This is a genomic window from Micromonospora sp. NPDC005197, from assembly GCF_040608295.1.
GTDB lineage: Bacteria > Actinomycetota > Actinomycetes > Mycobacteriales > Micromonosporaceae > Micromonospora.
Window position 1 is genome coordinate 1 of record NZ_JBEXHY010000021.1, and the last position, 57,671, is coordinate 57,671.

The window sequence follows — 57,671 nt, forward strand, 5'->3', positions numbered from 1 at the left end:
AGCCCCCCCCCCCCCCCCGCGCCCGGGGGGGGCCCCCGGCCCCCCCCCCCCCCCCCGCGCGGGGGGGGGGGGGCCGGCGGACGAGGCCCGCCGTCGACGGGGTCAGCGGTAACCGGCGGTCACCACGTTGGCCTGCACCGCGTTCTCGGTCGCGTCGGACGGGTAACCGGCGACCATGGCCCCCTCGTAGAAGGTGCCGGCGCTCAGGTTCGCGCCCCCGTCGGGCTTGCAGCAGTCACCGCCACTGCCCAGGATGATCGCGCCCTGCTTCTTCATGGGGCTGTATCCCGACGGGAGCGAGCCGTCCCACAGCGTGTAGAGGCTGCCGGACTGGGCGTCGCTGCCCTTCATGGCGAAGCGGGACGTGCCGTTGTTCTTGAGCGTCGCCGTGACGAACTTGCTGGTGAACGCCCGCTGGTTCGGGTTCCACGAGCTGCTGCCACCGGGGAACAGACCCCACTCCAGGTCGGCCTGCACCCAGGGACCACTGCCGGAGCAACCGCCGAACCAGCACTGCTTGCCGAAGTTGATGGCGTCCATCGCGCCGGCGGCGTCGGCCTTGCGCGTCGTCTCGCTGTTGCCGTAGTCGAAGCAGCAGCCGCTGTTGACGTGGGTCCCGCTGGTCACCATGTACATGCCCTCGGGCGCCGCGCCGGTCGGCACGCCGGTCAGGTGCCCGTCGCGCCAGTAGCTGTTGCCAGGATTGATGTAGAGCGAGTACGCCTTGGCGCCGCCGACCGTCAGGGACTCCGAGGTCGCGGTCGCCGGCCTGCTCTGCGGCGAGCCGGGAACCACGCTGGACCCCTGGTACCAGAGGTCGTTTCCGCGCCCGGACTGGTCGAAGACGACGGTGATCACGCAGGTCGTGCCGGAGCAGAACGAGTCCTGCGTCGCCGCGTTGGCGGTGCCGCCCGTGCCGGTCAGGCCGATGTTGCGGGTGGTGTTGTCCGACGAGCGCCGGACCTGGTAGAGGTTGCCGGCGTACGTCGCGTAGAGGGCTCGCGTCGTGCTGTGGGCCGCCACGCACGGGGTGCCGCCGGAGGCGTAGATGTCGCACGGGCGCGCACCGCTCGGCGGCGGGGTCGTGGTCGGCGGGGTGGTGGTCGGCGGGGTCGTTGTCGGCGGGGTGCTCGGCGAGGCCCACTGTTGGTTGGCGCCGCCGTTGCAGGCCCAGAGGATCAGTTTGGTGCCGTTCGCGGTGGCCGCGCCGTTGGCGTCCAGGCACAGCCCGGACTGCACACCGGTGATGGTGCCGTTGCTGTTGACGTTCCACTGCTGGTTGGTCTGGCCGTTGCAGTCCCAGATGATCGCCGCGGTGCCGTTGGTGGTGCCCCGGCCGGAGGCGTCCAGGCACTTGTTGCCGTACACCGTGAGCTGCTTGCTCGACGTCCAGGTCCAGGTCTGGCCGGCCGCGCCGTTGCAGTCCCACAGTTGGGTCTGGGTGCCGTTGGTGGTGCTGGAGTTGGGAACCTCGACGCATCGACCGGACGGGACGCCGACGATTGTGGTGCTCTGCCCGGGCGCGATGGCGGCGGCTGCCAGCGGCGCGGCGGCGGCCTCGGCGGCGGACGATCCGGCGCCGGCCGCCGCACCGACGGTGACGAGGACGAGGACGCCGGCCAGTGCGCTGGCCAGGACGGCCAGGCGTGGGAGGCGACGTCTCGGGATGGGATCGCGGGCCATGCCTGACCCGGCGGGGGACGGGGTTCGCACGAGGTGGCTCCTCGGAGTCGTGACGGCGTGGATGGCCGACGCCGCAGGTGGTGGTGGCGGGGGCAGCCGAATCGATTCGCGGCAATCGTAGGATCAATTTTCGATGAGTGTCAATGAATGCCCGCCCGGCGGGAGTCCGGCGGTGGCCGCCCGTGCCGACGGCCACCGCCTGACCTCTTCCGCGACGCCTACCGCCCCCAGACCCGCCAGGTCTGGTTCAGCGGGCTGCCCTGGCTGACCGCGTTGCAGGGCCACTGGAGGACCGTCGCGCGAGCCGCCGTGGAGACCCCGTTGACGTCGACACACTTGCCGCTGTGCCGGGCGACGAGCTGGTAGTCGTGCGAGTCGTTACCGGAGTAGGTCACCTTCCGGAGGGTGAACTGCTGGTTGAGCCCGTTCTGGCAGGTCCACTGGTCCACGGCGGCGCCGTTGGCGGTGGAGGCGCCGCTGACGTCGAGGCACTTGCCGCTCTGCTGGTTGACCACCGTGTAGGTGTCGGCCACGCCGGCGACCGGCCGGAAGTTCCAGAGCTGCTGGTCACCGCCCTCGCAGTAGAACTGCTGCTGAACGTTGCCGTCGGCGGTGCTCAGGCCGGTGTTGTCCAGGCACTGCTGGGAGTGCTGGGCCACCGCCACCGACTGGAAGCCCCCCTCGGAGGGCGGCAGCAGGGTCACCGTGTACGTGTCGTTCTGGTTGCCGTACGGCAGGTTCACTGTGGCGTTGTTGTTGGACACGGTGACGACGCTGTTCGAAACCGTGACCGGGCCCTGCACCGCACCGCCGTTGTTGTACGGGATGCGCTGCGTGAGCACCCGCACCTGGTTGTTCTGCACCACGCCACTCGTCGTGTCGAGGCGTTGCAGATTGACGCTCAGGTTCCCGGTCGTCCGACCACCACCGACCAGGACCTTCGCCACCCCGTTCGCCTTCGTGGCGTACGCGTCGTAGGACTGGCTGCCGGTCACTGACACGATCTGCCCGGCCTGGGAGGCGTAGTAGCGGTAGACCCACCACTCGCCCTTGGGCTGATGCTGGCCGGCCGAGTTGCGGACCAGCAGGTTGCCGAGGTCGTTGTGCAGGTTGCCGGCGCTGGCCCAGTTGGCCCGCAGGCCGTCCGCCCGGGCCCGCTCCAGGCGGGCGATGTACCAGGCGCCGTCGGCCGGGTTCTGCTCGTTGCTCGCCCCGTACTCGTTGATCTGGTAGGGGCGGGGATGCGGGATGCCGCGCGGGTCGAGGGTGGCGTTGGCGGCGGCGACATTGGCGACCGGGTCACCGGGCAGCGAGTGCCAGCTGATGATGTCCGGCACGGTGTTTGTCGAGCGCACGAAGTCCAGGTACTGGTTCCAGAACGCGTGGTTGGTCGACGGCACGCAGGCGCAGCTCGGCCCGACGATCAGCTGGTTGGGGAACTCCGTCCGGAGGCGCTGGTACGTGCGCCGCCAGAGTTCGAGGTACTGGGAGATCGGCCGGTTCCAGAAGATGGTGATGTTGGGTTCGTTCCAGATGTCCCACTGCACCGACAGTCCGGACGCCCGGACGTCGCTGATCACCCGGGTCAGGAAGTTGTCGTAGTCGGTCCAGTTGCCGTTGTCGCCGGGGAAGCGGGAGATGCCGGCACCGTCGGCGCCCCACAGGTCGTGCGGCAACAGGATGAACTGCCCGCCCAGGGCGACGGTCCGACGGGCCTGGGCGACTGTGGCGTTCCAGCGGCGGTCGTAGTTTCCACCGACCCAGCCGCTGCCGGGCAGTTGCGCGCCGCCGGCGCGCATGTACTGAAAGTTGACGTCGCGGTAGAAGTGGTCGGGCGGGCCACTGGCGTTCTCGGTCATGCCGTAGATCCAGCCGGACGCGCGGTAGGTCGGCGTGCCGGTGGTGGTGGAGAAGTTGACGCTGATCGACTCGTCGGCGGCCTGGGCCGGGGACGCGGCGACGGTGACGGCGGTGGTTGCGGCGAGCAGGCCGACGACGAGTCGGGCGACGAGCGCGTGGGCTCGTCCCGACCTGCTGCGGGACGGGGTTTTCACGGGCGGCTCCTTGGTGGGGCGCGGGGGACGCTCTCCGGAGGGCTGCGCTTGCGAATCGATTCGCAGGGATCGTAGGTCGGAGACTCATCCGTGTCAATGAAGTGACGATCGCGTGAAGCCGCTGTTTCCCAGCAGTGCCTCCGTGGACGCTCACCAGCCCTTGACCATCGCGCACGGGCGGTCCTATCTTCGTGCGAACCGGTTCGTCGAATCGGTTCGCCTCATGGTCGGACGTGGTCCGGCCCGCGACGGTCAACCCACGACACCCCACCTGACGATCGACTTGAAGTGAGGCAGCACATGACACGACTCAACCGACGGCGGCGCCTGGCCGCCGTTGCCGTGCTAGCGCTCGCCGCGGTGACGGCGAGCGCCTGCTCGTCGTCGTCCGGCGACTCCGACGGTGGCGGCGGCGCGTACCTCGTCTGGGACCCGTATCCGCAGTTCGCCGACGACTCCGACTGGGTCGCCCTGCTCAAGAAGTGCGGAACCTCGGCGGGCGTGACTGTCGAGCGGACCGGCTACGACACCACCGACCTCACCAACAAGGCGCTGCTCGCCGCCCAGCAGGGCAACTCGCCGGACGTGCTGATCGTCGACAACCCGGTCATCTCGACACTGGCCGAGGCCGGCGCGCTCACCACCACCGAAGAGAACAAGCTGGACGTGTCGAGCATGGCGGCGAACCTGCTCGGCGCCGGCCAGAGCGGGGGCAAGACGTACGGGGTGCCGATCGGGGCCAACACCCTCGCGCTCTACTACAACAAGGACCTGCTGACCGCCGCCGGCGTCGACCCGGCCTCGGTCAAGGACTGGACGTCACTGACCGCGGCGCTGACGAAGGTCAAGGCCAAGGGCAAGAAGGGCATCACCTTCTCCGCGATCGGCACCGAGGAGGGCAGCTTCCAGTTCCTGCCCTGGTTCTGGGGATCGGGCGCCCAGCTGACCAGCCTGGACTCGCCGCAGGCGGTGTCCGCGCTGACTCTCTGGACGGACTGGCTGGGGCAGGGCTACGCCCCGAACTCGGTCATCAACAACACCCAGACCACGAGCTGGCAGGAGTTCGCCACCGGCGACTTCGCGTTCGCCGAGAACGGCACCTGGCAGTTGGCCAACGCGGAGAAGCTCGGCTTCTCGTACGGCACCATCGCGATCCCGGCCAGCGCCGGTGGGCCGGCCCCGGCGCCGACCGGTGGCGAGTTCGTCTCGATCCCGGTCCAGAAAAAGACCGACCGGTACGCGACGTCGCAGAAGCTCGTCACCTGCCTCACCAGCGCCGACAATCTCCTCACCACCGACACCACGCTCTCCTACGTCGCGCCGGTGGCCGCCGTGCAGGACCGGCAGGCAACCGAGAACCCCAAGCTCAAGGTCTGGGTGGAGGCCGTCCGGGCGGCGAAGGGCCGCACCGGTGACAACCTCGGCACGAAGTACCCGAAGATCTCCGAACCACTGTGGACCGCCGTGCAGGCAGCCCTGAGCGGCGGGAAGTCGCCGCAGGAGGCGCTGACCGCCGCGCAGGCCTCGGCCACGAGCAAGTAAGCGCGCCGAACCGACACGATGACCCCCACGACGCGGATTTCCACCATCACGCGAGGCCACGGTGGGGCGGTTGAGGCCGCCCCACCCGGGCCCCCCGCGCCTCGAAGCCGCCGGCCCGGACGTTGGCTGGCGTGGGGCTTCCTGGCGCCGACGGTCGTCTACCTGCTGGCCTTCTACGCCTACCCGCTCTACCGCAACGTCGAGCTGAGCCTGCGCGAGTACACCGTCCGCTCGTTCGTGCAGGGCGGCGCACCCTTCGCCGGCCTGGACAACTACCGCACCGTCCTGGCCGACCCGGCGTTCTGGCCGACGTTGGCGCACACAGTGGTCTTCACCGGCGCGTCGCTCGTCTTCCAGTTCAGCATCGGCATGGCCCTGGCCCTCTTCTTCCGCCAGAACTTCCCGCTGTCGGGCACCCTGCGGGCGCTGATCCTCGTACCGTGGCTGCTGCCGCTGATCGTGTCGGCCTCGACCTGGTCGTGGCTGCTCAACAGCGACTCGGGCCTGGTCAACGCCGCGCTGGGCGTCGTCGGGATCGACCCGGTCAACTGGCTCACCTCGCCGACCTGGTCGCTCACCTCGGTGATCATCGCGAACGTCTGGATCGGCATTCCGTTCAACCTGGTGGTGCTCTACAGCGGCCTTGCAGCGATCCCGGTCGAGGTGTACGAGGCGTCCGCGCTCGACGGCGCGACCGGTTGGCAACGGTTCTGGTCGATCACGTTCCCGCTGTTGCGCCCGGTCTCCGCGATCACGCTGCTGCTGGGGCTGATCTACACGCTGAAGGTCTTCGACATCATCTGGATCATGACCAGGGGCGGCCCGACCGGTTCCTCCGCCACGCTCGCCACCTGGTCGTACCGCCTCGGCTTCGGCAACCTGCTGCCCGAGTTCGGTCCGGGCGCGGCCGTCGGCAACCTGCTCATCGTGATGGCCCTGATCGCCGGGCTCGTCTACATCCGGTCCCAGCGGAGGCAGCACCTACGATGACCACGTCACCGCGTCGTGTCTGGTGGAAGACCGGAGTCGGTCTGGTGCTGACCGGGCTGATGCTCTTCCCCGTCTACTGGATGATCAATGTGTCGTTCACCCGGGACCAGGACATGCGGGCCAGTCCGCCGCACCTGTTCCCGACCGACGGCACGCTGGACGGCTACCGGGCCGTCCTCGACCAGCAACTGCCGTACCTCGGCACCAGTTTCCTCGTCGGGCTCGGCACGGTGGCGCTGACCGTGGCGCTCGCCGCCCCCGCCGGGTACGCGCTGGCGAAGCTGCGGCCACCCGGCGGCCCGGCGCTGAGCTTCCTGCTGCTGATCGCCCAGATGATCCCGGGCATCATCATGGCGATGGGCTTCTACGCCATCTACCTCACCCTCGGCGTCCTCAACACGCTGCCGGGCCTGATCCTGGCCGACACGACACTCGCGGTGCCGTTCGCCGTACTGATCTTCACGGCCTTCATGTCCGGCATCCCCGACGAGCTGCTCCAGGCCGCCGTGGTCGACGGCGCGGGACGGCTGCGTACCTTCTGGTCGATCGTGCTGCCGGTCAGCCGGAACTCGATCGTCACGGTGTCGCTCTTCGCGTTCCTGTGGTCCTGGTCGGACTTCATCTTCGCCTCGACCCTGGCCGGCGGTGGCGACCACCAGCCGATCACCCTCGGCATCTACCACTACATCGGCAACAACAACCAGCAGTGGAACGCCATCATGGCCACCGCCGTCGTCGCCTCGATCCCCGCCGCCGTGCTGCTGATCCTGGCGCAGCGGTACGTCTCGATGGGCGTGACCGCCGGCGCCGTCAAGGATTGACCATCCGCGGCGGTCGAGGACTGACCACCCGCACCACAGAAAGGCACCCGCCACCCATGACCGTCGCCCCGTCCGGTCCGGAGTTCGCCATCCAGGACATCCCGTTCAGCTACCGCGGATCCTGGTTCAACATCTCCCCGGTGGTAGCCGAGAAGACGTACGCCGACGACCTGCACCTGGTGTCGCACCAGACCGGGCTGCACCCGGTGCTGCGCCTCTCCCCCACGGCCGCGGGCACCACGGTCGTGGCCACGCCCGCGCTGCTGACCTGGCGTGCCGGTCCCGGTCGGATCGAGGCCGCCTACGACGCACCCGACACCCTGCGGATCCGGGGCCGGCACCTCGGCCTGCGGATCGCCGCGGCCGCGGGCACCCTCACCCCGTTCAGCGGCACCTACCTCTACCTCGACCCGGTCGACGGCTCACACGTCTTCACCTCGTACGAGACCGGGCGCCGCTACCGGGTCACGGTGCTCTCCGGCGCGCTGCGTCGCGCCGACGGCGTCGAGGCGCTCGGCACCGCCGACCGCTGCCTGGACCTCCCCGGCGACCAACCCTGGGAGATCGCCATCGAGGAGTACGCCACCGCCCGCCGGCCGTACGCCGCCGCCGTCCCCTTCGACCGGGTGTGCCGCGACCGCAGCGCCGAGTTCGCCGCGTTCGTCGACGCCGTCGCGCCGTGGCGCGGCGCGGACACCCCGGCCGCCGAACTGGCCGCGTACGTGCTGTGGTCCGCCACCGTCGCCCCGGCGGGCTTCGTCACCCGGCCCGCCGTCCTGATGTCCAAGCACTGGATGGACAAGGTGTGGAGCTGGGACCACTGCTTCAACGCGATCGCGCTCGCGGCCGGTGAGCCGGAGCTGGCCTGGCACCAGTTCCACCTGCCCTTCGACCACCAGGACGGCGCGGGTGCCCTGCCCGACTCGGTCACCCACTCGGAGGTGCTGCACAACTACGTCAAGCCCCCCATCCACGGCTGGGCCCTGCGTCACCTGCGCCGACGCCTCCCCCAGTCACCGGACCGGGCGGCGCTCGCGCAGACGTACGACCGGCTGGCCCGCTGGACCGGGTTCTGGCTCGACGCGCGCCGCGCGCCCGGCCACGACCTGCCGCACTACCAGCACGGCAACGACAGCGGCTGGGACAACGCCACCACGTTCGACGAGGGCCGGGTCGTGCAGACCGCCGACCTGGCCGCGTTCCTGGTCTCCCAGCTGCGGTGCCTGGCCGACCTCGCCACCGAGCTGGGCGAACCTGCCGACCGGTGGTCCCGGGAGGCCGACCGGATCCGGAAGGCCATGATCGGGCAGCTGTGGGACGGCGAGCGCTTCACCGCCCGCAGCCCGCACACCGGGCAGCGGCGGACAAGCCGCAGCCTGCTCGACCTGATGCCGGTCGCTCTCGGCGCCGACCTGCCCGCCCCGATCGCCGACGCGCTGGCCCGGGGCGTCGAGACCCACCTCACCACGCACGGGCTGGCCACCGAACCGACGGACTCGGCCCACTACCTCGCCGACGGCTACTGGCGGGGCCCGATCTGGGCGCCCTCCACCGTGCTGGTCGAGGACGGTCTGCGGCGGGCCGGGCACACCGCGATCGCCGACGACATCAGCCAGCGCTTCCTCGCGCTGTGTGAGAAGTCCGGTTTCGCGGAGAACTTCGACGCCGAGACCGGCGCCGGGCTGCGGGATCGCGCGTACACCTGGACGGCCAGCAGCTACCTCATCCTCGCGGCCGCCCAGGAGGAACGCCGAGCCGCGCGGCGGTAGCCGGCCAGCGGGGTCCCGCCGATGGGCGGGGCCCGCGCGCCGGTGGAGAGTCAGTGGGTCCGGACCGGGCCGGTGCTGGACCGCAACGAGATGGGCGGGCTGTAGAGGCGGTGCCGCGGCACGCTGCCGGGGGCCGCGATGATCTCCAGCAGCAGCGACACCGCCTCGGCGCCCATGTCCCGCATGGGCACGTCCGCCGCGGTCAGCGGCGGGCGGAAGTCCTCCGCCCAGTGCTGGGCGGCGACCCCGGTGACGGAGAAGTCGGCCGGCACGGACAGCCCGGCGCTGGTCAGCGCACGCTGCATCCCGGGCAGCGCCGCCTCGTTGATGGTGGCCACCGCCGTGACGTCCGGATGCGTCCCGAGCAACTGCTCCACGCACGCCTCACCGGAGGCCGTGTCGTCGCCGCAGCAGACGTCCACGCCGACCAGACCTCGTTCCGCCACCGCCGCCTGGAAACCGGCCAGCGCGCGATGGCTGGGCCCGTAACCCGCCGCCACCAGCTCGGCGGAGCGGTTGACCAGCGCCACGTGCCGATGCCCCAGATCGGCCAGGTGGTGCACGCAGCGCGCGATCAGCCCGGCGTAGTCGATGTCGACCCAGCTCATGCCGTGCGCTTCGGCCGTCCGACCGATCGTGACGAACGGCAGACCCGTTCTGGCCAGCCGCGTGACCCGGTCGTCCTCCAACCGGATCTCCATGAGGACCACGCCGTCCACCCGACGCCCGGTGACGATCCGCTCGAACGACCGGTCGTGGTCGCCGCCGGACGGGGACAGCAGCACATCCAGGTCGTGGCGGGCGGCGGCCTCGACGACGCTGGCGACGAAGCCCAACTGCATGTCGGTCAACCGCTGGCTCGCCGGTGGGATCACCAGCCCGAGGGTGCGGGTACGCCCCTCCTTCAGGGCGCGGGCGCTGGCGTTCGGCCGGTAGTCCAGCTCGTCGATGACCGCCTGGATCCGCTGTCGGGTCGCCTCCGAGACGGTTCGCTTGCCGCTCAGCACGTACGACACGGTGCTGCGGGACACCCCCGCCCGCCGGGCGATCTCCCCGATGTTCATACGCCGCCCTCGAATCGATTCCTGCCCCGACGGGGACGCGCCCAGCTCCGGTTCCGAGCATAAGCGCTCCGCACCGGCACCCGGATGCCCCGCCCGGCCCGTTCGGCCCGCCGGACCGGGTCGGCCCGCCCGTCCGCCGTCCTCGACCCGGTCAGGAATCAAGAAGCGCCGCCTCGGCGCCCCGGCCTAGCCTTTTCCCAGGTAGCCGGCACCACGCCGGGCCGGAAAACATCGAGAGGGAGCCCGACATGTCCGCGAAGACCTCCACGACCGAGTCCGACGGCTTCAGCGCCGAGGAGCGCGCCGCGATGAAGGAGCGTGCGGCCGAGCTGCGCGCCGAGGGTAAGAAGGGCGCCAAGAGGGCCGACGGGTTGCAGGCGGTCCTCGACCGGATCGCGCAGATGGCGCCCGACGATCGCGCGCTCGCCGAGCGCGTGCACGTGGCGGTGACCGCCGCCGCCCCCGAACTGACGCCGAAGACCTGGTACGGGATGCCCGCCTACGCGAACGCGGCCGACAAGATCGTCGTCTTCTTCCAGGACTCCGGCAAGTTCAACTACCGCTACTCGACCCTGGGCTTCCAGGACACGGCCAACCTCGACGACGGAGATATCTGGCCGGTGGCGTACGCCCTGCGGACGTGGAGCCCCGAGGTGGAGAAGAGGGTCATCGAGCTGGTACGCGCGGCGGTCTCCTGAGCACCGCCGCGATCGGGTGGCTCGCGGTCGGCGGACCGGGTCCCGTCCGCACGCCCGCCGGCCCGCGGTGACGCTGGTGCTTGCGCCCACCGGCGATGATCGGTCCGTGTCGCTCTGGGAGGTCGTCTCGCGCATCGGCGTACCGCTGATCGCCGTCGTCGGCGCCGCGTTCGTCGTGGCTGGCGCCTTCGCCGACCCGCCCGACTCCTTCTCCTGGCCACGCGGCTGGCAGTGGGCGTGGGTGGGGCTGTGGCTCATGGCCGCCGGCGAAGCGGCGTTCGGCACCGACCGCCCGTGGTTCGAGCGTTCGTGGAAGGGCACCGCGGCGCTGCTCGTCGCCGTGGCATGCGCGGTCGCCGTGTGGCGTCATTATCGGTGGCGAAGGCAGGCGCGGCCCACAAGCGAGCGGGGGCCGTAGCCGACGGTCCGGGACGACGCGACGCGGGACACCGGCCGCCCCAGCCCGCCACCGGCACCGGGCCGACGGCGGGCTGAAGCGCAGGCGCGGGACGCGCCGGGTCAGGTCGTCGTGCAGGTGAGGTCGGTCGGCGGGTTGTTGACGCCGGTCGCGGAGGCGATGAAGCCGAACGTCGTCGAGCCGCCCGCCGGAAGCGACCCGTTGTAGTCGACGTTCGTCACCCGCACGTTCGCGCCGCTCTGCGTGTGGGCGCCGCTCCAGATCTGGCTGATCACCTGCCCGTTTGGGAAGGTCCAGGAGACGGTCCAGCCACGGATCGGGGCCGCGCCGGCGGTCACGGTGACCTCGCCCTGGAAGCCGCCCGACCACGAACTCGTCACCGTGTACGTGGCCCGCGCACCGGACGGCGACGGCGTGCTCGTCACGGTCGGCGTCGGCGTCGGCGTCGGGCTCAGGGTCGGAGTGACGGTGGGCGTGGGCGTGCTGCTCAGCGTCGGCGACGGTGTCACACCGGGCCGCGCGGCGCGGTAGGTGTGCCCGGCGCGGACGGCGAATTGGACGACATCCGTCTCCGGCCGGGTGGTGGTGGGCGTGCTGCCGTCGGTGACGTCGACGAGGGTGAAGGAACCGGTGAAGAGCCGGCCCCGGAGTCGTACGGTGCCGTCACGGTCGGCGCGGACGCTGATCTCGTCGGCCTGCCCGCTGGTCCAGGCCACGCCGACGGTGTATCCGCCGCGCGCGCGTAGCCCCGCGACCTGGCCGGTGGGCCAGGCGCTCGGCAGCGCCGGCAGCAGGTGCAGCTCGCCGGTGTGGCTGTGCAGCACCATCTCGGCGATGCCGGAGGTCGCACCGAAGTTGCCGTCGATCTGGAACGGTGGGTGCAGGTCGAACATGTTCGGCGCGAGCCGGTCGGTCCGCACGAGGTCCTTCAGGAGCTTGTGGGCGCGGGCGCCGTCCTCCAGCCGAGCCCAGTAATTGATCTTCCAGGCGAGGGACCAGCCGGTGCCGTCGTCACCGCGCAGCTCCAGCGTCCGGCGCGCGGCCTCGTAGAGCTGCGGGGTGCCGCGCCGGGTGATCTGGTTGCTGGGATGCAGGCCGTACAGGTGCGAGACGTGCCGGTGGTTCCGCTCGGTCTCGACCCAGTCGGCGAGCCACTCCTGGACGTTGCCGCGCGAGCCGACCTTCGTGGGCGCCAGCCGGTCCCGGGCCGTGCGCACCTGGGAGCGGAACGTCGTGTCGACGCCCAGCACCTCGCTGGCGCGGGCGACCGCGTCGAACAGGTCCCGCAGGATCTGGTTGTCCATGGTGGGGCCCGCGCAGACACTGGCGTTCGAGTGGTGCGGCAGCTCGGGCGAGTTCGACGGGTTCGTGACCAGGTAGCCGAGCGTCGGGTGGGCCACCAGGGTGTCGAGGAAGAACTGGGCGGCGCCCTTGAGGGCCGGGTAGTTGGCCGACAGGAAGCCGGTGTCGCCGGTGAACAGGTAGTGCTCCCAGATGAGGGTGGACAGCCAGGCCCCGCCGGTCTGCCACATGCCCCACAGCGCCCCGTCGACGACCGAGGCGCCGCGCCACCCGTCGGTGTTGTGGTGGGTGACCCAGCCGCCGGCGCCGTACTGCGCCTGGGCGACGCGCGCACCGGTCACCGTGAGGTCCTTGATCATGTCGAAGACCGGCAGGAAGCACTCGGCCAGGTTCGTCGTGTCGGCGGGCCAGTAGTTCATCGGCAGGTTGGCGTTGATGGTGTACTTCGAGTCCCAGGGCGGCGTCATGGAGTCGTTCCAGATGCCCTGGAGGTTCGCCGGCTGGGTGCCCGGCCGCGACGAGGAGATCAGCAGGTAGCGGCCGTACTGGAACAGCAGGGCGGAGAACTGCGGGTCGTTGGTGCTCGCGTGCTGGGCGATCCGCACGTCGGTCGGCTGATCGGCGGCGGCCGTACGACCCAGGTCGATGGTCACCCGGTTGAACAGGGCCTGGTAGTCGGCGAGATGGCGACCGCGCAGCTGGTCGACGCCCACGCCACGGGCCGCGGCGAGACGGCTGCGCGCGATGCCCTGGTAGTCGCCGTTGACCGTGCGGTAGTTGACATAGCTCGAACCGATCGAGATCAGGACGGTCACGCTCGTGGCGCCGGAGACGCGCAGGGTGCCCCCGGAGCTGCTGACCGTGCCGCCGGTCGCGACGGCCTGGGCCAGGGCGAGGAAGCGCACCGACCCGTTGACACCCTCCATGGCGCCGGAGATGCCGTCGACGGCGATCGTGGTGGCGTCGGGGCTCGACATCGTCGTCCGCTGCGGGCTGTCGAAGGTGGCGTTGAACGTGATCGAGTTGGCGCGGTCGGCGGTCAGCCGGAGCACGATCACCGCATCGGGTGCGCTGGCGAACACCTCACGCTGGTACCGGACACCGTTCAGCACGTACGTCGTGGTGACGGTGGCGGTGGTGAGGTCGAGCGTCCGGTTGTACTGCGACGCCCCGCTGGCGGAACCGAAGGCGAGTCGGAGGTTGCCCACCGGCTGGTAGGCGAGCTGGCCGCCCGGGGTTCCCATCATCGTCTGGTTGATGAGGTCCTGCGCCTGGGTCCACTGGTCCGCGAAGACCCGCCGCCGGATCTCGGCCAGGTTGGCCGCCCCCCGGGTGTTGGCGGAGTCGTACGGGCCGCCGGCCCAGATGGTGTCCTCGTTGAGCTGGAGTCGTTCGGTGTCGACGTTGCCGAACACCATCGCGCCCAGCCGGCCGTTGCCGATCGGCAGCGCCCGTAGCCAGTCGGTGCCCGCGGGTCCGTCGTACCAGAGGGCCAGGTCGCCGGCGGCGAGCACCTGCGGCGGCGCCACCGAGCCGGCGCGGGCGACGGCGGACCACGCGACTGGCAGCAGCGCGGCTCCGGCGCCCGCCGCACCGGCCCTGAGCACGTTCCTTCGTGTCACTTCAGGCATGGTCTCTCCAATCAGCGCAGTTCAGAGGCGCAGGAGGGGGAAGGACGGCGCCCGTGCCGGGCCACCGCCGAGGAAGTCGAATGTCGTGGACATGCCCACGGCCAGCGCGCCGTTCGAGGTCTCGTGCGAGACGTGTGGTGGGGCACCCTGGTGTTAGCGTTAACAGGTGCCGCCCGTTCGCACCCTGCAGCAACGTTCACAGCCGGGACCGACGCGCCGAGCTCCCGACGGCGCGTCACCTCTCCCTCAATAGACCTTCGTAGATGGCAGTGCCGCTCGTCAAGGGGTGTCGGCCATGTTTCCCGCCAGCGTCCCGCCGGGGTCGCGCGGGCCGGCCGCCCCGCCCCGACGCTCGGACCGGGTTGCCATCCCGACGCCATCTTCGTAGCATCCAGGGCAGACGATGTTATCGCGAACATTTGGTGGCATCAGGGTATGCACCCCGCAGGAGGTGGCGCCAGTGTCCGCAGGCACGCCGGCCGTCTCGGGCTACCACAACCCGGTCGTCCCCGGCTTCTACCCCGATCCGAGTGTCTGCCGGGTCGGCGAGGACTACTACCTGGTCTGCTCCAGCTTCGACTACTTCCCGGGGGTACCGCTCCTGCACAGTCGGGACCTGGTGAACTGGCGACAGATCGGCAACGTCCTCGACCGTCCCAGCCAGCTGGAGATCCCGCCGGGCGCCGACGCGTCCCGAGGCATCTTCGCGCCGACCATCCGCCACCACGACGGCCGGTTCTGGGTGATCACCACCAACGTCAGCCTGGGCCGACACCTCATCGTCACCGCGGAGGATCCCACCGGCCCGTGGTCCGAGCCGGTCTACCTCGACCTCCCCCACGTCGACCCGTCCCTGGCCTGGGACGACGACGGCACCTGCTGGCTGACGACCTCCGGAGTGGACGCCTACCGGATCGACCCGGACAAGGGGCAGGTGCTGGAGGGGCCGATTCCGCTCTGGTCGGGCACCGGCGGCCAGTACCCGGAGGCGCCGCACCTCTACCGGATCGGCGACTGGTGGTACCTGCTGCTCTCCGAGGGCGGCACGCACACCGGCCACGCCGTCTCGGTCGCCCGCTCACGCAGCCCACGGGGGCCCTTCGAGCCCGCGCCGACCAACCCCATCCTCACGCACCGCAGCACCAACCTGCCCGTACAGGCCGCCGGGCACGCGGATCTGGTGCAGGCCGCGGACGGCAGCTGGTGGATGGTCCTTCTCGGCATCCGGGCGAAGGGCCAGTGGCCGCCCTTCCACGTGCTCGGACGCGAGACGTTCCTGGTACCGGTTCGCTGGGACGGCGGGTGGCCCGTCGTGGACGTCGTCCGGGAGGTCACCGCCGCACCCGCCGGCAGCGCACCGGCCCTCGCGGCCCCGCCCGGCCCGGTCACCTACCACGACGACTTCGACGCGACCGCCCTCGCGCCCGGCTGGATCTCGCCCCGCTCCCGCCCCGACGCGGCCTGGTCGCTGACCGAGCGGCCCGGATGGCTCACCCTGCACGCCACCGGTACGACGCTGGACCGCGCCGGCGCGACGATCGTGGCGACGCGCCAGCGCCACCATGACTGCCGTGCCGGCACCCGGGTGGATCCGGGCAGCGGCACGGCCGGGCTCACCATCCGAATCGACGAGGCGCACCACTACGACCTGGAGGTCCGCGCCGGCAGCGTCCGCGTCGTCGGCCGGGTCGGGCCGTTCCGGCAGGTCTTCGCGTCCCTCGACGTACCCGCTGGCCCGCTGGTCCTGACGATCGCCACCCGGACCGACGACCTCTACCCGCCGACCGTGACCTCCGCGGCGGACCTGGCGGCCGCGGACGAACCCTTCGGTGTACGCCCCGCCACCTCCGACATGATCTCGTTCGAGGTGGAGACCTCCGGGGGCCGCGTCCTGCTGGCCGAGCTCGACGGGCGCTACCTGTCCACCGAGGTCGCCGGCGGCTTCACCGGCCGGGTCATCGGCATGTACGTGACCGAGGACAGCGCCGCCTTCGACTGGTTCGACTACCGCCCGGCAGCGCGGCCGATCGACTGAGCGCGGACCGGCTCGCCATCGACGGATCACCGTAGACTCCCCGTGTGATCGAGGAGAGCCGGCGGCACCACCCCCGCAAGCCCCGGCGCGGTGACCTGCCCATCGCCACGATCGCCGAGCTCGCCGGGGTGTCCCCTCCCACGGTCTCCAAGGTTCTCAACGGCCGCGCCGGGGTGGGCGAGCAGACCCGGCAGCGGGTGGAGGCCCTGCTGCGGGACCATGGCTACCGCCGGCCGGAGACCGCCGCGAGAACCCTCTGCATCGAGGTGCTCTTTCACCAGATGCTGTCCTCGATCGCCCTGGAGATCCTGCGGGGGATCCAGGAGGTCGCCGGCTCCCGGGACTGCACGGTCGGCTTCATCGACATCCGCCATCGGGTGGCGGCGGGACTGCCCTGGATGGAGCCCCTGCTGCTGCGGCAGCCCACCGCCGTCATCGCGGTCTGCTCCCTGGTCACCGCCGAGCATGGCAGACAGCTGACCGCCATGGGCATACCGCTCGTGGCCATCGATCCGGTCGGCGAGCTGTTCCCCACGCCCGCCGTCGGGTCGAACAACTGGAGCGGCGCCCTGGCCGCCACCCGGCACCTGCTCGACCTCGGCCACCGACGGATCGGAGTGGTCACCGGGCCGCAGCAGGACCTGTCCGCGCGGGCTCGCCTGGACGGCTTCCGAGCCGCGCTGGACCATGCCGGCGTTCCGTTCGACGGCAGCCTCGAACGACGCGGAGTCTTCAGCTTCGAGGACGGCCGTGACCTCGGCCGTGAATTGCTGACCCTGGCCGAACCGCCCACCGCCGTCGTCTGCGGCAACGACCTCCAGGCGCTCGGCGTCTATGCGGCGGCCCACGAGGCCGGTCTGCGAATCCCCGACGACCTCAGCGTCGTCGGCTTCGACGACGTGGACCAGGCGACCTGGACCACGCCACCGCTCACCACGGTGCGACAGCCGTTCAGCGAGATCGGGGCCACCGCTGCCCGGCTCGCGTTGGCGCTGGCCGACGGCCATTCCCTGCCCCAGGAGCGGTACGAGCTCGGCACCGCGCTGGTCGTGCGGGGCAGCACCGGGCCGCCCGGTTCCCGGCGGCCGGACGCCGCCCTCCGCCCGTGAGCCGCAGAGTTCTCTTGGCGGCCATGTCGAGAAACGGCGCGCGGCTCCGTCCCTGACCGAGCCCCCCACCATCGCCGAATGACCTCGGCGATGAACGACGCACTGCTCCGGAGCCTCACGCCGGGCGTGCTCGGCGTCCTCGTCCGCCGCGGAGCTGACTTCGCGGCGGCCGAGGACGCCGTGCAGGACGCGCTGGTCGAGGCCATCCGCGTCTGGCCGGCCGACCCGCCGCGGGACCCGAAGGGCTGGCTGATCACCATGGCCTGGCGCCGGTTCCTCGACACCACGAGGGCGGACGCTGCCCGTCGCCGTCGTGAGGACCTGGTCGACTCCGAGCCGGCGCCGGGGCCCACGCCGGCGGTGGACGACAACCTCCAGCTCTACTTTCTCTGCGCCCACCCGTCGCTGACGCCGTCGTCCGCCGTCGCGCTCACGTTACGCGCCGTCGGCGGGCTGACCACCCGTCAGATCGCCGACGCCTACCTGGTGCCCGAGGCGACCATGGCGCAACGCATCAGCCGGGCCAAACGCACCGTCTCCACCGTGCGGTTCGACCAGCCCGGCGACGTCGCCACCGTGTTGCGCGTCCTCTATCTGGTCTTCAACGAGGGCTACACCGGCGACGTCGACCTCGCGGCCGAGGCCATCCGGCTCACCCGGCAGCTCGCGGCCGCCATCGACCATCCCGAGGTGGCGGGGCTGCTCGCCCTCATGCTGCTGCACCACGCCCGCCGCGCCAGCCGGACCGCGTCCGACGGCAGCCTGGTGCCGCTCGCCGGGCAGGACCGCAGCCGGTGGGACACCGCCGTCATCGCCGAGGGTGTCGACATCCTCCAGGCGGCCCTCGCCCGCGACCGGCTGGGCGATTTTCAGGCCCAGGCCGCCATCGCGGCGCTGCACGCCGACGCGCCCACCGCCGAGGAGACCGACTGGGTGCAGCTCGTCGAGTGGTACGACGAGCTGGCACGCCTGACCGACAGCCCGGTCGTCCGGCTCAACCGCGCGGTGGCCGTGGGTGAGGCCGACGGCGCCCGGGCCGGCCTGGCGGCGCTCGCGGTGCTGGACGACTCGCTGCCCCGTCACACGGCGGTGGCGGCGTACCTGCACGAGCGCGACGGCCAGCTCGCGACGGCGGCACGCCTGTACGTCGAGGCGGCCCACCAGGCCCCCAACCTCGCCGAACGCGACCACCTGACACGCCAGGCCGCCCGCCGGCAGCGGTGACGGCTCCCGCCCGACGTCGGCAACGCCCCCGTCACACGCCTGTCGCCGGCGGCGACGGCGCGGACCACCGGGCACCGGTCATCCGGACCAGCCTCGACTGCCGGCCCCGCCGCCGTCGCATGGCGGAGCCGGCGCGAACGATCGTGCTCGGTCAGCTGTTCAGAGTGGCGAGCAGCGCGCTGCTCATGCCCTGCTCACCGCGCGCGTTCGGGTGGAAGGGCGCGGCCGAGTTCTGCGGCACCAACCCCTCGACCCATCGGGTGCCGCTGCCCTTGCACGCGTCCCGACCGATCGACGGCGTGTAGACGTCGGCGTAGGTGGCGCCGTTCGCCCCGGCGGCGCTGGCCAGCATGGCGTTGAGCGACTTCTCGATACCGCGCAGGTACGGCACGTCCTGGTAGGCGATCGGGACGACGGGCCAGCAGCCGTATCCGCTGTCGGGCAGGATCGCCGGATATCCGAGCACCACGATCCGCGCGCTCGGCGCGGCCCGACGGATCGCCTGCAGCGTGGTCGTCACCTTCGGCACGGTGGCCGCGATCCGAGCCTGTAGCTGGTCGGTGCCGCCGGCGGTGTACCGGTTCTTGCACGGTGAGCCGAGCGGACTGCTGAGGCTCGCCTCGGCGCATTCGCTGATGATGCCGGAGAAGCCGATGTCGTTGCCGCCGATCTGCACCGTCACCAGCGCCGTGCTCGACGTGACCGCGTTGAGCTGCGGTGGCACGTTGATGCCCAGTTCGCCGCTGCCGCCGTAGAGGATGTCGTCGGTCGTGGCGCCGGAGCAGCTCACGTCAGCGAACGACGTCGAGCCGGCGGACGCGGCCACCAGCGAGGGATAGTTGCGGTTGGACCGGAGGCAGTTGAGGTCGACCTGGGTGGGGATCAGCGGACCGGCGGTGTACGAGTCGCCCAGCGCGACGTAGCGGCCGGTGGGGACCGCGGCGCTGGCGGGTGTGGCGACGGCGAGCAGCACACCGGCGGTGGCCGCGGCGAGCGCGGCGAGTCGGGTGGCTGCCCGCAGGAGCGGCAGGCGGGGACGGGGCATGACGCCTCCCAGGGGAGATCGCGGTGGTGATGGTGGTGCCGAGATCCTGTCGCCGCCCGACGAGTGGCGTCAATATAGACGACCCTCACTAAATACCTTCCCACGATGTGGGTCAGGGGGGCTGTGCGACAGGCTCCGACCCTTCGAGGTCCGCGCCGGATGCCGGCGGCGTTGACGTCATATGTCGTACGGGTTAAATTGGCAGTGATCTATATCCCTGGCTCCTGTGGACCGGCAGCCGGCCCTCGCCGCCAACCACCCGGAGGAGTGCACGTGCTCAGACGAAGAATCGCCCTACTGCTCCCCGCGCTCCTCGCGGCCGCCCTCGGCACCGCGGTGGTCAGCGGCGCGGTGGTGCTCACCACCACCCGACCCGCGCAGGCGTTGGAGAACGGGCTGGCCCGCACGCCACAGATGGGCTGGAACGACTGGAACGCGTTCGGGTGCAACGTCAACGAGACGCTCATCCGGCAGACGGCCGACGCGCTGGTCTCCAGCGGCATGGCCGCGGCCGGATACCGCTACGTCAACATCGACGACTGCTGGTCCACCAAACAGCGCAATGCCAGCGGCGACCTGGTCGCCGATCCGCAGAAGTTCCCGAGCGGCATCAAGGCTCTCGCCGACTACGTCCACGACAAGGGCCTCAAGCTGGGCATCTACTCCTCGGCCGGGACCCTCACCTGCGCCGGGTACCCGGCCAGCATCAACTACGAGCAACGCGACGCCAACCTCTGGGCATCCTGGGGGATCGACTACCTCAAGTACGACAACTGCGGCGACCACCTCGGTCGGAGCGCGCAGCAGCGCTACACCGCCATGCGGGACGCGCTCGCGGCCACCAACCGGCCGATCCTCTACAGCCTGTGCAGTTGGGGACAGGACAGCGTCTGGACCTGGGGCGCGGGGGTGGGCAACTCCTGGCGTACCACCGGCGACATCGGTGGGAACTGGAACTCCATCATGAGCATCCTCGACCAGCAGGTCGGCAAGGAGTCGTACGCCCGACCCGGCGCGTGGAACGACCCGGACATGCTGGAGGTCGGCAACGGCCCCACCGACACCGAGTCCCGGGCCCACTTCAGCCTGTGGGCGTTGCTGAACGCCCCGCTGCTGGCGGGCAACGACATCCGCACCATGTCGGCGGCCACCCGCACGATCCTGACCAACACCGACGTGATCGCCGTCAACCAGGACTGGGGCGGTCAGCAGGGCCGCAAGATCAGTGACTCCGGCGACCTGGAGGTCTGGCGCAAGCCGATGTCCACCGGCGGGGTGGCCACCGTGCTGCTCAACCGCGGCAGCGGCACGACCACGATCTCCACCACGGCCAGCGCGCTCGGGCTCGGCAGCGCCGGCTCGTACGCCGTACGTGACCTGTGGTCCCACACGACCGCGACGTCCACCGGCACGATCAGCGCGTCGGTGCCGGCGCACGGCGCCGCCATGTTCCTGGTCACCGGCGGCGGCACTCCCCCACCGAGCACTCCCCCACCGAGCACGACGTCGACGATCCGCAGCACGTCCGCCGGCCGGTGCCTGGACGTCAACGGCGCGTCCCAGACCAACGGCGCCACGACCATCATCTGGGACTGCCACGGCCAGGCCAATCAGTCCTGGACCTCGACCAGCGCTCAGGAGCTGCGGGTCTACGGAGGCAAGTGCCTCGACGTCTACAACGCCGGCACCGCCAACGGAACATCGGTGATCATCTGGGACTGTCACGGCCAGGCGAACCAACAGTGGCGCTTCAACGCCGACGGCTCGATCACGGCGGTCGCCTCGGGCCGCTGCCTGGACCTGGTGGGCAACGGTACGGCGAATGGCACACGCACCCAGATCTGGGACTGCAACGGCGCAGCCAGCCAGCGGTGGAGCCGCAGTTGAGCGACCCGCCCCGGTAGGCGGGGCCGGCCGGGCGCGGTCGCGGGCACCAACCCGCGTGTCGCCCGGCCGGCGCACGCCGCTCCATGCTCACCCCTGCGGCACGCGGGGAACGTCCGGCGCATAACATTGCCACGGTTCGGGGCGGCTCTGCTGAAACGAGGCGACATGCGTTGGCTCCAGCGGTTGCTGGGCGGCGGGCGGGTCCAGCTCGACCCGGGGCGGCAGCAGGCGCTGCTGCGAGACCTCCAGCACGGATACGGCGCGCACTCCCGGAACCCGTTTCCAGCGCAGGTCGAAGCGGCCACCGGAATGCTGGGCGGCGACGACGGCCTGGTGGTGGCGGCCCGGATTCTGAGCCAGGTCGCCGACGAGGCACACGTGGATCTGCGGGCGCAGGCGCAGGACATCCACCGGCGGACGGGCCGGCGGCTCCTGGTGCACCGGCGCAACTACCGGCCGCTGTGGATGGAGGCCGGTCCCGGCCTGCGGTGGCCGCTGTTCGCGTTGCCGTGCGGCTTCCACCCGTACGCCCAGGTGGCCGCCGCCGTCGCGGTGGTCGGCGGCCGGGCGGCCCGGCTCGATCGGGTGACCGACCCGAACCCGCTGGTGACCCATGTGTTCGAGGTGCTCGACCTCACCACCGCCGGCTGGGAGTACGGCCGGGTGCGGGTGGACACCGACGCCGCCGCCTTCGTCGATCGACTGATCACGAGCGCCGCGCAGATCCTCGCGGCGATGGACGACCCGCCCCGGTTGCCACCTCCGATCCGTGCGCTGATGCGTCGCAACAACACAGTGGACGTGCACGATCCGGCCGGCCCGCGCGCGGTGGGACGGATCAACCTGGGCGCGCGGATGCGGGAACAGCTGCTGGCCTGACCAGGGCGGGCCGAGGACCCTAGGCGGGCTCAGGACCCTAGGCGGGCGTTGACCCTAGGCGCGGGCGTTCGTGGCCAGGAAGGCGAGCAGCAGGGCCGCCGTCTCGTCGGGGTACTGCACGTGCGGGTAGTGACCCGCGCCCTCGATGACCTCGAGGCGACCCAACCCGGCCGGCAGCGCGGCCACGATCGCCTCCCCCTCGGCTCGCGGGTCGGCCCAGTCCGGGTCGAGCGATCCCTCGACGATCAGGGCCGGGCAGCGGACGTTACCCAGCTGCGCCCCGGCGTCGACCGGCGCCGACTGGCCCATCTTGCGCATCGCCGCCATCCGGCCGGGCTCGCGCATCATGGCGTCGATCCGGGCCGTGCGAGCGGCCCAGTCGGCCGGCTTTTTCGCCGGGTAGGCGATGTCGAGGTAACTGCGCCAGAGGGGCACGCTGCCCAGCAGGCCGGTGCCGAGCAGCCGGGCCATGCCCTTGCGGTAGCGGGCGACCCGCAGGTCGCCCAGCTTGATCGACTGCTTGCGGGTGAAGGGGGTCAGTTCGACGATGCCGGTGATCAGCTCGGGCGCCTGGGCGGCGGCGATGGTGGCGGCCCCGCCGGAGATCGAGTGGCCGACCAACACGGCCGGACCGCCGAGGTGGCGGATCACCGCGAGCAGATCGCCGGCGATGTCGGTGCGGCTGTAGGAGGGCCACTGCGCGCTCGACTCGCCGCAACCCCGCAGGTCGACGGCGGTCACCCGGTAGCCGGCGGCCACCAGGCGCGGCACGACGAAGCGGTACGCCTCGCGGCTGTCACCCATGCCGTGGGCGAGAACGACGAGCGGCCCGGAGGCACCGGTCACCTCGTACGCCAGGGTGCCGCCATCGACGGTCAGGTACTCGGTCATGGGATCCTCCATGCTCGGCTAATTGCGTTAGCTTTAAGCTAACGCAATTAGCCAGACGTGTCAAGCCTGATCACCTTCGCCACGTCACCGAGGTCGTCGTTCAGTTGGTGATCGCGCCCCGGCAGCCGGTACACCCGCGCCTGCGGGAGCACGCCCGCGTACAGGTCCGCGTGCGACGGCGGCGCCGTCTCGTCCTGGAGCCCGTGAAACACCCGCACCGGTACGCCACGCGGCAGCCGGGCACCGAGGTCGTGCGGCAGCTCGAACTCGTCGCCGGGCCAGCCGCCCGCGCCGACGAACGGGGCGGCGATCAGCACGATCATCGCGAGCTCCCGCTCGGGTGGCCGCTCGGCGAGCGCGTGGACGAGGATCGCCCCGCCCACCGAATGGCCCACGACGACGGCGCCGTCGTCCAGTGCCGCGATCTCCCGCCGGATGGCGGCGCTCCAGGTGGCGTAGCTCGGGTCGCCCTCGTCGGGCATCCGCGGGTAACGAACCTCGTACGAGTCCCCGAGCTCGCACCGCAGGCTGTCGACCAACCTGTTGTCCCACTCGTCGTGCGTGCCGGCGCCAGCGCCCTGAACGAACAGGATCTGCGCGGTCGCTGCCATGACGATCTCCTCTCGCGTGCTCGCCCGGTCGGGTTCGACACCCGGTGCAGCGTCGACGCGGCGCCGTGCGCCGGCGACGGGGTGCGCCGCGCTGCCGCGGGGCGCTTCGACGGGGATCGTGCGGCGCGTGGAGGGCCGGCGGGGACGTGCCGGACGGCCTGCCGCGAGGGCGGAACCAGGCGCGAATCAGCGGAACGATTTCATTCACAGCGGGAAGAACACCACTGCTATCCGCTCCCACTTTAACGTATATCGCAACGGGGGTCTTGCCGCAAGACCCGGGTCTTGCCGCAGAATCGTCCGCCGGACACTGGAATGGACGAAGAAACGGGGCGCGATGATCGACCAGTATGTGCGAGATCTCGACGAGGTCGACGAGACGCAGGTCGCGATCGTCGGCGGCAAGGGCGCCCGTCTGGGGGCGTTGTCGCGGATCGACGGCATCCGCGTACCGGCTGGCTTCTGCGTGACGACGGACGCCTTCCGACGGGTCATGGCCGAGGTGCCCTCGATCGACGATCAGCTCGACCACCTGTCGCGCCTGAAGCCGGACGACCGGGAGGCGGTCCGCGACCTCAGCGCTGAGATCCGCCGGGCCATCGAAGGGGTCGCCCTGCCCGACGACGTGGCGGCGGCCATCAGCCGGGCGCTCAGCCAGCACGGCGAGGAAGCTGCCTACGCCGTCCGATCCAGCGCCACGGCGGAGGACCTGGCGACGGCCTCCTTCGCGGGCCAGCAGGACACGTACCTGAACGTCAGGGGTCCGGCGGCGATTCGCACGCACGTCAGCCGGTGCTGGGCCTCGCTCTTCACCGAGCGGGCGGTCACCTACCGTCAGCGCAACGGCATCGACCATCGGGCGGTCCACCTGGCCGTTGTCGTGCAGAAGATGGTGTTTCCACAGGCGGCCGGCGTCCTCTTCACGGCCGACCCCGTCACGTCCAACCGGAAGGTCGCGTCCGTGGAGGCCAGCTTCGGCCTCGGCGAGGCCCTGGTCTCCGGGCTGGTGAACCCGGACTCCTACCGGGTGCGCGACGGCGCGATCATCAACCGGACGATCGCCAGAAAGCGTCTCGCCATCGAGGCGCTGCCGGCCGGCGGGACCACGAGGCAGGCGATCAGCCCGGAACGACAGGAGCAGCCGGCGCTGACGGACGCGCAGGTCCTGCGGCTGGTGGACGTGGGCCGGCGGATCGAAGCGCACTTCGGCCACCCGCAGGACATCGAATGGTGCCTGGTCGACGGTGACGTCGAGATCGTGCAGAGCCGGCCGATCACGACGCTGTTCCCCGTCCCGGCGGCCCAGGACCGGGAGAACCACGTCTACCTCTCCGTCGGGCATCAGCAGATGATGACCGACGCCATGAAGCCGTTGGGGCTCTCCATGTGGCAGCTGACGGCCATGGCGCCGATGCACGAGGCCGGCGGGAGGTTGTTCGTCGACGCCACCCGGCTGCTGGCAGCGCCCGCGAGCCGTGCCGGCTTCCTCCGCATGGCGGATAGGTCCGATCCGTTGACCAGGGACGCGCTGGAGACCGTCCTCGCCCGCCCCGACTTCGTTCCGACGCTCCCGGACGGCGGTCCCAGCGGCCCGCCCGTCGGCGGCACGCCCGCCCCGATCGAGAACGACCCGGCGATCGTCACCGAGCTGATCGAGCGCAGCGAGGCGTCTCTCGCCGCCCTGCGGCACGACATCGCGACGGTGACGGGGACGGCGCTGTTCGACTTCCTGCCCAAGGCGTTCGAGGAGCACAAGCGGATCCTCAGTGACCCCTTGAGCATGCAGGCGATCATGGCGGGGATGGAGGCCACCTGGTGGCTCAACGAGCAGCTGTCCGAATGGCTGGGCGAGAAGAACGCCGCCGACACCCTCACGCTGTCCGCCCCGGGCAACATCACGTCGGAGATGGGCCTGGCACTGCTCGACGTCGCGGACGTCATCCGACCGCATCCGGAGGTGGTGGCCTTCCTGCGGGACGTCGAGGACGACGGCTTCCTCGACGAGCTGCCGAGGCTCGCGGGCGGGACCGAGGCGCGCGACGCCATCCGGGCCTACCTCGACCGGTACGGCATGCGGTGCGTTGGCGAGATCGACATCACCAGACCGCGTTGGAGCGAACGCCCCACCACGCTCGTACCCTTGATCCTCGACAACATCAGGCTCCTCGGACCGGGCGCCGCCGGGCGGCGCTTCGCGCAGGGGCTTCAGGAGGCGCAGCAGAAGCGCGAGGAGCTGCTGGAGCGGCTGCGGGCCCTGCCGGACGGGGACCGGAAGGCCGACGAGACCACGCGGATGATCGACCGGGTCCGCACCTTCATCGGGTACCGGGAGTATCCGAAGTACGCCATCATCAGCCGCTACTTCGTCTACAAGCAGGCCCTGCTTCCGGAGGCCGAGCGCCTCGTGCGGGACGGCGTGCTCCGCGAGAGGGACGACATCTTCTATCTGACCTTCTCCGAGCTGCGCGACGTCGTGCGGACGCACCAGGTCGACGACCACCTCATCCAGCGGCGGAGGGACGCGTTCCGCTGGCACCGGACGCTCACGCCGCCCCGGGTGCTCACCTCCGAGGGTGAGGCCATCGCCGGGTCGTACCGGCGCGACAATGTGCCGGCCGGCGCGCTGGCCGGCCTCCCGGTCTCCGGCGGGATCGTCGAGGGCCGAGCCCGCGTCCTGCTGGACATCGCCGAGGCCGAGCTGGAACCCGGCGACATCCTGGTCACCTCCTACACGGACCCGAGCTGGTCACCCCTGTTCGTCGCGGTCCAGGGCCTGGTGACGGAGGTGGGCGGCCTCATGACCCACGGGGCGGTCATCGCCCGGGAGTACGGCCTGCCCGCCGTCGTCGGGGTGGCGGACGCGACCAGGCTGATCCGCGACGGGCAGCGGATCCGGGTGCACGGCACCGACGGGTACATCGAGATCCTGTCACCGCCGAACGACGCCGACACCCGCGCTCAGTTGTAGGGCATCGTCGGGAACCAGCCGTAGCCGAACATCGCCGGCACCCGGACGGTCCAGTAGACGAGGGTGAAGACGCCCAGCGCGAGCAGCAGCGACCCGGTGACCGCGAGGGTGCGTGCCGGTCGCGCGGACAGCCAGCGGATCAGCCCTCCGCGGGTGGCGAGGACGACGAGTGCGAACAGGATGCCCACGATCGCGATGTTGCCCAGCGACTGCAACACGAAGGCGGCTGACCCGTACAGGGGGTTTCCGTTGTCGGCGGCCCACTGGAAGAGCTTGTGGAACAACGGGTACGGCCGGCCGATCAGGAAGGCGCCGACCAGCATGCCGAGCACGAAGACGCGGGCGAACGGGCGGCGCGCGAACGGATCGGGGACCTTGTCGAGGGCCGCGAGACCGAGGTAGATGAACGCGAGACCGATCAGACCGAAGACCACCACCGACTGCACGAGTCGTACGGGCATGCCACCGGCGGTCGTCGCCGTCGACAGCTGCGGCAGCGAGTCGCCGAGCAGGACTCCGACGAAGCCGTACGTGGCGGAGACGACGACCATGCCCAGCGCCAGCAGGCCCACCGGCCGGAGCATGAAGCGCAGCCCCGCCGCCGGTGTGCCGCCGGCGCCGGCGTGTGTCATCGGCCCGATCGAGGCGGCCATGGCGATGTTGCAGGCCGTGAACGTGCCCGCCAGGCCCGAGACGAACGCGAACAGCAGGCCCGCCGCGGTGCCGCCGATCGCGGTCGCCTTCGCGTCGTGGCCCAGCAGGGTGTTGGCGACGTTGTCGCCGATCGTCTGGTCGACGAACTGGTACGACCAGAGCAGGGACAGCGCGATTCCCGCGAGCACACTGCCCACGATCAGCGCGCCGCGCCGGTCCGAGCGTGCCGGCGTCGGGGTGGCCGCGTTCGGCACGGCAGGTCGTTGGGTGGCGGTCATGACAGCCTCTCTCGAATTCTGCGACGGCAGGATGCGCTGACTGGCTCTCCGTCCGTGGCCCGGCCGGGCCGTCCTCGCACTGCGGATCTCCGCCTGGGAGGACTGCCGGCCGGGCCACGCGGATCGACAGGGTCAGCGGGCGATCGGCAGCTCCACCGCCGCTGGCGGTGGCACCGGCTGCACCGCGGTGCGGGCGCCCCGCCGCTCGGCGAGCCACCTGCCCCACCAGAACAGACCCCGTGCCAGGCACACGATCGTGACCGCGAAGAACAGGGTGTAGACGACGTTGAACAGCATCAGGACGCCGTACACCATGGCCACCGAGGCGCCGAACATGAACTGGAAGCGAGGCTTGGAGGGCGTGGTGCCCGGATCGGTGATCATGTAGTTGGTGAACAGCACGAACGCCACCCCGGTCATGATGCTCAGCGCCGACCAGAGCTGTACGTCCCAGACGAAGTGCCGGATCAGGGCCTGGATGACGAAGCCGCCGACCCAGCCCACGATCAGCGCGACCTTCTTCGTGAGCATCGCGTTGAGGATCGTGCCCGCGGTGAGCACCACCATCGGGATGAACATCCGGAAGACGTCGGGCACGTTCTCCGTGAAGTGGTACGGCGGCGCGACGTTGACCCAGGAGAACGCGAGCAGCGTGATGGTGATGCCGAAGTTCGACGGGTTCATGAAGTGCCGCATGCGTCCGGCGATCGGGGCCTGCAGCACCGCCTTCTGACCGACGGCCACGACCACGGCGAAGGCGATCGGCCAGAACAGGTCGTTGGCGTACAGCAGCATGTTCGCGGCGAGCGCGGTGATGTGGGTCGGCAGCAGGAACGTGTAGACGCCCCACGCGCCGTTGCCGCTGTAGGCCGGTCGGCGACCCAGGGAACGGGCGGCGACCGCCTCGATCGCGAGCTCGACCGTGTACCCGATCGCCAGGGCGAACAGCGGCCAGGTCCAGGGCTGCTCGAACCCGAGCACCGTGTAGCCGAGCACGTTGAGGATGGACATGGAGATGGCAAAGTTCCGCAGGGCCAGGTAGCGGGGGTCGCGCTTGTCGACCCGGGGTACGGGCGGTCGCCGGTCGACGCCGGCCCGGGCCCGGTCCGGCCCGCTGCCGTTGCGGGTCGCGTCGGCGACCTCGGCCGTGGTGGTCACGCCCACCGGGGCGCGTTTGACGTCCGTCATGGTGTGGTCAGCTCCTGGGCTCGGTCGGTGAGCGTGAGGTCGTGCCATCCGGCGGAGAGGGGCAGGGTCTGCTGATGCTGGACACCGTCGAGGTCGCGCCAGCTCAGATCGACGGTGACGGGCGCGCTGCCCTGGTCACCGAGGCCGAAGAACAGGTCGAAGCTGCGCTTGCCCGAGTGCCCGCCGCCGCCGTCGAGCTGGGCGAGCTGGGTGCGGCCGTCGGCTGTGGTCACCCGAGCCTGCGCGCCGTACGCCGGGGTGCGGGCATCGTTGCCCGTGGCGGCGCCGAGCGCGGGCCGGTGCAGCCGCAGCCCGAGGAAGTCGCCGACCTGCGCCTTGGTGTTGTGGTAGTAGGCGGGCGGTCCCCACTGGCGTGCCACCGCGAAGTCCTGGCGGCCGTCGCCGTCGGTGTCACCCACGGCGACACCGCGGGTCGGGGTCCGGTCGTCGAGTCCGAGCTGCGGGCTCAGATCGACGTAGCGGCCGTTGTCCTCCGGTGCCCAGAACGCCAGCGCGTTCGAGCCGGCGATGTCGTCGCCCGGCTGCGCGTTGGGCCACATGTCCGGCTCCCGCAGCATCAGGTCGTTGCTGGCGGCCAACTCCTGCAGCCAGTTGAACCGGTTGACCGTGCCCTTGACGAAGCCGCACGACTGCACCACGACGAGCCGTCCGCTGTTGTCGAAGTCGGCCATCTTGACGTCCCAGCCCCAGCCGACCCAGGCGAGGTTCTTCGCCGATGCCTTGTTCTCGAAGGGAGCGATGCCCTTCGAGAGCCGTTCCCGCGCCTCCTGGGGGTTGGCCGCGGTGTTCTGCCAGACGAAGTTGCTCTCCTCCAGCCCCCACGACTCGGTGATGTTGCTGACGAAGGCGTCGAACCGGCCGCTGCCGCGCAGATCGGCGAAGTCGACGGCCATCCCCTTGAACGAGTCGTGACCCACGACCAGCGACTTGGGGTCCAGCGGGCCGCGACGCCCCTCCGCCAGCGCGAACCTGATCCGGCCGGGGGCCGACACGTTGTGGAAGAAGCGGTCGTTGCCGAAGTCGTTGGCGAGGTACAGCTCGGGCAGCAGATCCCCGTCGAGGTCGGCGGAGGCCGACGCGAGCGTCCATCCGGTGGCGTACCGGGGGTCGATCGCGCTCTGCTCCTCGTAGGTGACGCTCGGCTCGGCGCCGGTGGTGGCCGCGGTCCAGCGCAGGATGTGCGCCCCGCCAGCGTTCTGCGCGCGGGACATGGAGTGGTTCATCTGCACGTTCGGCAGGCCCTGTGCGTCGAGCACCTGGGAGTCCGGGAAGTAGTTGAAGATCCCGATGTCGGGCCGGCCGTCGCCGTCGAAATCCGCGACCGCTGTGGCGTTGGTGTTCCACAGCGGCCCCCGGTAGCGGCCGTCGGTGGTCTGCTGCTGCGGGATCAGCTCGACCGGGTGGTACGACGCGAGGCTCAGGCTCGCCGCGTTTCCGGTCTGCAGGAACACGACCGGGGTCCGTCCCCAGTAGACGACCAGCAGATCCGTCCGGCCGTCGACGTTGAAGTCGCCGGGTGTGCAGCCCATCGGGGCGATCGCCGGTCCCATCGGCAACGGCGCCGGGTCCAGCACGAACGGCGCGTAGCGGGCGCCACCGCCGGGCGCCGGAGTCACGATGGCGCTGTCGCTGCGGGGGTCGACGAGGCAGAGGTCGTTGGCGCCGCCCTGCCCGTCGAGGTCGTTGACCGCCACTCCGGCGCCGACCGACGAGATCCAGGACCGGATGTGCTCGTATTTCGGGTTCACCGTCCGGATCGTGCGCTGCGGCAGACCCGGCGGCAGGGCGATGGGCAGTTCGGTGAACGCGAACTGCGACGCCATCGCGCGCCGGTCCGCCGCGGATGCGGACGGCAGCCGCGAGATCGTGAACAGCCCCGCGACGAGTACCAGGACGAAGACGACGGGAATGAGTCTGCGCAGCGGACCCACTGGTTTCGGTGGCAACGATCCCCCTCGGGTGGTGCCCGACCCGGCCGGGTCGGGCGTTCGGGTGGTGCGGTCGTGGGTGACAGCGGTCCGCGGTCACCCGGCGGTGTCCTCAGTCCGCCGGACGCACGGTCATCGGCAGGCCGCCGCGTATGCGCAGCGACAACATCGGCTCGGGTACGACGTGGTGCGTGGCGACAGTCGTGAGCGTCAGGTCCCGGGCCAGTACGGCGAGGACGAATGCGGCCTCCATCAGGCCCAGGTGGTTCCCGACGCAGAACCGCGGCCCCGCGCCGAACGGGATGTAGGCGTACCGCGGGCGGTCGGTGGTGCGGGCCGGGTCGAAGCGCTCCGGATCGAAGCGTTCGGGCTGGTCCCAGAAGTCCGGGTGCCGGTGCAGCGTGTAGGGGCAGACCAGCACGTCGGCGCCCGCCGGCACCGCGTACCCGCCCACCACGTCGGCGGCGAGCGCCTTGCGGGGCAGGATCCACACCGGCGGGTACAGCCGCACCACCTCGTCGATGACCATCGCGGTGTACCGCAGCCGGCCCAGGTCGTCGAAGGTCGGCAGCCGGTCGCCCAGCACCGCGATCGCCTCTTCCCGCAGCCGGTGGCGCACCTCGGGATGCCTGTCGAGCAGGTAGAGCGCCCAGCTCAGCGTGCTGGCGGTGGTCTCGTGCCCGGCGAGCAGCAGGGTCACGAGCTCGTCGCGCAGCCGCTGCCGTCCGACCCGGGGGTCGGGCTCGGCCCGGGCCGACACGATGAGCCGCGACAGCACGTCGTCGCGGTCACCGGTGTGGCTCCCGCGCTCGGCGACGAGCTGGTCGACGATCGTCTGCAGACGGCGGCGGGCACGCCGGAACCGCACCTGCCGCGGCAGCGGCACCCAGGGCGGCACGGCGCTCAACGACGCGAGCTCGAACATGGCCTGGTCCTGCACCACGGCGAAGTCGCGCCCGATCGACGGGAACCTCCCGAGGTCGGTGTCGAGCAGCGTGCGCCCGAGCACGCCGAGGGTCAGACCCGTCATCTCCTGGAGCACGTCCACCGGGCCGTGGCGGCCGAGCGTCCGCAGCCGGCCGACGAGGGCCGCCGCCTCCTCGGCGACGATGCCGGCCTGCTGGGCGATGCGCCGGCTCTGGAACGCCGGCTGCGCCACCCTGCGCTGCTTGCGCCACAGCTCACCCTCGCTGGTCAGCAACCCGTCGCCGAGCGCTCGGCGGGCGTGCACCAGACCGATGCCCTTGTGGTAGTTGGCCGCGTTGTCGGCGAGCACGTGCTTGGCGTGGTCGGGGTGGTTGAAGAAGTAGAGCTCCTTCGGACCGACCGGCAGCAGCGCGACGTCGCCGTAGCGGGCGGCCGCCGACGTCATCATGCCGAGGCGGTCGCGGCCCATCGTGATGAGCATGCTGACGGCCGACGCGCGCGACGGACCGGGAAGGGACGGCGCCGACCGGGTGACGGCGGTCATGACGTCACCACCGCCGACGGCGTCCTCTCGAGCCGACGGAACCGGCCACCGAGGAACACGAGGGCCTCGCCGTCGCCGTCGTCGTGCCGGCGCATCCCGCACGGACGGCCCAGGAAGATCGTGTGATCTCCCCCGTCGTACGACCGCCAGAGCTCGCACTCGATGTGGGCGGCAGCGCCGCCGAGCAACGGCGCCGCCGTCCGCGCGCCCGGCCGCCACTCGGCGAACTCGAACTGCTCCTGTCCGAGCGGGCGGCGTCGGTCGGCGTAGTAGCGCGCCACCGCCTCCTGATCGGCGGCCAGCACGGAGACGCCGAACGCGCCGGCCCGGCTGAGCGCCTGGTGCATGAGGGCGGCCCGGCCGACACACACCAGGATCAGCGGCGGATCGAGGGACACCGCGCTGAACGAGTTCGCGGTCATGGCGTGCGGCTCGTCCCCGCCGACGCTGACCACCGTGACACCGGTGGCGAAGGTCCCGCAGACGCGGCGCATCAGCACCGGGTCCGTCAACTCTTCCGTACCGAAGGTCGTCATCGCCGGACCCCGGCGGCGGCGTAGGGTTCCAGAGCGCGTTCGAGCGCTTCCGGGACCCGGGTGGGAACGGTCCGGTTGTTCGGGCCGCGCATGCAGGCGACGCGCTGGGCGCCGCGGGCGACGAGTGTCTCGCCCGCCGGTCCGGTACGCACATAGTCGAAGCCGAACTCGAGCTGCGTCTGGGCCAGTTCGAGCAGTCGCATCCGGACGGCGATCTCGTCGAACGCGGTGATCTCGGCGAAGAACTCACACTCGACCTTGAGCGTGAACAGCTTGAGGTCGTCCTGCAGGTCGGCGAGGACTGCCGGCGCCCGGTCCTTCAGGAACATCTCCCGGCAGCGGCCCTGCCACCGCAGGTAGTTGACGTAGTAGACGTTGCCGACGATGTTCGTCTCCTCGAACCCGACGGTGTGCCGCAGCTCGTAGTAGCTCTCCATGCTCATCCCTCCGCACCGGCCAGAACAGTGATGACGACTCGTCCGTCGCTGCCGCGCAGGCTCGTGACGAACGAGGCGGCCCGAGCGCCGCCGGCGGCGAAGAGCACCCAGCCGGGACGGGCCGTACCGCCCAGGACGAGTGGGCCGCGCATCGGCAGGCCGGCCTTCTGCATCGCCTCGACCGCGGTCCAGACCCGGGTCGAGGCGGTGTCGGCGTCCTCGCCCGAGTCGCCGGCCAACTGCTCGGCGAGCCCGGCGTGGGGGCCGAGCAGGCCCTTCCACTCCTCGGGGCTGCGCCGCGCCACGCTCTCGAGGTCGCAGCCCAGGACGCCCACCCCGGCGACGGCCAGCGTCACCCCGGCGCCGTGCGCGATCGAGACGGTGTGCTCCCCGGCGACCTCGGGCCGACCGTCCGGCCGGTAGGTGATCTCGACCGGCCGCCCGAGCGCCTGCCCGACGGCGCGGGCGCTGTCACGTCGGCGCGTGGCGGAGCGCTCGCCGGGCTCGGGTGCCGGGGCGTCGGGCTCGATGGCGACGGCGACGCCGGTGAGCCCGAGGTCTCCCAGCCCACGCTCCAGGTAGGGGCCGAGCAGCGGCGCCACCCACGGGCCGGCGCCGTCCTGCTTGCGGACCGCGCGCAGCCGCAGTCCCTCCCACCGCTCGACGGTCATCCCGGACTCCGTGCGCAGGGCGATGTCGTAGACGTACGTGTCGCCGTCGCGCTCGCGTTCGGTGGCGCAGTACCGCAGCTCACGGGCGGACGACAGCTTCTCCCCGCCGGGGTGGATGCGTTCCACACCGACGGGCAGCAGCGTGGCGTCCGGTACGCACACCTGGTTGCCGTGCATGAGCGCGTCGCGGACGCCGGGGTCGCCCAGCAGCAGCGTCGCGGAGACGTACGGGGCGAACCACGCCGTCGAGTCGTCGGCCTCCACGATCGCGTCCACGTGACGGGCGGCGGCCCGGTGGTACTGCCGGATCCGCTGGAACCGGCCGCCCTGGAACAGGGTGCCGCCGTACAGGTCGTCGAGCGGGGCGATCGAGGCCGGCGCGAGACCGTCCGGCACCTGGTCCGGAGGGCCGTCGGGCACCGTGTCGGCGCCGAGGCGCAGCCGGGCGGTGAAGTGATCGGCGGTGAAGCCGGTCTCCTCGCTGCGGATCGCCACCTCGATGACGTCGTCGTCGGTGACCAGGGCAGCCACCCGGATCCTCGTGTGCCCGTGGGGCGCGACGATGATGGGCCGCAGGAACTCCGCCCGCTCGATGACCGGGAGGACGTCGGCGCCGGAGAGGGCCGCGGCCACCTGCGCCATGGCCTCCATCCCGAAGACCGCGGGGAACAGCAGGTTGCCGTCCAGGTCATGATCTTCGAGGTAGCGGTCGGTGCCGACGTTGAGTTCCGTCTCCACCACGAGTTCGACCTGGTGGTAGCGGATCAGCGCGCGGTCGACGAAGCGCAGCAACGGCAGCGCCGGCTGGTGGTACCGGACTGTGTGGATGCCCTCGGTGCGGCCGCTGATCACCACCACGACCGGCGCGGTGGTGTCCGCGACCAGACGCCGCAAAATCGCGATGCCCTGGTCGGGGGTGATGGGCGTGACGCCCTCGCGGCTGAGCGACTCGACGACCGACAGCCGCTCCCCCATGCCGACGCCCGACCAGACCGACCACTCCAGGCATCGGGTGCGGCACTCGGGGTACGCCCGGGAGAAGGCCGTGGTCTCCTCGGCCAGCCAGTCGTTGGCGGTGGCGTAGTGCGCTTCGCCCCGCAGCCCCGCCCGGCCGATGATGCTGCCGAGCGTCACGAGCAGCCGGAGCCGGGGCTTCTCGACCGCGTCGAGCACCGCCCGCAGGCCGTCGACCTTCGGTGCCAGGGTGTGACGGAACGCGGCCGGGTCCAGGCTCGCCAGTCCGGCGGGTTCGTTGCGGCCGGCGCCGTGCAGAACACCGGTGATCGGCCCGAGTTCGGCGGAGAGGTCCCGCACCGCCTGCCGGACGGCGGCGGCATCGGTGACGTCGGCGCGGGCGTACCGCACGGTGACGCCGGCGGTGGCGATCCGGGCCAGGTTCGCGGCCAGTTCGGCGTCCTCGGCGGGGTCGGAACGGCCCAGCACCGCCAGGCTTGCGCCACTGTCGGTGGCCAGGGCGAGGGCGCACTCGGCAGTGATGCCCTTGCCCCCACCGGTCACCAGCAGCACGTCGTCCGCGCCGAGCGGGGCCTCCACCGTCGCGGGGCGTACCGGCAGCGCGCGGAGCGTCGGGACGCGCCGCACCCCGTCGTCGTAGTGCACCTCGGTGAAGCTGGTCGTCGCGGCGACCTCCCGCACCACCAGCTCCACCGCCGAGTCGCTGGCGGCCGGCAGGTGCACGACGGTGACCAGCACGGACGGCGCCTCAAGATGCAACGTCCGGGCGATGGCCGCCGCGCCCCGACCGTGCCCGACCAGGACGAAGCGGGTGCTGCCGGCGGCGAGGGCCTGCTGCGCTCCCCGCAGGGCCGGCTCCAGTTGCTCCTCGGTGCAGTCCGGTGGCAGGCAGACCAGAACGCCGCCACCGAGCCCGGCCTGTTCGAGCGCCGCGGCGAGGGTCGCGGCGAACGGGTGCTCCGCTGACGCGTGCGCGTGCCACGGACCGTTCGCGGCGGTGGCGTCGCCGGGAACCGCCGGCAACGGCACCTCGTCGAGGTCGAGCCGCCAGGGCCGCGCCCAGCCGGCCACACCCGCCACCACAGGCGTGGCGGTGGCGTCGCTGTCCCGGGCCGTACGCGCGAGGGTCTCCATCGTCGCCGCGAGTTCCCGGACGGTGGCGGTCGCGAAGTTGAGCGGCATCTGCGCCGGTGGCAGCTCCAGACGCTGTGCGAGCTGGTTGGCCACCTGGCCGATCGTGATCGAGCTCAGGTGCAGGTCGTCGAGCAGGCGGCTGTCCGGCCGGACGAGTTCGATCGGCAGCTCGGCGCGCTCGGCGGTGAGCCGCCGCATGAGGTCCTCGGTGGACTCCTCCCCCACCCCGACCGCATCGGCGGTGGTGGACGGCGGCGCCACGGCCGGCCCGCGCTCGATCGCCGCGCTGAGCTCCGGCGCCTGCTCGCAGGGGCTGGTCAGGAAGGAGAACGCGGCGCCGACCTCCAGCGGCCGCACGAACCGCCCGTCGAACAGCGCCGCCGGGGCCGGGGCCGCGCCGACGACGTACGCGGCGCCGGCGACCCGCAGCAGACTCGCGAGCGAGTCGTTGTCGGTGTCCACGGCGACCGCCGGGACGTCCGTGACCGTCGTGGCCAGCCCGGTTAGCACCCGCCCGGGCCCGACCTCGACGAACAGGTCGGTGTTCTTGGCGGCGAACGCGACGGCCTGGTTGAACAGGACCGGGTCGGTGATCTGGCGGCGCAGGAGGCCGCGCACGTCGGTGCCGGCGGGCAGCACCTCACCGGTGACTGTGGAGACGACCCGGGCGCCGACCTGGTGGAAGGTCTCGCCCGCGAGGGCGTCGGCGAACGTGTCCGCGGCCGGTGCGACCAGCGGGGAGTGGAAGGCGTGCGAGACCCGCAGCCGCGTCGCGCTCAGGCCGGCGGCCCGAGCCTTGTGGCAGACCGCCTCGATCGCGTCGACCGACCCGGAGACGACGGTGTGCTGGGGCCCGTTGTAGGCGGCCACGACCACCGGCAGCCCCGCGATGATCCCGTCTACCGTCTCGGGGGGCGCCCCGATGTCTGCCATCGTGCCGGCCTGGCTGTGCCCGGCCATGGTCCGGCCCCGGACGCCGGCGACGCGCAGGAGCGTGTCCTCGTCCATGACGCCGGCCCACTGCAGGGCCACGATCTCGCCGAGGCTGTGCCCGATCGCGGTGGACGCCTCGATGCCGAGCAGCGCCAGGGCGTGCTGCCCGGCCAGTGATCCGGCGACGATGCGCGGCTGGGCGACCTCGGTCGCGACGACGTCGCTGCCGGTGGGCAGCGCGGCGCGCAGGTAGACGTCCTCGACCTCGGCGAACCGCCGCCGCAGCGCGCCACCGCTGATGCCGCGTCCGGAACCCTGCCCCGGGAAGAGGAAGCTGATCCGGGCCGGGCCGCTGACGTGTCCGAGCAGGAACCGGCCGTCGGGGCGGATCAGTGTCGTCTCGCCGGATTCGACGGCCTCACCCGCCGCGGTCAGCAGCCGCTGCGCCTCCTCGGGTGAGGAGGCCACGACCGCGGCCCGGAACGGCCGGTCCTGCAGGTCGCGGTGGAGCGTCGCCGCGAGATCGCCCAACTCCGCGTACGAGATCGCGGACACGAAGGTGCCCAGCTCGGCGAGCCGAACAGCCAGTTCCGGCGCGGAGGCCGCGTCCACCAGCAGCAGCTCCGCGTCCTGGGCGGAGGCGGCCAGGGTACGGACGCGGCGATCCGGCACGGGCCGGCGCGGGCCGTGGCGTTCGAGCACGACGTGCGTGTTGATGCCGCCGAAGCCCATGGCGGTGATGCCGGCCCGCACCGGGACCGCGCTCGGCCACGCTTCGGCCTTGCGCAGGGTGCGCAGCCGGGCGCCGTCGGCGGTGAGAAGCTCGTGGGGGTCGACGGAGCCGACGCTCGGGGGAAGCACCTCGTGGTGCACGGCCATGGCGGCGCGGATGAAACCGGCCACCCCGGCGGCGGCCTTGGTGTGACCGATCATCCCCTTGACCGAGCCGATGACGGCCGGCGGCGCGTCGGGATTCGCCGTCTCGCGAGCGCTAGACAGCGCGGTGAGCTCGGTGGTGTCCCCGACCTTCGTGCCGGTGCCGTGACCCTCGAACAGCCCGACGGTGTCGATGCCGAAACCGGCCCGGTCGTACGCGCGGTGCAGGGCGAGTTGGTAGCCGTCGACCTCGGGCCGGGTGATGCCACCGCGGCCGTCGGACGAGACGCCCCAGCCGGCCACCGAGGCATAGATCCGGTGACCTGCCTCGGCGGCCTCGTCGGCGCGCATCAGGACCAGCATGCCGCAGCCCTCACCCGGCCAGAACCCGTTGGAGGCGCGGTCGTAGACCCGCATCTCGCCGCTGGCCAGGGCGCCGGTCTTCGCGAAGCCGATGACCTCGAACGGGTCGATGGACAGGTCGACACCGCCGGCGATCGCGACGTCCAGTTCTCCGTCGAGCAGTGCCCGGCACGCGGTCACCACGGACAGCAGCGAGGACGAGCAGGCGCCGTCGACGGTGTAGCCGCCACCCTTGAGATCGAAGTGGTTGCAGATGCGTCCGGCGATCGTGTTCGACAGGGCGCCGGCGAGCGTGTCCTCGTTCACCGGCGGGAACGGGCTCTTGTACGCCTCCTCGTAGGTGGCGAGAAAGGCGGACAGCTTCTCGTCGTCCCAGCCCTCTGCCCGCAACGCCGCGGCCACGGTCCGCCGCACGTACGGCCAGCGCAGCCGCATCTGGTTGGCCCGGGAGAACTCGCCGGTCAGCGTGTTGCCCACGATGACGCCCGTGCGCTCCTGGGGCAGCCCCTCCCCCGCCGGGAAACCCGCGTCGGCCAGTGCCGTGGCGGCGGTCTCCAGGGCCAGCCAGTGGGCCAGATCCGTCGACCGGTACGTGCTCCCGGCGACCTTGTAGCCGACCCGGTCGAACTCGTAGCCCTCGATGACGGCGGCGTTGCGGGCGTAGAAGCGGTCCGGGGCGGCCGGGTCGGCGTCGAAGTAGTCGTCGGCGTTCATCCGGACGTCGGGGAGCCGCCGGAACGCCCGGCGACCCGCGATCGCGTTCTCCCACAGTTCCTGTGGCGAACGGGCGTCGGGGTAGCGGCACGCCATCCCCACCACGGCGATACTGGTCATTGCTCACTCAGCTTTCGGGTCGCTGGCGACGGGTCGAAGGCGTTCCTGATGCGCTGGCGCCACACCTCGTAGGCGGGCAGGACGTCGTCCGGGGGCAGCCCGACCCGCGCCTCGTCGGTCACCCGTGTCGCGTCGCTCACCGTCATGCCGCAGAGGACACGGGTCGCCAGCTCGTTGTGCGGGGTGACGAGATCGGCACGCAGCCGGGCCGCGGCGCCGAACGACGCGCCCTGCGCGAGGTCCGGCCGGTACGTCCCCGCGCACTCGGCGAGCCAGGTCAGTTCCCGCTCACTCGCGCCGCCCGCGTAGCAGACGGCGAGGCCGGCCCCGGCGTACAGGTCGCGCCGGCGGTCGGCGGGGAACGCGTCGAGGAGGCGGACGAGCTGCTCCGGGTCCGTTCCGGCGACGAACCAGCAGGCCCGGCCGATGCCCTGGTCGATGGCGCGCACCGAGTAGTCCCGGGGGCCGTCGGCAGGCCACGCGAAGGTGGACGGCCGACGCCGCTGGCGCACGTACCGGTCGGTCCTGAAGTACGCCTCGTGGAACCCGTACCCGTCGAGGACGAGCCAGCGCAGCAGCGGGTCCGGGGCGTACAGCCGGGGCCACAGCAGACGCGGCAGGCGGGCCATCGCCCAGCCCACTCCGACGTACGCCATGTAGACGTGCTCGTCGTGGTCGGCGAGGAACCGCGCGACGTGCCGCGGACGCCCGGGCAGGGCGTCGCGGATGGCGAAGGCCATCGCCGCACCCTCGTAGGCGAAGCCCCGGTACGCGGCCGGCGTGGCCTCGACCGTGGGTGCCGCATCTGCCGGGCCATTCGCCTCGGCGGCCGCCCCGAATCCGTGCAGGAACGAGCTACCGACTGTTTCGAGGCGCTCGCGGGCCTGCTCGTTCTTGAGATGGAATCCGCGCGTGCTGACTTTGGTCTGCCCCACGTCGGGGGTCATGATACGGCGTCGAAGTCTGGTCAATGAACTCATCGTATGCTCCGGCCCTCCCGCTGAGACCTCATTGTTACGCGACTATGTGGAGCGAAACTTCTCCTGCATTGCGGCGGTCGCCGACGGCGTCCGGGGATCGGCAGGTTTCCGCTGCTCACCGGCATCGGTCAATGGTGGAGTGGATAGTGGACAGCGGAAATGACCATTACGGGCCGGTTAGCGCAACACAGGAGATGAACGCGGGGGGTGGCCCATACCACGATGACTGGCATCCGAACGACACCTCCGGAATTGACGTCCGGACTTCCGCAAAGGAGCGTGCCGTGGAATCCGACGAAGCGGCCGAACACCGGGTGCGCACGATGATTCTGGAGGCATTCGCCGACACCATCATCCCGGGCGAGAAACGCGGCCCTGACGATGCGGCGATCGCCGGCGTCGACGTCGGCGGCGGTGCCGTCACGGGCGGCGCGATCGAACTGCTCGAAGACCCCGCCGGAGGGCTGGCGCCGGCGCTCGACACGATCTGCGTGGAACTCGACGAGTACGCCCGGGAGCACGCCGCCGCCACGGGCCTCGACCTGAACCCTGATCTGCCGCCCTTCGTGGGCCTGCCATTCGAGGCCCGGACCGCGCTGATCGAGAAGCTGACCAGCCCCGATCATCCGGACAAGCAGATGTGGGTGGGGCTGGCGCTCTTCTGCAACATGGCCTTCGACAGCGCGCCACACCTGCACACCGTGGACGCGTTGGCCGCCGGGCATCCGGGCCTGCTGGCGATGAGGTACGAGACGCCCGACCCGGACGGGCTCTGGCGGTTCCCCACGTTCTCGTACGGCCGGCAGCTCGCCAACCCCCACCCGTCCACCACCGCCACGGGGAGCCCGGCATGACGGCCACCGAGTCCACCGACGTCCTGGTCATCGGCAGCGGCTTCGGCGGCGCCATTGCCGCGTACCACCTCGCCGCCGGCGGGGCCCGGGTGAAGGTCTTCGAGCGTGGCCCGTGGCTCAAGGCCGACGATTTCGAGCACGACTTCAAGCTGGGCGCGTCGTACACCCGGGTCTTCGACTTCGTCATCGGCGACGGCATGAGCGTGCTGGGCGGCAACTGCGTTGGTGGCGGCAGCGTGGTCTACTTCGCCACGATGCCGCGGGCGCCACGCTTCGTCTTCGAGCGCCACGGCAGCATCGGGCGACGCATGTGGCCCGCCGCCATCAGCCGCGACACCCTGGAGCCCTGGTACGACCGGGTGGCCGAGGCGCTGCCGGTGACCCAGCAGACGTGGGACCGGGTCCCGTACGCCGGTGGCCTGTTCGCCGCCGCCTGCCACCACGCCGGACGTACCGCCAACCCGGCGCCGTCGGCCATCGACGTGGGCATGTGCACGAACTGCAACTGGATGATGGCCGGCTGCCGCTTCGACGCCAAACGCTCGCTGCTGCTCAACTACCTGCCGGCCGCCCTGGCGCACGGCGCCGAGATCCGGCCGCTGCACGAGGTGCAGCACCTGGTCCGTAACGCCGACGGCAGCTACCGGGTCCACTATCGCGTCGTCGACGAGGAGGACTACCGGATCCTGCACGGCGAGGGGACGATCGACGCGAAGATCGTCGTGATCGCCGCCGGCGCGGGCGCCACACCGGTGATCCTGCAACGCTCGGAGCCGCACCTGGGCCGGATGCCGCACGCGGTCGGGCGGTACTTCTCCGGCAACGGTGAGCGCCTCAACACGGCCGTGTTCGACGAGGATCGGGTCCGCGAGGTGCTGAAGCTGTCGCGGCCGGACGGACGGGCCTACGAGGCGTACCAGATCGGGCGAGGTCCGACGGTCGCCAGCTGGGACCGGCTCGACGGCGCCCTGCCCGAGTTCGAGCGCTACTCCCTCGAACAGCTCTACTTCCCGCCCGCGCTGGGCACGATCCTGGCGCAGGTGCCCGACGCGAGCCCCAGCTGGTTCGGCCGGGACAAGAAGGAGATGCTGCGCCGCTGGCAGTCGTGGCTGACGATCTTCACGATGTCGGAGGACGACAACGAGGGCGTCTTCGGCCCGCCGCCGGAGACCGGCAACGCCCACCGCTTCTCGCAGCAGATGCTGGGCCACGGCCCGCTGCGGTACCGGCCCACGGCGAACACGTGGCGCGGATGGTCGCTGGCCGACGCCGACGTCAAGGACATCCTTGAGCGCGACGGGCTGTCCCGCGTGATGCCGTGGACGAACGACCTGGTGGGCGCGTACACCGTGCATCCCCTCGCCTCGTGCCGCATCGGCGACGACCCGGCGACCTCGGCCCTGGACGACCGCCACGAGCTGCGCGGGCACCCGGGCATCTTCGTGACCGACGGTTCCGCGGTGCCCGGCGCGTTGACGGTCAACCCGGCCTCGACGATCGCGGCCCTCGCCGAACGCGCCATGCCGGGCATCGTGCGGGCCGCACAGGAGCGGGGTGTCGAGGTGACCTACGGTGCGCCGTCGCCGGACGGCGAGACCGCCGGACGGCGTGCGATCGCCCGCCTGCGGTCATGAGTTTCACGGTCGCCGGGCTCACGCGGCGGGCCACCTTCGCGCACCTGCGACACGTCACCCCGGTACCTCCGGAGGCCGCGCCGGTGCGGGTCCGTCAGGTGTACGAGCAGGTCGAACGCGACTTCGGCCTGCTCGCACCGCCCATCGCCCTGCACGCCGCCGCGCCGGGACTGCTCGCCGCGGCCTGGTGCATCCTGCGGGAGACCCTGCTCGTCTCGGGCACGACGAGCCGTCGGGAGCGCGAGGCGGTGGCGGCCGCGGTGTCGGCTGCCAACACCTGTCCCTACTGCGTGGACGTCCACCAGGCAGCCGTACGCGGGCTCGGGCGCCGGGGCGCCTCGCCGCTTCCGACGGTCCTGTCGCCGGAGCTGATCGGCGTGGCCGTCGACTTCCACTACCTCAACCGCATGGTGAACGTCTTCCTGCGGGACTCACCGCTGGCGGCGGTTCCCGCTCCCCTGCTCGGTGGCGCCCGGAGCGTCGCGGCACGGTTGATGGGTCGGCTGGCCGGCCGGGAGGCGGTGGCCGGGCAGTCCCTGCCGATGCTGCCCGGCACGGCCGGCACGGTGCGGCGCCTGCCGGACGACCTCCGCTGGGCGGCGGGGCTGCCACACGTCGCCGCCGCCATGACGGGAGCGGCGGCGGTGATCGAGGACGCCGGGCAGCGGTCGGTGCCTCCTGCCGTACGCCTGCTGGTACGCGAGTGCCTCGTCGACGACGAGGCTCCGGACGACCTGGCGGGGGTGGCGGACTGGCTCGACTCACGGCTGGCGGGTCTGTCCTCTGCGGACCGGGCAACCGGACGACTGGCGATGCTCGTCGCCTTCGCCTCGTACCGGGTGCCCGACTCGGCGGTGGCCGCGGTCCGTGCCGAGGGCCACGACGACGCGGCGTTGCTCGGCCTGGCGGCCTGGGCCGCCCTGACCGCGGCACGCCGGCACGGCGACGCGCTCGCCACGGCGTACGAAACGGCGGGTTGACCGGCGAACGTCGGCCGGCCTCGGCCGGGGCCGGCCGAGCCGGCCGAGCCGGCCCTGTCAGACCTTCGGCACGTCGAACAGGGAGGGGAACTTCGCGATCAGCGCGAGGTCGCCCCGGGTCCGCAGTCGGCCCTTCATCGTCAGCACGACCGGATGCGCGTTGCCGGTCACCACCAGCAGGAAGTCGGCGCCGCCGATCGTCAGCGTCAGCTTGGGCTCGCGATCGGCGACGGGCGACACCCGGCACACCCCGTCCGCGATCTCCAGCTGGTAGCGGTCGACACCGCGGTCGGGCCGGTCACCGATCACCCAGTGGATGACGGCGTCGAGACCGGCGGCCCGGTCGGCCCGGAACACGTCCGGCATCCGCCGAAAGATCTCCTGCAACAGGGCGTCCCGGCGTTCCCCACTCATCAGCGCGCGGACGTCCGGCATCGGGGTGCTCTTGACGAAGATGGCGAGATCACGGGGCGCCAGCGCCGCCGGATCGGCGTTGTTGGTGGTCATCGAAGGCTCCTCTGGTCGTCGTCCGCGCGCGGGTCCTAGCTGTCGCTGACGCCGGCGGGCTGAATGACCCGCTCACGGATCACCCGCCGCCACTCCTCGTAGGCCAGGCCGTCGGCGGGCGCGTCGACCGCCGCGGCATCGGCCAGCTCGGCGGCGGCCTCCGACGACAGGCCGGTCAGCGCCCGCGCCGCCGCGTCGGTGTGCTCCGGGCAGTAGCCCGCCCACGTCCGCGCCTTGGCCGCGAAGACCGCGCCCTGGGCGAGGTGCGGGCCGTACTCGCCGGCCAACGACCGCAACGACTCGAAGCCCGCGGTGTCGCACCCGCCGGCGAACGTCGCGGCCAGTCCCACACCGCTCCACAGGTCCGCGCGGCGCGGGGCCGCGAAGCCGTCGACGGTCGCGGCCACCGCCGCCGGATCGGCCGCGTGCCGGAACCACAGCGCCCGGCCGACGCCCTGGTCGAACGCCCGCGGGAAGTAGTCGGCGTGCCCCTGCCACGGGTACGGCCGCGGCCGTCGCTGCCCGACGATCCAGGTGGCCTGGTCGAAGTACGCCTTGTCGAAGCCGTAGCCGTCGACGGCCAGCCAGCTCATCGTCGGGTGGTAGGGGATCCCGGTGAGGTCCGGCAGCACCTTGCGCCACAACACGCGCGGCAGCCGGGCCATCGCGAAGCCGATGCCGATGCAGGCGAGGAAGTAGTGCGGGCGCCCCGGCCCTTCCAGCAACTCACGGGTACGGGAACCGCCTGCCGTCGCATCGAGCACGGTGTAGGCCATCGTCGCGCCCTCGTAGGCGAAGCCACGACGTTCCGGGTCCACGAGAGCGAGCCGGCGTTCCAGCTCGGCGACGCTCGGACCCTCGATCCCCCACTCGAAGCCGCAGACCACCGCCTGCGGGATCGCCTCCAGGTGGACTGTGGTGGCGGAGGCCGTGACCGGGAATCCGAGCGCGGCGAAGGAGACCTGCTCCAGCGAAGGCGCGAGAACCATGCGGCGCATCGACCCGAACACTCTCGACATACCGGCCACCCTTCGTTCGGTGCCACGGCGGCGGTCACCGCGACGATTTCATCCTGGCCGGGTTCGAGGAGCTGCGCGTCTCCGAGCGTGCCCGGTCGGTTCCCGGCCCTGCGCTGGGCTTTCGGCGTGGTCCCGCATGGTCGGGTGGGACCGGCGTCGCCGCCGGGTGTGTCCACCCGGCGACGACGCCTCAGATCAGTTGGCGAACTGACCCGGCTCCCGGCCTGGGCCGGCGGGGCCCCGATAGGCCTGGGCGATCTCCAACCAGTGCGTGGCGACGTCCCCCTGGGCACGGACCGCGAGATCGTCGCGGTGCCGGCGGCGGGTGACCAGGAGGCAGAAGTCCTCAGCGGGCCCGGTGACGCGCTCCGGCGACTCGGCTGGGCCGAACTCCCACAGCGCGCCGGACGGCGCGGTGATCTCGAAGCGGAACTCGACGTCCGGGGTTTCGAGGCCGCGCGCCTGGTAACCGAAGTCCCAGGTCCGGACCGCGAATCCCACGATCTGCCCGATCCGGTCGGTGAACGTGCGCCGGACGCCGAGGGCGTCGGCGATGTCCTGGCCGTGGGCGAAGAGTTCCATCATCCCGGCCATGGCCAGCACCGCCGCCGGCAGCGGGCGCACCAACCACGGGACGAGCTGGTTCATCGGCAGGGCGCCCAGCGCCTTCTCGGCCCACGCCCGCTCCTCACGCCAGCGCCGCAACAACTCGGCGGGTTCCTCGGCGAGGTAGCCGGACAGTGCCGCGGTCACGTTGGCGTTGAAGTCGGCGCCCAGCCGTCCCGTCATGGCGACGAACTGGTCGGGGTCGGCCGCCGCGAGTCCGGCCATGCGGAAGGTGGCCGCGAGGTGGGCGATCTGGTGGGCGACGGTCCAGCCGGGCGCGGGGGTCGGCAGCGCCCACGCGGCCACGTCGAGGTCGCTGACCAGGCGGTCGAGGTCGTCGCCGTCGGCGGCCAGGTCGGCGATCACCTTGGGATACTGGTGTTCGGTCACTGTTCTGCCTCTCAGTTCGATGGCGTCCGGACAGCCCGGTCAGTGCCGGGGGACGGTCGCGAGTTCGGTGGGGGCGACCTGCCGGCGTCCGCCCAGCAGGGCGATGGCGATGACGAGCCCGAGGGCGGTGAAGATCGCGCAGGTGATGAACGCGGGGCGGAAGCCCGCCGCGGGCCCGGCGTCGGCCGAGAAGGAGACGAGCACGGTCGACACGATGGCGATCCCCAGACCGCCGCCGATCTGCTGGGAGGCGGTGTTCATCCCCGACGCGAGGCCGAGATCGGTCTCGGCGACACCGGCGAGAGCAGCCGCCGAGGCCGCTACCGTGCCGAGCCCCAGGCCGGTGCCGAAGACGAACAGCCCGATGAACAGCCCGACGGACGAGCCACCGGCCGCCACCGCCTGCGCCAGCAGCAGGCTGCCGGCACCGAGCAGGACGAGGCAGATCGCCGCCACCGGTCGGAAGCCGTACCGCGTGATGAACGACTGCCCGGCGTACGAACCGACCAACGCCATCAGTGGCATGATCGACTGCCGGATGCCGGATTCCAGCGGGGTGTCCCCGAGCGGGCCCTGGGTGTACTGGGCGATCGCCAGCGACATCCCGAAGGCACACATGATCATGGTGACCATGACCAGGTTGCCGCCGACCAGAGACGCCGAGCGCAGCAGCCGCAGCGGCAGCAGGGGCACGCTGGACCGGGCCTCGATGGCGACGAACACCAGGGCCAGCACGATCGCGGCGGCGGCGGTGCTCAGGGTCTGGACGCTGAGCCAGCCCTCCGCCGGCGCGGTCACGAGGGCGTAGATCACGAGCACCAGCGCCGCGGTGCTCGTCACGGCGCCCGCGACGTCGTACGTGCGCGTGGCGTTCAGGTCCCGGCTCTCGCGCAGCAGGACCGGGATCAGGGCCAGCATCAGAAGCGCCACCGGCACGTTGACGAAGAAGACGGCGGGCCAGCCGAAGCTGCTGGTGAGCCAGCCGCCGATGAGCAGACCCACGGTCGCGCCGACACCGGCGATGCCGGCCCAGCCGGCCAGGGCGAGATGCCGCTCGCGGCCCTCCGGGAACATGCTGGTGAGGATCGAGAGCGCGGTCGGCGCCATCAGAGCCGCCGAGAGGCCGTGCACGGCCCGGGCGGCGATCAGCACCTCGCCGTTCCACGCGAAGCCCGAGGCCAGCGAGACCAGCAGGAACAGCACCGTGCCGGCGAAGAACATCCGGCGACGCCCGAGCAGGTCGGCGGCTCGGCCACCGAGCAGCAGCAGGCCACCGAAGGTGACAAGGTTGGCGCTGAGCACCCACTGGGCCGCGCTGGGCGCCAGTCGCAGGTCGGCGCCGATCGTCGGCAGCGCCAGGATGACGATCTGCGTGTCGAGGATGACCATGAAGTTCGCGGTGCACAGCAGGACGAGCGCCCACCATCGGCGCGAGTCCGGCGGCGCTGCGGTGCCGGCGAGCTGAGCTGTGTCCATGTCGCTGTCCTTCGTCTCGATGGCTGAAGCGGGTCAGCGCCGCGAGCGCAGCACGCGGGAGATGATCGCGGGGCGCATGAGAGCCTGCGGCGGGTCGACGAGGCCCGCGGAGCGCAGGAAGGCAGTCGTCAGCACGCCGTCGTGAGCCGCTGCCGCCTGCAGGCGGGGGATGTACAGATTGCCCATCCGCACCTTCGCCGTCCGTCGGCCCACGACACCGGGGAAGCCGAGGTCGGCTCCGGCTGACATGTCCCAGGGCGCGTCGATGAGCCGGGACAGGTCGCGGAAGAAGGCCCGCGGCGCCGGCGGACCGGAGAGCACGTGTTCACCAAGCAATCGGGCGGACATCGCCGCCACCGTCATGCCCTGGCCGTAGACGGGGTTGAAGACGCACGCGGCGTCACCGAGGACGATCAGCCCATCCGGCGTCCGCGCCAGCCGATCGTAGCGTCGACGGATGCTCGCCGGGAACCGGAAAGAAGCCGCCGGCCCCATCGGCTCGGCGTCGCGGACCGCCTTGTAGATCTCCGGCACGGGCAGGGACTGCACGTACGCCAGGAAGCCCTCGTGGTCGGTCGGCGGCCGGTCGCCCAGGATGCCGGTCAGCGAGACGGCGTACCGGTCGGGCATCCGGGCGAAGATCGCGCCGCGCGGCTGCGCCGGGGTGGCGACCGGGAGCAGCGCGATGTCCTCGCCGATCGGGTCGAACGACAGCGGGCCGTGAAAGTCCATAGTGGTGTACGTCAGGTCCATCTTGACCCGTTCCTCCGGGACCCGCTGGTAGCCCAGCTCCTCCAGCCAGAGCGGCGTCCGCGAGCCGCGTCCGGTGGTGTCGACGACCAGATCGGCGTCGAGGACCTCCTCGGGTGCGCCCGGCGCCCGTCCCTGCACGCGGACGCCGGCTATCCGCTGCCGGTCCGGCGACGCGACCAGACCCACGATGTCGGTGCGCTCTCGATAGGTGACGTTGCCGAGGGCCCGAACCCGGGCCCGTACGCGCGACTCGAGCAGCGGCCGACCACTCGCGACGCAGACCAGCCCGGTCTCGGCCTTACGGATCATCTGGCCGTTGAAGTACCAGCTGAGGCTGGTGCCGAAGTCGCCGATCGGCACCCCGCCGGCCACCAGCTCGTCGGTGAAACCCGGGAACAGCTCCTCCAGGATCTGCTGGCCGCGGGCGAGCAGAGCGTGGATGTGGTGGCCCTGTGGCGCCGCCTGGCGGGGCTCCACCGGCCCGAAGAGGTCGTCGCGGTCGACGACGGTGACCCTCTCGCAGGCCGGGGACAACACCCGGGCCGCCAGTGATCCGGCGACGCTGCCGCCGAGGACCACCGCATGCGCAATCAGCGGAACGCCCATTACCGTCAGCCTCCTGGATTGGGACAAGAATCAATTGTTGCCAGTTATGGTATCGACCGGAAGCGCCATTACTTCTTCCAGAATGCTCTGTCCGGAAAGGGATTCCGGAAGCCTTTCCGGCCCACCTTCGCATCGCTAACATGGTCCGCGGACGCCGCCGCGATGTCTCTTGTCGCGAGGAATGGCGTTCCGTTCCCTCATCGAGTGAGGATTGCCGCATGAAACCGTTCCGGATCGACATTACGCAAGCCGCCGTGGACGACCTGCGCCGCCGTCTCGCCGACACGCGCTGGCCTGCCGACTCGCCCGCCGAGGACTGGAGCCGGGGCGTGCCGGCGACCTACCTGCGCGAATTGGTGGAGTACTGGCGAACCGGTTACGACTGGCGTGCCGCCGAGACCCGGCTCAACTCCTTCCCGCAGTTCACCACCGAGGTCGGCGGCACCACCGTGCACTTCCTGCACGTGCGCTCCCCCGAGCCGGACGCCACGCCCATGATCATCACGCACGGCTGGCCCGGTTCCTTCGCCGAGTTCACCGACATCATCGGGCCGCTCACCGATCCGCGGGCACACGGTGGCGACCCCGCGACCGCCTGCCACCTGGTCATTCCCACCATTCCCGGTTTCGGATTCTCCGGGCCCCCCAGCGGTCCGGGCTGGACCATGCCGCGGGTCGCCGCCGCCTGGGCCGAGCTGATGGCCGGGCTGGGCTACGAGCGGTACGTCGTCCAGGGCGGCGACTTCGGCGCCTGGATCAGCCTGGTGTTGGCGGGCCTCGATCACGAGCACGTCATCGGGGCGCACGTGAACTTCCTGCCGACGCCACCCTCGGGCGACCCCGCCGATCTGGCCGGGCTGACCGAGGTCGAGGGGGGACGGCTGGGGCTGTTGATGAACTACGTCGACGACCAGTCCGGGTACATGAAGATCCAGGCCACCCGGCCGCAGACGCTGGCGTACGCCCTGAACGACTCGCCGGTGGGCCAGCTCGCCTGGATCGTCGAGAAGCTGCACGAGTGGAGCGACTCGACCAAGGCCCCCGAAGAGGCGATCGACCGCGACCGGATCCTCACCAACGTGATGCTGTACTGGCTGACCGGCGCCGGCGCGTCGTCGGCCCACTTCTACTACGACAACGCCGAGCTCCTGCCCATCGCCAAGACTCCCCCGCCGCCTCCCCCGCCCCTGCCGGTGCCCCTGGGCGTGGCGATCTTCCCCCGCGACCCCGGCCAGCCGGTCCGGCGCTTCGCCGAGCGTGGCTTCCCGAACATCGTGCAGTGGACCGAGTTCGAGCGGGGTGGCCACTTCGCCGCCATGGAGCAGCCGGACCTGCTGGTCGGTGACCTGCGCTCGTTCGTCGCGGCCCTGCGGAGCTGAACCGCACGGTGAAGGGCCCCGGATGTCTCGGCATCCGGGGCCCTTCACCATGCGGCTCGTCAAGGGCGCTACCGCGGAGGTACGCGGCGTGGCGCTGGTCGGCGGACGAGCAGGATCACCAGGACGACGACCGTGACGAGATTGACCAGGAGCAGTACCGCGCTGAGACCGTCGACGCCGTGCTCGTGCCCCGCGTCGGCGTCGGCGGCCGTGGCGCCGGACGCCTGCGTGCCGACGGCGAAGCGGATGACGCCGCTGGTCTGTCCGCCAGCGACGCCGATGACGTGGTAGACGACCGTGTATGTGCCGTTGGCCTCGATCCGGACGGGCACCCGCAGGATGTCGCCCGGCCCGGCGGTCACGGCACCGGAGTCCACCCGCCGCCCCGCGCTGTCGACGACCGAGAGGTGCGACAGCGCGGGGTCGGCGGCCGCCGACAGGTTCAGTCGTGCCTCGCCCGGCGCCGTCGTCAGGCTCTGCGCGTCGGCGGGCGAGCTGCCCATCAGGCGTACCGCCGGCGCGCGGTCGGTGACCGCGACGAGCAAACCCAGTGGCAGCAGGACCAGCACGGCGGCGATGAGCAGGCGGGTCCGACGGGACACGGTCAGGCCGCTACGACGCTCGGGTGCGGCTGCGTCTGCACGCAGTTGCAGCGCGTCTGCTCCAGTTCCCGATCGTTCGGGCGCAGGTGCAGATACATCCCGATGATCATCGGCAGGAACACGACCGAGTTGTAGAACAGGTGCAGTTCGACCCGCGGGTAGATCAGTTGCAGGACGCTGGTCGGCACCGCCGCGCCGAAGAAGTTGGTGTGCAGCTGCGCCTGCAACAGCAGCAGGAAGTGCTCGATGTGGTGCCAGAACTGGATCACCAGGGCGACCGTCCACCAGGTGCGGGCCCGGCCGACGAAGCCGGGGCGGAGCAGGAACAGGCCGACCAACATGACCAGCGCGTACCCGTAGTGCATCCATTCCGAGGTCACCAGCCACGGGAGGAACTGCCCGAGCACGCCGCGCGCCTGGGGACGGGCCCAGCCGAGCACCCAGATCTGGTAAGCCTGGACCAGGTGTTCGGCCCAGTGCGCGAGCGTGATCACCAGGAAGCCCCCGAGCGCTGCCCGGTGATAGGCATGGTTGAGTGTGCGAACCGGTGCGACCACCATTCGGTTCTCCTATTCCGTGGGGTTCGATTCACGCGCCGCATCAACACAGCACGGGGCCAACGAGAAACGACACTGGTTCCCACCGGCGTTGGCTCTTCGTACGCGCCTTTCACGACTCGCGAGGCACGACAGCGCCATTGTCACGCCGCGGGCGTCCGCCGTTCTTCTCCTCGTGTGCGCTCTGCCGGACCCCGATCCGACGGGCTGCGGCGAAGCTGGCCCAGGCGGCCACGTCGACCAGCGTGGCGTCCGCCGGATGGTGGCGGCGGAAATCCTCGACGACCTCGGGGCCGACCCGGTAGGAGGCGAACGCGGTGAGCAGCGCGAGACGTGCCGCCGCCCGCTGCGGTGCGGTCAGCGGCTCGATCAGCTCCTCGCACCAGCGGGTGCTGAGGCCGGCGTCCTCCCCGGCCCACCCGTCGAGCCGGGTCACCACGAGGCTGCGGACCGCGGGGTCGAGCGAGCGCTCGCCGGCGACCTCGAAGACGCGGTAGGAGCGCGCCATCGCGTCCGCGATGCGTGGGCTGCCCGAGGCCCAACTGACGTCCGAGGTCGGCGGCGCGGCGTCGAGCAGGCGGGTGGCTCGGCCGGCGAGGTGCTGTCCTCGGAGGGTGGGCCGGAGCACCCGGCCGAGCCCCTGATTGAGCCGGCGCCGCGCGCGTGGGCCGAGGCCCTGCGGCAGCAGCGAGTTGGCAAGGAAGACGTTGACCACGCGGCTCAGGTAATGGAAGCCCACCACGACCCCGACCAGCTCCGCTCGCTCCACTTCGGACACTCCGGCCGGCAGGGGCGGCCCGTCGGCACGGTGTGCGCCGCGGGCCCATTGCACGAAGCGCCGCATTCGGATGTCGGCGATCTCGTCAGGCCGGTCCGCGGCGATCGCCTCGGCGTCGCGCTCGTCGGAGAGTTCGAAGAGGCCCGCCACGTGCAGATCGGCGCAGTAGGGACAGGTGTTGGCCACCGACACCGTTGCCGCGACCGCTTCCTTGACAGCGCGGTCCACCACTCCGGCCGGCAACAGCGGCTCCCGGGTGAGGGTCCAGTAGGCGGCCAGGACATCGTCGGACGGCGAGTGCAACAACGCCGGCGGCACCACGATCTGGAATTCCTCGGCGACCTGGCGATACACCGCCGCGACGAGTCCACGCGCCGTCGCGGCGGGCACGACGGTCAGGAACCTGACGTGCTTCTGAGCGACCGAGGAAGCAACCCGTCTCGCGACCATCAGAACCTCCCGCGTCAGATTCCCCGATTGCTCCCGCTGTTTGCGGGCCCGCCGGTGACCGCACGCCTCGCGCATCGGCACACCCACGCCCGGACTCGGCCGCCTCCTGCCCTGCGGGGTGACGTCCTCAGGCGGCCGCGCCCACCCGGTCCCGCACCGCGGTACTGCCGTGCTGGGCCTGGCTCAGCGCGTACTTGCGCGCGTCGAGCAGGGCGAGCAGCACCGGCGGATCCAGTGCGCTGCTGCGCCGCAGCACCATGTTCGCGGTGACCTTCGAGTCGGCGCGGACCGTGAGCGGGCCGTACGTCGCCACCGACACGGCACGATCGGCCACGTCGGCGCGCTGCTCGGCACCGTCCGGATCGGCCGACACCGACTGGGCCAACAGGTACCACGAGCCCAGGGGAACCGCGTCGAAGTGGACCCAGCCGGGTTGCTGCAGAACGGCGCACCGCGCCGGACGTCCTTCCGGGATACGGCCGCTGAACAGACCGACGAAAATAAGCGGGTGGTCATCGTCCTCGGCGAGACGGACCTGGCACGACACCTGGCCGCTCGGCGATCGGCCGGAGCGCCACTCGAAGTGCGGGTGGATAGACTGCGTGTAGCCGGCGTGTCGACGGAACGCGGTGGGCGACATACCGACGCTGCGGCTGAACCGCCAACTGAACGTACCGACGCTGTTGTAACCCACGCGGACGCTGATGTCCGCGACGTTCATCGATGTGGTGATGAGCAGGTCCTTCGCCCGCTGCAGGCGCAGCGCCGAGAGGAAGCGGGCCGGCGACACACCGGTCACCCGCCGGAAGATGCGAGTGAAGTGGAATTTGCTGAACATTGCAGCACGGGCCATGTCGTCGACAGTCAACTGTTCACCCATGCGGTCATGCATCGCTGCGACTGCCCGCAGCACCGCCTGCTCAGAAACGTCTTTCATGACACTCCCCCAGGTGCTGTTCCGCTGCATCATTCAACTCGTGGCAGTCAGATATGTGCGCGCCTACCTGACAATTGAATATAAAAGCCGGAACAGTGCGGTCAATTACGTCGAATGATCTCTCGACTTATCGCAACACTATCGGACGGCACGTCGGCAATCAACCCTGGGTGAGCGCGCGACGCAATCGTGGAGAAGCAGCGGGTATTGGCGCTACTGGATATGGATAGCGTGAATCACCGATATATGCACACCTCGTGGCCGAAGCGGTCCAGGTCGGCCGGGCGGCCTTGATCCGTCGGCGCATGACTGGAATTGATCACCATTGGCACTGCTCGGAGTGCACGCAGCCGGTCGTGGCGGATTGGCGGTGACGGACTCTGGACGGCGTGCCAGCAGGTCGGGCCGGCCTCCTGCCGTCATCGGCCGCCCCTGCGACGATACCCGCCGGTAACACCGGCCAGATACGTGATCAGCATGCCGGCGGGGCCTCAGATACGTGTCTCAGCCAGGGCTTTCATGGTGGACAGTTCTATTTGTGCGGTCAACCGCGACAACGGGCGTGGCTCGCGGAACGCGGGTCACGCCGATCCGTTCACCGGCCACTGACGGGCATGATTGGGAGGCCAGCTCTGGTTACTAACAGTGTTTGTGTGGTAATTAAGGGTTGCCGAAGTATGTCCGAGTCTCCTAGTCTCCTATCGGACGGCGCAACCATCAGCCACCTCGATTGCGCATCCGGCACCACCCGGAAGGAGCCGATCACCCGTGCTTCTCGGTCCACACCAGCCCAGGACAGCCACGACGACCTCCGCCGGCAGCGACGCCGCAACGACAGCGTTATTTCCGCGGCGCAGCCACAGCTAGCACGAGCGGTCGCGATCCACGGGCCTGAAACGTTGATCACCGGGAGCCACGATGCGAATATCTGACCTGAGTCGGCAGTCCGGGGTGCCGGTCGGGACGATCAAGTTCTACCTGCGCGAACGCCTGCTCCCACCCGGCGAACCCACGGGACGCAACCAGGCACTTTACAATAAGAATCACCTACGACGCCTTCGGCTGATCAAGATATTCACCTCCATCGGTGAACTCGACCTCACGTCGGTACGGCGGCTCCTGATCGCCGCCGAGGACGAGCACCTGTCGTCGATCGAGCTGTTCGAGGTGCTCAACCAGGTGTCGATGGCGGGCAAGGACACCGCCGCCGAGGAGGACGAGAGCCTCGATCTCGCCCGTGCCGACGCGAACCGCATCATCGAATCGTCCGGCTGGCAGGTCAACCCGGACGCCGCCGCCCGCTCACACCTCACCCTCGCGCTCGCCGCGATGCGGCGCCTGGGCTGCGACTGCGATCCGGACTTTCTCGACGTCTACCGGGAGGCAGCCGACCGGCTCGCCCGGCACGAGGTCGGTCGGATCGCGAACGACCGCACCGCGCGCATCGAGGCCCTCGCGCGCAACGTCCTGCTACACCAGGCGTTCGCGGCGATGCGCCAGCTCGGGCAGCAGCATCACCTGTCCCGCCGATTCGGCCTCGTGCCGGCGAACCAGGGGACGGCCGACGACGGCGACCGCGCCTGACACCCGAAGCCGATGCGCCGAGGCACACGGGTCGACCGGACAGGGACGTCGGCCCGGCGGGGCGGCGCCGACGGACTGACTGTGCCGGTGACGCCGGCGGAGCTGACGCGTGAGGGCCGGCCAGCTGGCCGGCCCTCAGAACGTGCTACTCAGGCTGGGTCACGCGGGCAGTTCTGGTAGACCGAGAGCACCCAGGCGTCGTCGCGCTTGACGAGGATCCACGAGGCCCGGATGGCGTCCGCGGAGGCCAGGTCGGTGCTCCCGGCCGCGATCACCCCGCCGACGGTCAACAACGCGACCGCGCCGGGCCCGAGGGGCTTGACGTCGATCGGCTTCCCGGTGACGGTCGTGCCGGCGTACACGCCCTGGTAGGCATCCGCCATGTAGTCGCGAATGGCCGTGCGGCCCTTCACGTACACGCCCGGCAGGATGAGCGTGCCGTCCTCGGCGAACAGGTCGGCGAAGGCGTCGGCGTCATGGGCCGCCCAGGCCTTCACCATCCGGGCCGACACGGCGCCGATCGCCGCCTGGTCCGATCCGTCCAGGACCGGAGCTTGTGTGTTGGTGGTCATCTGCTACCCACTTCCGTCGGCCGTCCATCGATGGCAACTGATGACCATCGTGGCCGGAGCCGCGCCGTCCTGGCGTCTTCCAGCGTGCGCCGGGTCGGCAGGGCGCAACGTCCGAGAAGTGCCGGCCGCCTGGTCCCGCCGGCGATGGAATTCGGTGCCGGCTCGGAGCGGGTCGCCGGACGCATCCGTGTACGCGCGCGCGGATGCCCACCGACGTATCGGTGGACATCCGCGAGCTGGTGGACCGATCAGATGAAGAACGTGTTGGGCTCCAGGCCGCACAGCACCCGGCCGTAGAGCTCCATCGTGGTCGTCGGCAGATGCAGAGCGTGCAGGGTGACCGCGCGGACGTCGCGCCGGATCCGCTGGATCGGCTCCCGCGTGTAGATCGACGATGCGCCACACGCGCCGGCCAGGATGTCGACCGCCTCGGCGGTCAGCTGCGGCACACGACCCGCCACGGCCCTGGCGTACGCGCGGTCGCGGACCGTCCACGGCTCCCGCGTCAGACCGCGCTCGTCCACCAACGTGGCGAGCCTGCGCGCGTGCCCCTCGGCCTCGTCGATCTTGAGGGCGGCGTCGGCCGCCTGCAGGTGCGTGATCGGCGCGTCCGCCTGGCGCTCGTAGTTGGTGTTGGAGATGGGCCGTTCGTTGATCCGGGCATAGAACTGCTCCTCGGCAGCACGCGCCATGCCGATCATCTTGCCGGAGGTCGACGCCGCCACCGCCGCGACCAGTGGCGACTGGAACATCGGCAGGTCCCGGTTGCGCTCGGACGCGTACTCGCCGGCGGTGAACGCGGCGATCCGCATGATGTTGGCGCCGGGCACGAAGACATCCTCCGCGACGGCCCTGACGCTGCCGGTCCCGGAGAGCGCGGACACGTGCCAGTCGTCCACGATGCGCAGCGCGCTCATCGGCACCACTGCCATCACCGGCTCGGGCTCGCCCTCGGACGGGATGAGCAGGGTGGAGAGCAGCTTCCACCCGCTGTGCGCGGCGCCACTGTTGAACGCCCACTCACCGTTGACCACGATGCCGCCGTCCTTGGGGACTCCGGTGCCGTTGAGCGCCAGCGTTCCACTGATCCGGGCGTCCGGGTCGGCGAAGATCTCGTCCTGCACCTCGTCCGGGAACAGGCCGACGTTCCACGAGGTGATCCACCAGGCGGCGACGTCGAACGCCGCGGCGCCGTCGCCGCGACCCAGCTCGATGCCGACGTCCAGCAGTGTGTGGGCGTCCACCTCGTACCCGCCGAAGCGCGCCGCGGTACGCATGCGGAAGATTCCGGCAGCCGTCATCGCCTCGACACTCTCGTCGGCGAGCCGGCGGTTCTCCTCCTGCCACAACGAATTCTTCCGGAGCACCGGGACAATGTCGGCCGCCCTCTTCGTCAGATCGGTTCGGTGTGACGTCTCGGTTGTCTGCACGGGGTCTCCTCCTGGTACGGCCCCATCGTGCCCCCGCCGGGAAGCGGATGGCGCAAACGGGCGGCTGCATGAAGCGCTGAAGGTCGTTGCCGGGAATTCAGGAAGTCACGTTAACCCCTGGGCGTCGGCCGGAAAAGACACATCAGAGCGTCGTGCGGAACCGCGCATTCTGAAAGAAGATCGGGCTCGACCAGGATCGTAGCTTTACGGTGACCAATTGACCGACGGCATCATGAATGGTGGACGAGATGAGTTACTGGTCCGATCGGAAGGTGCTCGTGGTCGGCGCGAGCCGTGGCCTCGGCCGTGGGGTGACCGAGGCGTTCCTGGCGGCTGGCGCGACGGTGACCGCCCTGTCGCGGAACACCGCACCGCTGGCCGCCCTGGCCGGCGCGCACGGCAACCTGAGCCTGGTCGACGCGGACGCCACCGACCCGGCCAGCCTCGACGTCCTCCGCCGGAACCCGCCGGACGTCCTCGCCCTGGTAGCCGGCGCCGCACCCGAGCTGCGTCCGCTGACGGAGCAGACCTGGGAGTCGTTCTCCACCCCCTGGAACACCGACGTGCGCATCGCGTTCCTCTGGCTGCGTCAGGTGTTGCGGCAGCCCCTGGCGCCCGGCAGCCGGGTCATCGTGACCAGCAGCGGCGCCGCGCTGA

Annotated in this window: 44 protein-coding genes (1 of these 44 running past the window's edge); 18 read left to right on the plus strand and 26 right to left on the minus strand. The window is 71.1% G+C overall.

From position 1 onward, the window contains the following. Window positions 1–102: 102 nt before the first annotated feature. Together ABZU46_RS10535 and ABZU46_RS10540 are read right to left on the minus strand one after the other, a co-directional pair. Window positions 103–1,713, minus strand: coding sequence for an arabinofuranosidase catalytic domain-containing protein (locus ABZU46_RS10535; protein WP_354856183.1), 1,611 nt, complete (start codon window positions 1,711–1,713; stop codon window positions 103–105). Window positions 1,714–1,901: 188 nt separating this feature from the next. Then, window positions 1,902–3,737 (minus strand): RICIN domain-containing protein, encoded by a 1,836-nt coding sequence (locus tag ABZU46_RS10540; RefSeq protein ID WP_354856184.1) that lies wholly within the window; start codon window positions 3,735–3,737, stop codon window positions 1,902–1,904. 300 nt (window positions 3,738–4,037) lie between these two features. Between ABZU46_RS10540 and ABZU46_RS10545 the strand changes: the two genes are divergently transcribed. Genes ABZU46_RS10545 through ABZU46_RS10560 form a run of 4 tightly spaced genes read left to right on the plus strand, consistent with a single transcriptional unit; the run spans window position 4,038 to window position 8,859 of the window. Continuing rightward, on the plus strand, window positions 4,038–5,279 hold the full coding sequence (locus ABZU46_RS10545) for a sugar ABC transporter substrate-binding protein (RefSeq protein WP_354856185.1): 1,242 nt from the start codon (window positions 4,038–4,040) through the stop codon (window positions 5,277–5,279). An 18-nt stretch (window positions 5,280–5,297) separates the two neighbouring features. Then, a complete protein-coding gene (locus ABZU46_RS10550) occupies window positions 5,298–6,269 on the plus strand; it encodes a sugar ABC transporter permease (protein WP_354856186.1) in 972 nt (323 codons plus the stop codon). Next, window positions 6,266–7,090, plus strand: coding sequence for a carbohydrate ABC transporter permease (locus tag ABZU46_RS10555; RefSeq protein ID WP_354856187.1), 825 nt, complete (start codon window positions 6,266–6,268; stop codon window positions 7,088–7,090). Before ABZU46_RS10550 ends, ABZU46_RS10555 begins: the two co-directional genes overlap by 4 nt. A gap of 56 nt (window positions 7,091–7,146) precedes the next feature. Then, the gene (locus tag ABZU46_RS10560; RefSeq protein ID WP_354856188.1) at window positions 7,147–8,859 is read left to right on the plus strand and encodes a trehalase family glycosidase; all 1,713 of its coding nucleotides are present in this window, start codon (window positions 7,147–7,149) and stop codon (window positions 8,857–8,859) included. Window positions 8,860–8,909: 50 nt separating this feature from the next. Here ABZU46_RS10560 and ABZU46_RS10565 read toward each other — a convergent pair whose 3' ends face one another. Continuing rightward, window positions 8,910–9,923, minus strand: a complete 1,014-nt coding sequence (locus tag ABZU46_RS10565) for a LacI family DNA-binding transcriptional regulator (protein ID WP_354856189.1) — start codon at window positions 9,921–9,923, stop codon at window positions 8,910–8,912. Window positions 9,924–10,171: 248 nt separating this feature from the next. Here ABZU46_RS10565 and ABZU46_RS10570 point away from each other — a divergent pair, with 248 nt between their 5' ends. Together ABZU46_RS10570 and ABZU46_RS10575 are read left to right on the plus strand one after the other, a co-directional pair. Beyond that, the gene (locus ABZU46_RS10570; RefSeq protein ID WP_354856190.1) at window positions 10,172–10,621 is read left to right on the plus strand and encodes a hypothetical protein; all 450 of its coding nucleotides are present in this window, start codon (window positions 10,172–10,174) and stop codon (window positions 10,619–10,621) included. A gap of 106 nt (window positions 10,622–10,727) precedes the next feature. Next, window positions 10,728–11,039, plus strand: coding sequence for a hypothetical protein (locus ABZU46_RS10575; RefSeq protein WP_354856191.1), 312 nt, complete (start codon window positions 10,728–10,730; stop codon window positions 11,037–11,039). 101 nt (window positions 11,040–11,140) lie between these two features. Here ABZU46_RS10575 and ABZU46_RS10580 read toward each other — a convergent pair whose 3' ends face one another. Further along, the gene (locus tag ABZU46_RS10580; protein ID WP_354856192.1) at window positions 11,141–13,972 is read right to left on the minus strand and encodes a glycoside hydrolase N-terminal domain-containing protein; all 2,832 of its coding nucleotides are present in this window, start codon (window positions 13,970–13,972) and stop codon (window positions 11,141–11,143) included. A gap of 460 nt (window positions 13,973–14,432) precedes the next feature. On the opposite strand from ABZU46_RS10580, the gene ABZU46_RS10585 reads away from it, so the two are divergent. From ABZU46_RS10585 to ABZU46_RS10595, 3 genes are all read left to right on the plus strand, one after another. Beyond that, window positions 14,433–16,007, plus strand: coding sequence for a glycoside hydrolase family 43 protein (locus ABZU46_RS10585; protein WP_354856193.1), 1,575 nt, complete (start codon window positions 14,433–14,435; stop codon window positions 16,005–16,007). Window positions 16,008–16,051: 44 nt separating this feature from the next. Then, a complete protein-coding gene (locus ABZU46_RS10590) occupies window positions 16,052–17,116 on the plus strand; it encodes a LacI family DNA-binding transcriptional regulator (protein WP_354856194.1) in 1,065 nt (354 codons plus the stop codon). A 90-nt stretch (window positions 17,117–17,206) separates the two neighbouring features. Further along, a complete protein-coding gene (locus ABZU46_RS10595) occupies window positions 17,207–18,340 on the plus strand; it encodes a DUF6596 domain-containing protein (RefSeq protein WP_354856232.1) in 1,134 nt (377 codons plus the stop codon). 151 nt (window positions 18,341–18,491) lie between these two features. Here ABZU46_RS10595 and ABZU46_RS10600 read toward each other — a convergent pair whose 3' ends face one another. Further along, window positions 18,492–19,385 (minus strand): SGNH/GDSL hydrolase family protein, encoded by an 894-nt coding sequence (locus ABZU46_RS10600; protein ID WP_354856195.1) that lies wholly within the window; start codon window positions 19,383–19,385, stop codon window positions 18,492–18,494. Between the two features lie 273 nt (window positions 19,386–19,658). Here ABZU46_RS10600 and ABZU46_RS10605 point away from each other — a divergent pair, with 273 nt between their 5' ends. Both ABZU46_RS10605 and ABZU46_RS10610 read left to right on the plus strand, forming a co-directional pair. Further along, window positions 19,659–21,272 (plus strand): ricin-type beta-trefoil lectin domain protein, encoded by a 1,614-nt coding sequence (locus ABZU46_RS10605; RefSeq protein ID WP_354856196.1) that lies wholly within the window; start codon window positions 19,659–19,661, stop codon window positions 21,270–21,272. 165 nt (window positions 21,273–21,437) lie between these two features. After that, entirely contained in the window at window positions 21,438–22,151 is a 714-nt protein-coding gene (locus ABZU46_RS10610; RefSeq protein ID WP_354856197.1) for a hypothetical protein, read from the plus strand. Between the two features lie 54 nt (window positions 22,152–22,205). Here ABZU46_RS10610 and ABZU46_RS10615 read toward each other — a convergent pair whose 3' ends face one another. Both ABZU46_RS10615 and ABZU46_RS10620 read right to left on the minus strand, forming a co-directional pair. Next, window positions 22,206–23,042, minus strand: a complete 837-nt coding sequence (locus ABZU46_RS10615; RefSeq protein ID WP_354856198.1) for an alpha/beta hydrolase — start codon at window positions 23,040–23,042, stop codon at window positions 22,206–22,208. Between the two features lie 47 nt (window positions 23,043–23,089). Beyond that, entirely contained in the window at window positions 23,090–23,653 is a 564-nt protein-coding gene (locus tag ABZU46_RS10620) for an alpha/beta fold hydrolase (RefSeq protein WP_354856199.1), read from the minus strand. A gap of 337 nt (window positions 23,654–23,990) precedes the next feature. Here ABZU46_RS10620 and rph point away from each other — a divergent pair, with 337 nt between their 5' ends. Next, window positions 23,991–26,621, plus strand: coding sequence for a rifamycin-inactivating phosphotransferase (gene rph, locus ABZU46_RS10625; protein ID WP_354856200.1), 2,631 nt, complete (start codon window positions 23,991–23,993; stop codon window positions 26,619–26,621). Here the strand turns inward: rph and ABZU46_RS10630 are convergent. The 8 genes from ABZU46_RS10630 to ABZU46_RS10665 all read right to left on the minus strand — a co-directional run bounded on the left by ABZU46_RS10630 (window position 26,612) and on the right by ABZU46_RS10665 (window position 39,900). Continuing rightward, window positions 26,612–27,553, minus strand: coding sequence for a hypothetical protein (locus tag ABZU46_RS10630; RefSeq protein WP_354856201.1), 942 nt, complete (start codon window positions 27,551–27,553; stop codon window positions 26,612–26,614). The genes rph and ABZU46_RS10630 overlap by 10 nt on opposite strands. A gap of 132 nt (window positions 27,554–27,685) precedes the next feature. Next, on the minus strand, window positions 27,686–28,741 hold the full coding sequence (locus ABZU46_RS10635; RefSeq protein ID WP_354856202.1) for an enediyne biosynthesis protein: 1,056 nt from the start codon (window positions 28,739–28,741) through the stop codon (window positions 27,686–27,688). After that, window positions 28,738–30,708 carry a CRTAC1 family protein gene (locus ABZU46_RS10640; RefSeq protein ID WP_354856203.1) on the minus strand — a complete coding sequence of 657 codons (1,971 nt, stop codon included), beginning with the start codon at window positions 30,706–30,708 and terminating at the stop codon, window positions 28,738–28,740. Before ABZU46_RS10640 ends, ABZU46_RS10635 begins: the two co-directional genes overlap by 4 nt. Before the next feature lie 94 nt (window positions 30,709–30,802). After that, complete coding sequence (locus tag ABZU46_RS10645; RefSeq protein WP_354856204.1) at window positions 30,803–32,161, minus strand: cytochrome P450; 1,359 nt, start codon at window positions 32,159–32,161, stop codon at window positions 30,803–30,805. After that, window positions 32,158–32,697 (minus strand): flavin reductase family protein, encoded by a 540-nt coding sequence (locus ABZU46_RS10650; RefSeq protein WP_354856205.1) that lies wholly within the window; start codon window positions 32,695–32,697, stop codon window positions 32,158–32,160. Before ABZU46_RS10650 ends, ABZU46_RS10645 begins: the two co-directional genes overlap by 4 nt. After that, window positions 32,694–33,134: an acyl-CoA thioesterase gene (locus ABZU46_RS10655; RefSeq protein WP_354856233.1), complete on the minus strand. Its 441-nt coding sequence runs from the start codon at window positions 33,132–33,134 to the stop codon at window positions 32,694–32,696. The genes ABZU46_RS10650 and ABZU46_RS10655 overlap by 4 nt, the downstream gene beginning before the upstream one ends. A 2-nt stretch (window positions 33,135–33,136) precedes the next feature. Further along, a complete protein-coding gene (locus ABZU46_RS10660; protein WP_354856206.1) occupies window positions 33,137–38,920 on the minus strand; it encodes a type I polyketide synthase in 5,784 nt (1,927 codons plus the stop codon). Continuing rightward, complete coding sequence (locus ABZU46_RS10665) at window positions 38,917–39,900, minus strand: DUF1702 family protein (protein WP_354856207.1); 984 nt, start codon at window positions 39,898–39,900, stop codon at window positions 38,917–38,919. The genes ABZU46_RS10660 and ABZU46_RS10665 overlap by 4 nt, the downstream gene beginning before the upstream one ends. A 323-nt stretch (window positions 39,901–40,223) precedes the next feature. Between ABZU46_RS10665 and ABZU46_RS10670 the strand changes: the two genes are divergently transcribed. Genes ABZU46_RS10670 through ABZU46_RS10680 form a run of 3 tightly spaced genes read left to right on the plus strand, consistent with a single transcriptional unit; the run spans window position 40,224 to window position 43,368 of the window. Beyond that, entirely contained in the window at window positions 40,224–40,754 is a 531-nt protein-coding gene (locus tag ABZU46_RS10670) for a DUF5987 family protein (protein WP_354856234.1), read from the plus strand. Then, window positions 40,751–42,388: a GMC family oxidoreductase gene (locus ABZU46_RS10675; protein WP_354856208.1), complete on the plus strand. Its 1,638-nt coding sequence runs from the start codon at window positions 40,751–40,753 to the stop codon at window positions 42,386–42,388. The genes ABZU46_RS10670 and ABZU46_RS10675 overlap by 4 nt, the downstream gene beginning before the upstream one ends. After that, a complete protein-coding gene (locus ABZU46_RS10680) occupies window positions 42,385–43,368 on the plus strand; it encodes a carboxymuconolactone decarboxylase family protein (protein WP_354856209.1) in 984 nt (327 codons plus the stop codon). Before ABZU46_RS10675 ends, ABZU46_RS10680 begins: the two co-directional genes overlap by 4 nt. Before the next feature lie 57 nt (window positions 43,369–43,425). Here the strand turns inward: ABZU46_RS10680 and ABZU46_RS10685 are convergent, their stop codons facing one another. From ABZU46_RS10685 to ABZU46_RS10705, 5 genes are all read right to left on the minus strand, one after another. Beyond that, a complete protein-coding gene (locus ABZU46_RS10685; RefSeq protein WP_354856210.1) occupies window positions 43,426–43,875 on the minus strand; it encodes an SCP2 sterol-binding domain-containing protein in 450 nt (149 codons plus the stop codon). A gap of 35 nt (window positions 43,876–43,910) precedes the next feature. Then, window positions 43,911–44,894, minus strand: a complete 984-nt coding sequence (locus ABZU46_RS10690; protein ID WP_354856211.1) for a DUF1702 family protein — start codon at window positions 44,892–44,894, stop codon at window positions 43,911–43,913. Window positions 44,895–45,089: 195 nt separating this feature from the next. Next, window positions 45,090–45,890 (minus strand): TIGR03084 family metal-binding protein, encoded by an 801-nt coding sequence (locus ABZU46_RS10695; protein ID WP_354856212.1) that lies wholly within the window; start codon window positions 45,888–45,890, stop codon window positions 45,090–45,092. 39 nt (window positions 45,891–45,929) lie between these two features. Next, entirely contained in the window at window positions 45,930–47,366 is a 1,437-nt protein-coding gene (locus tag ABZU46_RS10700; protein WP_354856213.1) for an MFS transporter, read from the minus strand. 33 nt (window positions 47,367–47,399) lie between these two features. Beyond that, window positions 47,400–48,725: an FAD-binding monooxygenase gene (locus ABZU46_RS10705; protein ID WP_354856214.1), complete on the minus strand. Its 1,326-nt coding sequence runs from the start codon at window positions 48,723–48,725 to the stop codon at window positions 47,400–47,402. 218 nt (window positions 48,726–48,943) lie between these two features. Between ABZU46_RS10705 and ABZU46_RS10710 the strand changes: the two genes are divergently transcribed. Then, complete coding sequence (locus ABZU46_RS10710; protein ID WP_354856215.1) at window positions 48,944–50,104, plus strand: epoxide hydrolase family protein; 1,161 nt, start codon at window positions 48,944–48,946, stop codon at window positions 50,102–50,104. 68 nt (window positions 50,105–50,172) lie between these two features. Here the strand turns inward: ABZU46_RS10710 and ABZU46_RS10715 are convergent, their stop codons facing one another. The 4 genes from ABZU46_RS10715 to ABZU46_RS10730 form a co-directional block, all read right to left on the minus strand. Next, window positions 50,173–50,706: a copper resistance CopC family protein gene (locus ABZU46_RS10715; protein WP_354856216.1), complete on the minus strand. Its 534-nt coding sequence runs from the start codon at window positions 50,704–50,706 to the stop codon at window positions 50,173–50,175. A gap of 2 nt (window positions 50,707–50,708) precedes the next feature. Next, entirely contained in the window at window positions 50,709–51,266 is a 558-nt protein-coding gene (locus ABZU46_RS10720) for a hypothetical protein (protein WP_354856217.1), read from the minus strand. A gap of 109 nt (window positions 51,267–51,375) precedes the next feature. Further along, the gene (locus ABZU46_RS10725; protein ID WP_354856218.1) at window positions 51,376–52,491 is read right to left on the minus strand and encodes a carboxymuconolactone decarboxylase family protein; all 1,116 of its coding nucleotides are present in this window, start codon (window positions 52,489–52,491) and stop codon (window positions 51,376–51,378) included. A 127-nt stretch (window positions 52,492–52,618) separates the two neighbouring features. Beyond that, complete coding sequence (locus ABZU46_RS10730) at window positions 52,619–53,428, minus strand: helix-turn-helix transcriptional regulator (RefSeq protein WP_354856235.1); 810 nt, start codon at window positions 53,426–53,428, stop codon at window positions 52,619–52,621. Between the two features lie 918 nt (window positions 53,429–54,346). Between ABZU46_RS10730 and ABZU46_RS10735 the strand changes: the two genes are divergently transcribed. After that, the gene (locus ABZU46_RS10735) at window positions 54,347–55,012 is read left to right on the plus strand and encodes a MerR family transcriptional regulator (protein WP_354856219.1); all 666 of its coding nucleotides are present in this window, start codon (window positions 54,347–54,349) and stop codon (window positions 55,010–55,012) included. Window positions 55,013–55,161: 149 nt separating this feature from the next. On the opposite strand, the gene ABZU46_RS10740 is transcribed toward ABZU46_RS10735, so the two are convergent. Further along, a complete protein-coding gene (locus ABZU46_RS10740) occupies window positions 55,162–55,584 on the minus strand; it encodes an SgcJ/EcaC family oxidoreductase (protein ID WP_354856220.1) in 423 nt (140 codons plus the stop codon). Between the two features lie 248 nt (window positions 55,585–55,832). Continuing rightward, window positions 55,833–57,014 (minus strand): acyl-CoA dehydrogenase, encoded by a 1,182-nt coding sequence (locus tag ABZU46_RS10745; protein WP_354856221.1) that lies wholly within the window; start codon window positions 57,012–57,014, stop codon window positions 55,833–55,835. Window positions 57,015–57,262: 248 nt separating this feature from the next. On the opposite strand from ABZU46_RS10745, the gene ABZU46_RS10750 reads away from it, so the two are divergent. Beyond that, window positions 57,263–57,671 carry the 5' portion of an SDR family oxidoreductase gene (locus ABZU46_RS10750; protein ID WP_354856222.1) on the plus strand. The gene runs 332 nt beyond the window's last position, so the window shows 409 of its 741 coding nt (coding positions 1–409); its start codon is at window positions 57,263–57,265; the stop codon falls past the right edge of the window.

Bases quoted from the DNA above. Each gene is read 5' to 3' on its own strand.
- ABZU46_RS10545 (WP_354856185.1), top strand. From the start codon at position 4,038: ATGACACGACTCAACCGACGGCGGCGCCTGGCCGCCGTTGCCGTGCTA.
- ABZU46_RS10550 (WP_354856186.1), top strand. From the start codon at position 5,298: ATGACCCCCACGACGCGGATTTCCACCATCACGCGAGGCCACGGTGGG.
- ABZU46_RS10555 (WP_354856187.1), top strand. From the start codon at position 6,266: ATGACCACGTCACCGCGTCGTGTCTGGTGGAAGACCGGAGTCGGTCTG.
- ABZU46_RS10560 (WP_354856188.1), top strand. From the start codon at position 7,147: ATGACCGTCGCCCCGTCCGGTCCGGAGTTCGCCATCCAGGACATCCCG.
- ABZU46_RS10565 (WP_354856189.1), bottom strand. From the start codon at position 9,923: ATGAACATCGGGGAGATCGCCCGGCGGGCGGGGGTGTCCCGCAGCACC.
- ABZU46_RS10570 (WP_354856190.1), top strand. From the start codon at position 10,172: ATGTCCGCGAAGACCTCCACGACCGAGTCCGACGGCTTCAGCGCCGAG.
- ABZU46_RS10580 (WP_354856192.1), bottom strand. From the start codon at position 13,972: ATGCCTGAAGTGACACGAAGGAACGTGCTCAGGGCCGGTGCGGCGGGC.
- ABZU46_RS10595 (WP_354856232.1), top strand. From the start codon at position 17,207: ATGAACGACGCACTGCTCCGGAGCCTCACGCCGGGCGTGCTCGGCGTC.
- ABZU46_RS10600 (WP_354856195.1), bottom strand. From the start codon at position 19,385: ATGCCCCGTCCCCGCCTGCCGCTCCTGCGGGCAGCCACCCGACTCGCC.
- ABZU46_RS10610 (WP_354856197.1), top strand. From the start codon at position 21,438: ATGCGTTGGCTCCAGCGGTTGCTGGGCGGCGGGCGGGTCCAGCTCGAC.
- ABZU46_RS10615 (WP_354856198.1), bottom strand. From the start codon at position 23,042: ATGACCGAGTACCTGACCGTCGATGGCGGCACCCTGGCGTACGAGGTG.
- ABZU46_RS10620 (WP_354856199.1), bottom strand. From the start codon at position 23,653: ATGGCAGCGACCGCGCAGATCCTGTTCGTTCAGGGCGCTGGCGCCGGC.
- rph (WP_354856200.1), top strand. From the start codon at position 23,991: ATGATCGACCAGTATGTGCGAGATCTCGACGAGGTCGACGAGACGCAG.
- ABZU46_RS10630 (WP_354856201.1), bottom strand. From the start codon at position 27,553: ATGACCGCCACCCAACGACCTGCCGTGCCGAACGCGGCCACCCCGACG.
- ABZU46_RS10635 (WP_354856202.1), bottom strand. From the start codon at position 28,741: ATGACGGACGTCAAACGCGCCCCGGTGGGCGTGACCACCACGGCCGAG.
- ABZU46_RS10645 (WP_354856204.1), bottom strand. From the start codon at position 32,161: ATGACCGCCGTCACCCGGTCGGCGCCGTCCCTTCCCGGTCCGTCGCGC.
- ABZU46_RS10650 (WP_354856205.1), bottom strand. From the start codon at position 32,697: ATGACGACCTTCGGTACGGAAGAGTTGACGGACCCGGTGCTGATGCGC.
- ABZU46_RS10655 (WP_354856233.1), bottom strand. From the start codon at position 33,134: ATGGAGAGCTACTACGAGCTGCGGCACACCGTCGGGTTCGAGGAGACG.
- ABZU46_RS10660 (WP_354856206.1), bottom strand. From the start codon at position 38,920: ATGACCAGTATCGCCGTGGTGGGGATGGCGTGCCGCTACCCCGACGCC.
- ABZU46_RS10665 (WP_354856207.1), bottom strand. From the start codon at position 39,900: ATGAGTTCATTGACCAGACTTCGACGCCGTATCATGACCCCCGACGTG.
- ABZU46_RS10670 (WP_354856234.1), top strand. From the start codon at position 40,224: ATGATTCTGGAGGCATTCGCCGACACCATCATCCCGGGCGAGAAACGC.
- ABZU46_RS10675 (WP_354856208.1), top strand. From the start codon at position 40,751: ATGACGGCCACCGAGTCCACCGACGTCCTGGTCATCGGCAGCGGCTTC.
- ABZU46_RS10680 (WP_354856209.1), top strand. From the start codon at position 42,385: ATGAGTTTCACGGTCGCCGGGCTCACGCGGCGGGCCACCTTCGCGCAC.
- ABZU46_RS10685 (WP_354856210.1), bottom strand. From the start codon at position 43,875: ATGACCACCAACAACGCCGATCCGGCGGCGCTGGCGCCCCGTGATCTC.
- ABZU46_RS10690 (WP_354856211.1), bottom strand. From the start codon at position 44,894: ATGTCGAGAGTGTTCGGGTCGATGCGCCGCATGGTTCTCGCGCCTTCG.
- ABZU46_RS10700 (WP_354856213.1), bottom strand. From the start codon at position 47,366: ATGGACACAGCTCAGCTCGCCGGCACCGCAGCGCCGCCGGACTCGCGC.
- ABZU46_RS10705 (WP_354856214.1), bottom strand. From the start codon at position 48,725: ATGGGCGTTCCGCTGATTGCGCATGCGGTGGTCCTCGGCGGCAGCGTC.
- ABZU46_RS10710 (WP_354856215.1), top strand. From the start codon at position 48,944: ATGAAACCGTTCCGGATCGACATTACGCAAGCCGCCGTGGACGACCTG.
- ABZU46_RS10720 (WP_354856217.1), bottom strand. From the start codon at position 51,266: ATGGTGGTCGCACCGGTTCGCACACTCAACCATGCCTATCACCGGGCA.
- ABZU46_RS10725 (WP_354856218.1), bottom strand. From the start codon at position 52,491: ATGGTCGCGAGACGGGTTGCTTCCTCGGTCGCTCAGAAGCACGTCAGG.
- ABZU46_RS10730 (WP_354856235.1), bottom strand. From the start codon at position 53,428: ATGAAAGACGTTTCTGAGCAGGCGGTGCTGCGGGCAGTCGCAGCGATG.
- ABZU46_RS10735 (WP_354856219.1), top strand. From the start codon at position 54,347: ATGCGAATATCTGACCTGAGTCGGCAGTCCGGGGTGCCGGTCGGGACG.
- ABZU46_RS10740 (WP_354856220.1), bottom strand. From the start codon at position 55,584: ATGACCACCAACACACAAGCTCCGGTCCTGGACGGATCGGACCAGGCG.